The sequence below is a fragment of the Neobittarella massiliensis (ex Bilen et al. 2018) genome (assembly GCF_900289145.1).
Classification (GTDB): Bacteria; Bacillota; Clostridia; order Oscillospirales; family Ruminococcaceae; genus Neobittarella; species Neobittarella massiliensis.
In genome coordinates this window covers 115,344-172,438 of sequence record NZ_OKQO01000008.1, presented here as the reverse complement: position 1 = coordinate 172,438, position 57,095 = coordinate 115,344, and the positions used below count along the sequence as shown (strand labels likewise).

At 60.3% G+C, this 57,095-nt stretch carries 53 protein-coding genes and 2 other RNA genes (2 of these 55 cut by a window edge); 20 read left to right on the top strand and 35 right to left on the bottom strand.

Translation table 11 applies throughout. The features are described 5' to 3' along the window. The 3 genes from C6Y32_RS12495 to C6Y32_RS12485 all read right to left on the bottom strand — a co-directional run. Positions 1-191: the beginning of an MFS transporter gene (locus C6Y32_RS12495; RefSeq protein ID WP_105205592.1), read on the bottom strand. 1,009 nt of this gene lie to the left of the window's left edge; only the first 191 of its 1,200 coding nucleotides appear in the window; the start codon lies at positions 189-191; its stop codon lies off the left edge, out of view. A 342-nt stretch (positions 192-533) separates the two neighbouring features. Further along, positions 534-1,991 (bottom strand): nicotinate phosphoribosyltransferase, encoded by a 1,458-nt coding sequence (locus C6Y32_RS12490; protein WP_105205591.1) that lies wholly within the window; start codon positions 1,989-1,991, stop codon positions 534-536. A gap of 232 nt (positions 1,992-2,223) precedes the next feature. Then, positions 2,224-2,976 carry a peptidoglycan recognition protein family protein gene (locus C6Y32_RS12485; RefSeq protein ID WP_105205590.1) on the bottom strand — a complete coding sequence of 251 codons (753 nt, stop codon included), beginning with the start codon at positions 2,974-2,976 and terminating at the stop codon, positions 2,224-2,226. A gap of 366 nt (positions 2,977-3,342) precedes the next feature. Between C6Y32_RS12485 and C6Y32_RS12480 the strand changes: the two genes are divergently transcribed. From C6Y32_RS12480 to C6Y32_RS12470, 3 genes are all read left to right on the top strand, one after another. Beyond that, entirely contained in the window at positions 3,343-4,380 is a 1,038-nt protein-coding gene (locus tag C6Y32_RS12480; RefSeq protein WP_243562740.1) for a nucleoside hydrolase, read from the top strand. Between the two features lie 949 nt (positions 4,381-5,329). Continuing rightward, positions 5,330-5,872, top strand: a complete 543-nt coding sequence (locus C6Y32_RS12475; protein ID WP_105205589.1) for a nucleoside 2-deoxyribosyltransferase — start codon at positions 5,330-5,332, stop codon at positions 5,870-5,872. Next, positions 5,873-6,481, top strand: coding sequence for a nucleoside 2-deoxyribosyltransferase (locus tag C6Y32_RS12470; RefSeq protein WP_105205588.1), 609 nt, complete (start codon positions 5,873-5,875; stop codon positions 6,479-6,481). A 784-nt stretch (positions 6,482-7,265) separates the two neighbouring features. Here the strand turns inward: C6Y32_RS12470 and C6Y32_RS15445 are convergent. Both C6Y32_RS15445 and C6Y32_RS15440 read right to left on the bottom strand, forming a co-directional pair. Next, the gene (locus tag C6Y32_RS15445) at positions 7,266-8,099 is read right to left on the bottom strand and encodes a metallophosphoesterase (RefSeq protein WP_164998276.1); all 834 of its coding nucleotides are present in this window, start codon (positions 8,097-8,099) and stop codon (positions 7,266-7,268) included. 19 nt (positions 8,100-8,118) lie between these two features. Then, entirely contained in the window at positions 8,119-8,895 is a 777-nt protein-coding gene (locus tag C6Y32_RS15440) for a hypothetical protein (RefSeq protein ID WP_164998275.1), read from the bottom strand. 253 nt (positions 8,896-9,148) lie between these two features. Here C6Y32_RS15440 and C6Y32_RS12450 point away from each other — a divergent pair, with 253 nt between their 5' ends. Continuing rightward, entirely contained in the window at positions 9,149-10,336 is a 1,188-nt protein-coding gene (locus C6Y32_RS12450; RefSeq protein ID WP_105205584.1) for a cation diffusion facilitator family transporter, read from the top strand. Positions 10,337-10,416: 80 nt separating this feature from the next. On the opposite strand, the gene C6Y32_RS15170 is transcribed toward C6Y32_RS12450, so the two are convergent. Further along, complete coding sequence (locus tag C6Y32_RS15170; RefSeq protein ID WP_129589449.1) at positions 10,417-10,590, bottom strand: toxin-antitoxin system HicB family antitoxin; 174 nt, start codon at positions 10,588-10,590, stop codon at positions 10,417-10,419. A 151-nt stretch (positions 10,591-10,741) separates the two neighbouring features. Here C6Y32_RS15170 and C6Y32_RS12445 point away from each other — a divergent pair, with 151 nt between their 5' ends. Beyond that, entirely contained in the window at positions 10,742-11,047 is a 306-nt protein-coding gene (locus C6Y32_RS12445) for a hypothetical protein (protein WP_105205583.1), read from the top strand. Between the two features lie 146 nt (positions 11,048-11,193). On the opposite strand, the gene C6Y32_RS12440 is transcribed toward C6Y32_RS12445, so the two are convergent. The 4 genes from C6Y32_RS12440 to C6Y32_RS12425 all read right to left on the bottom strand — a co-directional run bounded on the left by C6Y32_RS12440 (position 11,194) and on the right by C6Y32_RS12425 (position 14,943). Then, positions 11,194-11,937, bottom strand: a complete 744-nt coding sequence (locus C6Y32_RS12440; RefSeq protein WP_105205582.1) for a 2-phosphosulfolactate phosphatase — start codon at positions 11,935-11,937, stop codon at positions 11,194-11,196. 27 nt (positions 11,938-11,964) lie between these two features. Continuing rightward, positions 11,965-12,765 (bottom strand): histidinol-phosphatase HisJ family protein, encoded by an 801-nt coding sequence (locus C6Y32_RS12435; protein WP_105205581.1) that lies wholly within the window; start codon positions 12,763-12,765, stop codon positions 11,965-11,967. Then, positions 12,765-13,568: a histidinol-phosphatase HisJ family protein gene (locus tag C6Y32_RS12430; protein ID WP_105205580.1), complete on the bottom strand. Its 804-nt coding sequence runs from the start codon at positions 13,566-13,568 to the stop codon at positions 12,765-12,767. Before C6Y32_RS12430 ends, C6Y32_RS12435 begins: the two co-directional genes overlap by 1 nt. 145 nt (positions 13,569-13,713) lie before the next feature. Further along, positions 13,714-14,943 carry an RNA polymerase sigma factor gene (locus C6Y32_RS12425; protein WP_105205579.1) on the bottom strand — a complete coding sequence of 410 codons (1,230 nt, stop codon included), beginning with the start codon at positions 14,941-14,943 and terminating at the stop codon, positions 13,714-13,716. A 211-nt stretch (positions 14,944-15,154) separates the two neighbouring features. On the opposite strand from C6Y32_RS12425, the gene C6Y32_RS12420 reads away from it, so the two are divergent. The 4 genes from C6Y32_RS12420 (at position 15,155) to C6Y32_RS12405 (ending at position 19,842) form a co-directional block, all read left to right on the top strand. After that, entirely contained in the window at positions 15,155-17,602 is a 2,448-nt protein-coding gene (locus C6Y32_RS12420; RefSeq protein WP_105205578.1) for a YDG domain-containing protein, read from the top strand. A 199-nt stretch (positions 17,603-17,801) separates the two neighbouring features. Continuing rightward, a complete protein-coding gene (locus C6Y32_RS12415; protein WP_105205577.1) occupies positions 17,802-18,713 on the top strand; it encodes a DMT family transporter in 912 nt (303 codons plus the stop codon). Positions 18,714-18,769: 56 nt separating this feature from the next. Beyond that, positions 18,770-19,510, top strand: coding sequence for a class I SAM-dependent methyltransferase (locus C6Y32_RS12410; RefSeq protein WP_105205576.1), 741 nt, complete (start codon positions 18,770-18,772; stop codon positions 19,508-19,510). 128 nt (positions 19,511-19,638) lie between these two features. Then, a complete protein-coding gene (locus C6Y32_RS12405; protein WP_243206189.1) occupies positions 19,639-19,842 on the top strand; it encodes a (2Fe-2S)-binding protein in 204 nt (67 codons plus the stop codon). A 58-nt stretch (positions 19,843-19,900) separates the two neighbouring features. Here the strand turns inward: C6Y32_RS12405 and C6Y32_RS12400 are convergent, their stop codons facing one another. From C6Y32_RS12400 to C6Y32_RS12385, 4 genes are all read right to left on the bottom strand, one after another. After that, entirely contained in the window at positions 19,901-20,992 is a 1,092-nt protein-coding gene (locus tag C6Y32_RS12400) for a hypothetical protein (protein WP_105205575.1), read from the bottom strand. A gap of 29 nt (positions 20,993-21,021) precedes the next feature. Next, the gene (gene codA, locus C6Y32_RS12395) at positions 21,022-22,257 is read right to left on the bottom strand and encodes a cytosine deaminase (protein ID WP_105205574.1); all 1,236 of its coding nucleotides are present in this window, start codon (positions 22,255-22,257) and stop codon (positions 21,022-21,024) included. 154 nt (positions 22,258-22,411) lie between these two features. After that, on the bottom strand, positions 22,412-23,425 hold the full coding sequence (locus C6Y32_RS12390; RefSeq protein ID WP_105205573.1) for a carbohydrate kinase family protein: 1,014 nt from the start codon (positions 23,423-23,425) through the stop codon (positions 22,412-22,414). Beyond that, a complete protein-coding gene (locus C6Y32_RS12385) occupies positions 23,425-24,105 on the bottom strand; it encodes a phosphoribosylanthranilate isomerase (protein ID WP_105205572.1) in 681 nt (226 codons plus the stop codon). The genes C6Y32_RS12390 and C6Y32_RS12385 overlap by 1 nt, the downstream gene beginning before the upstream one ends. Between C6Y32_RS12385 and C6Y32_RS15165 the strand changes: the two genes are divergently transcribed. The 7 genes from C6Y32_RS15165 (at position 24,104) to C6Y32_RS12355 (ending at position 31,104) form a co-directional block, all read left to right on the top strand. Continuing rightward, positions 24,104-24,748: a hypothetical protein gene (locus C6Y32_RS15165; protein ID WP_129589448.1), complete on the top strand. Its 645-nt coding sequence runs from the start codon at positions 24,104-24,106 to the stop codon at positions 24,746-24,748. The genes C6Y32_RS12385 and C6Y32_RS15165 overlap by 2 nt on opposite strands. 388 nt (positions 24,749-25,136) lie before the next feature. Then, positions 25,137-25,673 (top strand): thiamine phosphate synthase, encoded by a 537-nt coding sequence (locus C6Y32_RS12380; RefSeq protein WP_105205571.1) that lies wholly within the window; start codon positions 25,137-25,139, stop codon positions 25,671-25,673. Next, positions 25,673-26,314 carry an HAD family hydrolase gene (locus C6Y32_RS12375; protein WP_105205570.1) on the top strand — a complete coding sequence of 214 codons (642 nt, stop codon included), beginning with the start codon at positions 25,673-25,675 and terminating at the stop codon, positions 26,312-26,314. The genes C6Y32_RS12380 and C6Y32_RS12375 overlap by 1 nt, the downstream gene beginning before the upstream one ends. A 356-nt stretch (positions 26,315-26,670) precedes the next feature. Then, entirely contained in the window at positions 26,671-27,282 is a 612-nt protein-coding gene (locus tag C6Y32_RS12365; protein WP_105205568.1) for a TetR/AcrR family transcriptional regulator, read from the top strand. A 33-nt stretch (positions 27,283-27,315) separates the two neighbouring features. Beyond that, on the top strand, positions 27,316-29,667 hold the full coding sequence (locus C6Y32_RS12360; protein ID WP_105205567.1) for an ABC transporter ATP-binding protein/permease: 2,352 nt from the start codon (positions 27,316-27,318) through the stop codon (positions 29,665-29,667). A 40-nt stretch (positions 29,668-29,707) separates the two neighbouring features. Further along, positions 29,708-29,866, top strand: a complete 159-nt coding sequence (locus tag C6Y32_RS15435) for a hypothetical protein (protein WP_164998274.1) — start codon at positions 29,708-29,710, stop codon at positions 29,864-29,866. Positions 29,867-30,120: 254 nt separating this feature from the next. Beyond that, positions 30,121-31,104 (top strand): GGDEF domain-containing protein, encoded by a 984-nt coding sequence (locus C6Y32_RS12355; RefSeq protein ID WP_164998273.1) that lies wholly within the window; start codon positions 30,121-30,123, stop codon positions 31,102-31,104. A gap of 153 nt (positions 31,105-31,257) precedes the next feature. Here the strand turns inward: C6Y32_RS12355 and C6Y32_RS12350 are convergent, their stop codons facing one another. Next, a complete protein-coding gene (locus tag C6Y32_RS12350) occupies positions 31,258-31,515 on the bottom strand; it encodes a zinc ribbon domain-containing protein (RefSeq protein WP_105205565.1) in 258 nt (85 codons plus the stop codon). A 354-nt stretch (positions 31,516-31,869) separates the two neighbouring features. Beyond that, positions 31,870-32,559, bottom strand: coding sequence for a YoaK family protein (locus C6Y32_RS12345; RefSeq protein WP_243562737.1), 690 nt, complete (start codon positions 32,557-32,559; stop codon positions 31,870-31,872). Positions 32,560-32,718: 159 nt separating this feature from the next. Between C6Y32_RS12345 and C6Y32_RS12340 the strand changes: the two genes are divergently transcribed. Then, positions 32,719-33,612: a LysR family transcriptional regulator gene (locus tag C6Y32_RS12340; RefSeq protein WP_164998272.1), complete on the top strand. Its 894-nt coding sequence runs from the start codon at positions 32,719-32,721 to the stop codon at positions 33,610-33,612. Positions 33,613-33,774: 162 nt separating this feature from the next. On the opposite strand, the gene C6Y32_RS12335 is transcribed toward C6Y32_RS12340, so the two are convergent. From C6Y32_RS12335 to C6Y32_RS12320, 4 genes are all read right to left on the bottom strand, one after another. Continuing rightward, entirely contained in the window at positions 33,775-35,610 is a 1,836-nt protein-coding gene (locus C6Y32_RS12335) for an LTA synthase family protein (RefSeq protein ID WP_129589447.1), read from the bottom strand. A 267-nt stretch (positions 35,611-35,877) separates the two neighbouring features. Beyond that, positions 35,878-36,510, bottom strand: coding sequence for a manganese efflux pump (locus tag C6Y32_RS12330; RefSeq protein ID WP_164998271.1), 633 nt, complete (start codon positions 36,508-36,510; stop codon positions 35,878-35,880). 318 nt (positions 36,511-36,828) lie between these two features. Then, positions 36,829-38,235 (bottom strand): bifunctional diguanylate cyclase/phosphodiesterase, encoded by a 1,407-nt coding sequence (locus tag C6Y32_RS12325; RefSeq protein ID WP_105205561.1) that lies wholly within the window; start codon positions 38,233-38,235, stop codon positions 36,829-36,831. Between the two features lie 191 nt (positions 38,236-38,426). Then, on the bottom strand, positions 38,427-42,737 hold the full coding sequence (locus C6Y32_RS12320; protein WP_105205560.1) for an EAL domain-containing protein: 4,311 nt from the start codon (positions 42,735-42,737) through the stop codon (positions 38,427-38,429). Between the two features lie 433 nt (positions 42,738-43,170). On the opposite strand from C6Y32_RS12320, the gene C6Y32_RS12315 reads away from it, so the two are divergent. Next, on the top strand, positions 43,171-43,521 hold the full coding sequence (locus C6Y32_RS12315) for an ArsR/SmtB family transcription factor (RefSeq protein WP_105205559.1): 351 nt from the start codon (positions 43,171-43,173) through the stop codon (positions 43,519-43,521). A gap of 115 nt (positions 43,522-43,636) precedes the next feature. Here the strand turns inward: C6Y32_RS12315 and C6Y32_RS12310 are convergent, their stop codons facing one another. The 14 genes from C6Y32_RS12310 to C6Y32_RS12245 all read right to left on the bottom strand — a co-directional run bounded on the left by C6Y32_RS12310 (position 43,637) and on the right by C6Y32_RS12245 (position 54,592). Next, positions 43,637-43,981: a TIGR04076 family protein gene (locus C6Y32_RS12310; RefSeq protein ID WP_105205558.1), complete on the bottom strand. Its 345-nt coding sequence runs from the start codon at positions 43,979-43,981 to the stop codon at positions 43,637-43,639. A gap of 108 nt (positions 43,982-44,089) precedes the next feature. Next, complete coding sequence (locus C6Y32_RS12305; RefSeq protein WP_105205612.1) at positions 44,090-45,388, bottom strand: galactokinase; 1,299 nt, start codon at positions 45,386-45,388, stop codon at positions 44,090-44,092. Positions 45,389-45,541: 153 nt separating this feature from the next. Beyond that, positions 45,542-46,492, bottom strand: a complete 951-nt coding sequence (gene gluQRS, locus C6Y32_RS12300; RefSeq protein ID WP_105205557.1) for a tRNA glutamyl-Q(34) synthetase GluQRS — start codon at positions 46,490-46,492, stop codon at positions 45,542-45,544. Between the two features lie 264 nt (positions 46,493-46,756). Then, the gene (locus C6Y32_RS12295) at positions 46,757-46,951 is read right to left on the bottom strand and encodes a hypothetical protein (RefSeq protein ID WP_129589446.1); all 195 of its coding nucleotides are present in this window, start codon (positions 46,949-46,951) and stop codon (positions 46,757-46,759) included. Between the two features lie 379 nt (positions 46,952-47,330). Continuing rightward, on the bottom strand, positions 47,331-47,876 hold the full coding sequence (locus C6Y32_RS12290) for a hypothetical protein (RefSeq protein ID WP_105205555.1): 546 nt from the start codon (positions 47,874-47,876) through the stop codon (positions 47,331-47,333). Positions 47,877-48,055: 179 nt separating this feature from the next. Further along, positions 48,056-48,405, bottom strand: a transfer-messenger RNA (tmRNA) gene (gene ssrA / locus C6Y32_RS12285). 96 nt (positions 48,406-48,501) lie between these two features. Next, positions 48,502-48,969 carry an SsrA-binding protein SmpB gene (smpB, locus tag C6Y32_RS12280; RefSeq protein ID WP_105205554.1) on the bottom strand — a complete coding sequence of 156 codons (468 nt, stop codon included), beginning with the start codon at positions 48,967-48,969 and terminating at the stop codon, positions 48,502-48,504. A gap of 78 nt (positions 48,970-49,047) precedes the next feature. Further along, a complete protein-coding gene (gene recR / locus C6Y32_RS12275; protein WP_105205553.1) occupies positions 49,048-49,647 on the bottom strand; it encodes a recombination mediator RecR in 600 nt (199 codons plus the stop codon). Between the two features lie 6 nt (positions 49,648-49,653). Continuing rightward, a complete protein-coding gene (locus tag C6Y32_RS12270; protein ID WP_370738823.1) occupies positions 49,654-50,001 on the bottom strand; it encodes a YbaB/EbfC family nucleoid-associated protein in 348 nt (115 codons plus the stop codon). Positions 50,002-50,005: 4 nt separating this feature from the next. Then, a complete protein-coding gene (gene dnaX / locus C6Y32_RS12265) occupies positions 50,006-51,760 on the bottom strand; it encodes a DNA polymerase III subunit gamma/tau (protein ID WP_164998270.1) in 1,755 nt (584 codons plus the stop codon). A gap of 95 nt (positions 51,761-51,855) precedes the next feature. Beyond that, an RNA gene (ffs, locus tag C6Y32_RS12260) (signal recognition particle sRNA small type) lies at positions 51,856-51,955 on the bottom strand. A gap of 315 nt (positions 51,956-52,270) precedes the next feature. Continuing rightward, positions 52,271-52,966 (bottom strand): DUF4190 domain-containing protein, encoded by a 696-nt coding sequence (locus C6Y32_RS12255; protein WP_105205551.1) that lies wholly within the window; start codon positions 52,964-52,966, stop codon positions 52,271-52,273. A 126-nt stretch (positions 52,967-53,092) separates the two neighbouring features. Continuing rightward, positions 53,093-53,662: a phosphate propanoyltransferase gene (gene pduL / locus C6Y32_RS12250; protein ID WP_105205550.1), complete on the bottom strand. Its 570-nt coding sequence runs from the start codon at positions 53,660-53,662 to the stop codon at positions 53,093-53,095. 81 nt (positions 53,663-53,743) lie between these two features. Continuing rightward, the gene (locus tag C6Y32_RS12245; protein WP_105205549.1) at positions 53,744-54,592 is read right to left on the bottom strand and encodes a M15 family metallopeptidase; all 849 of its coding nucleotides are present in this window, start codon (positions 54,590-54,592) and stop codon (positions 53,744-53,746) included. Positions 54,593-54,899: 307 nt separating this feature from the next. Between C6Y32_RS12245 and C6Y32_RS12240 the strand changes: the two genes are divergently transcribed. Next, complete coding sequence (locus C6Y32_RS12240; protein ID WP_129589445.1) at positions 54,900-55,994, top strand: hypothetical protein; 1,095 nt, start codon at positions 54,900-54,902, stop codon at positions 55,992-55,994. Positions 55,995-56,125: 131 nt separating this feature from the next. Continuing rightward, positions 56,126-56,629 (top strand): GNAT family N-acetyltransferase, encoded by a 504-nt coding sequence (locus C6Y32_RS12235; RefSeq protein ID WP_105205547.1) that lies wholly within the window; start codon positions 56,126-56,128, stop codon positions 56,627-56,629. A gap of 120 nt (positions 56,630-56,749) precedes the next feature. Here the strand turns inward: C6Y32_RS12235 and C6Y32_RS12230 are convergent, their stop codons facing one another. Then, a protein-coding gene (locus C6Y32_RS12230; protein WP_105205546.1) for a YjdF family protein crosses the window boundary here: on the bottom strand, positions 56,750-57,095 show its 3' portion. The gene runs 74 nt beyond the window's last position; only the last 346 of its 420 coding nucleotides appear in the window; its start codon lies off the right edge, out of view; it ends in the stop codon at positions 56,750-56,752.

Genomic DNA, 57,095 nt, shown 5'->3' with positions numbered 1-57,095 from the left:
ACCACCATGAGAAAGCTGCCGGTGTACAGCGCGCCGATGACGGTGCCCATGACCGTGCTGGAGGCGCCAAAGTCGGCGCAGATCTTACCCACCATGGCCTGATGGGCGGCCAGACAGCTGCCGGACACGAAAGAGGCCAGGTAGATGATGGCATTGAAGAGTTTTTTGTTACTCGCTAATTTTGTAGACAAAACGTTCCCTCACTTTTTTGATCATGTACAGAAGAGGGGCTCTCCCCCGTCCCGTAAATAGAGTGGATCCTACATCCGTCCCAATTTACCAGCACAATCAAAAAGCGGTCTGCTTTTTCGCAAAGTGAAAGTATTGTCGGCAAATCACTGTGCGCGCCGCCTGCGCGCGGGTCACTGTATAAAAGGCGGTAAAGCGCCACCCGGCACAGCAGATGGCATGTATAAATATGATTTTAGCAAAAATACCGGCAAGATGCAAGGCAAAGGCAGCGCCCGCCAGAGAGCGGGCGCTGCCGGGTATGTTTTGCCGCCGGCACGCGGGCCGGACATTTGCGCGGCGAGCTAGAACTTGGACACTTCCTCGAGCAGATCGTGCTTGATCTGCCACAGTTTGGGCGAGAGGTCTACATAATAGCGGTGGGGGTACTCGAACCGCTTGACCTCATCCCACAAATTGTCGACCTGCTGGAGACAGTAGGCCTGTATCTCTTTTAGGGGCAGCGGCTGGTGCAGCGACTTGCCGCCCCTGAACACCTGGTGCAGGATGGGCTCGGCGTACACGCCGGTGAGGTGCTTTTTCTTCCAGGTGGCGTTGGGGTCGAAGATGGTGATGCCGTCGCGCACATCGATCTGCTCGTCGTGGCAGGTGACATAGTCGGCGATGGGCTGGTGGGTGTCGCAGTCGTACAGGCGGTAGACCATCTTAAAGCCGGGGTTGGTGATCTTCTCTACCGTTTCGCTGATCTTGATCTTGGGGATGTAGGTATCCCCTTCTTGCAGCGCCACCAGCTTGTACACCCCGCCGAACACCGGATCGGACTTGCTGGTGATGAGGTTTTCGCCCACGCCGAAGGAGTTGATCTTGGCACCCTGTGTGAGCAGGTCGCGGATGATGTACTCGTCCAGCGAGTTGGAGGCCACGATGCCTACGTCGGCAAAGCCGGCGGCGTCGAGCATTTTGCGCGCCTTTTTAGAGAGGTAGGCGATATCGCCCGAGTCGATGCGGATGCCTTTGGGGCGATGGCCCTGGGGGACGATGACTTCGTTAAATACCTTGATGGCGTTGGGGATACCGGATTTTAGCACGTTGTAAGTGTCTACCAGCAGCGTGCAGCTGTCGGGGTAGATCTCGGCGTACTTTTTAAAGGCCTCGTACTCGGAGTCGAACATCTGCACCCAGCTGTGGGCCATCGTGCCCACCGCCGGTATCTGGTAGTCGCGGTCGGCGATCGCGCAGGCGGTGGCGTCGCAGCCGCCGATGTAGGCCGCCCGGGCCCCCAGGATGGCGCCGTCGTAGCTCTGGGCGCGGCGGGAGCCGAACTCCATAACGCTGCGGCCGTCGGCGGCGCGCACCACCCGGTTGGCCTTGGTGGCCAAGAGCGACTGGTGGTTGATGGTGAGCAGCACCATCGTCTCGACCAGCTGAGCCTGGATGATGGGGCCGCGCACGATGACCACCGGCTCGCCGGGGAAGATGGGGGTCCCCTCTTTGGCGGCCCACACGTCACAGGCAAAATCAAAATCAAGCAGATACTGCAAGAACTCCTCGCAGAACAGGCCCTTGGTGCGCAGGTAGTCGATATCCTGCTGGGTGAACTTGAGCTCGCTGAGATAGTCTACCAGCTGCTGCAGGCCGGCAAAGATGGCGAAACCGCCGCCGTCGGGTATCTTGCGAAAGAACATATCGAACACGCCGACTTTGTTCTGCATGTGGTTCTCTAAAAAGCCGTTGGACATGGTCAGCTCGTAAAAGTCGGTGAGCATGCTCAGGTTGCGGTGCTGATCTCTGATAACTTCCATAAAGAAAACTCCCTGCTAATGGCCCGGCGGCAAAGCTGCCCCGGCCGGGCCTACGGGGCCGCTGCCGCGCCGACTGCGGCGGGCGGGCCACATTTTTAACGCGCACGGCGCACCACTGCTGCCCTACCAGGCGACCCCGGCAGCGGTTTGTCCGTTTGCTATTGTATACAAAAAGTATACCACTTTTTTATACAAAAGAAAAGAGCGGCCCTGATCGGGGCCGCCCAGTGGGCTACATTTGATCGAGATACCCCTGCACCTTTTGCACAAAAGCGGGGAACGCCCCCGCATTGCGCATGATCTCGGGGCAGTTTTTGCTGATAAAGTCGCCGTGCTGCTTGATATGGTCGGTCCCCAATTTATAGTAGTGCAGCAGGTAGGCGGTGAGCTTGGCGGCATTGTCGACCGCCTGATCGTAATTGCCATCTTCGTTGATGCAGATCTCGATGCCGATACCGTTCAGGTTACCGCCGTTTTTGGTGAGCTTATCGCCGGCATGCCAGGCAACCTCGTTATCGGGCAGATGGTGGTAGATCTCGCTCTCGTCGACGGTGTAGTGCCAGGAGAGACTGTCGGTCTGGGCCTTTTTGTGTATGTAGGTGTTGTGGGCGGCGGCGTTGGAGCCGGCGGCGGGGTTGCCGGTCTCGTGGATGACCACCCACTTGACCTGACGCTGGATGCCCGGGCGGCCCTCGATCCCCTCGGGCAGGTAATCGGTATGTACCGGGACGCCCAATACCTCGTCGGGTTGACTGGGCTCTTTATTTTTGCCGTTATAGCGCCACCAGCTGACCCCGGCCATGGCCGCCACCAGCACTACCAATATGAGCGCCAGCAGTGTGCGGCGACCGGCCGGCGTGTGAAAAAAGTTTTTGCCCGGGCGCGGTGGGCGGCGGCCAGCAGCGCTGCGGGGCCGGGTGCGCGGCCGGGGCTTTGCAGTGGGAGAGCGGCGGCGGGGCTTGGGCAGAGTAAAGAGTATCGTCAAAGGTAGATCCCTCACTTTTTATGGTTTGACAGCTGGTTTGGCAGCTGCTCCAGGGCCGGTTTAAGGCCGGGAGGTTGTCCCCCCTATAACATAGTATAGCGGTGGCGATGACAAAATGCCATGAAGAAACCCTTAATTTTCGACGCGTTTTGCACCGGCGGGCAGCTTTAAAGCAGTTGGCGGCGGTTTGCCAGGTGATCTGAACGCCCCAGAGCCGTGGGCTGGAAACCGGGGGTACCTAACGCTCTGATACCGCCCGAGCCGCCGGTAAACTGCCCAATGTTTGCCCGCTCGGATTGTACAGGCCGCAGAAAAAGCGAGCGCCTCTTTACCCGGTGCTTTGCAGCAGGTACAATAGATTTGGATATGTATGACGGTAAAAAACTGTACACCTGTGATGAGAAAGGACTTGCTGTTATGGAGAAGACCAAGATCATTTTAGACGTGGACACCGGGTCGGATGACGCTGTAGCCATTATGACCGCTCTGCTCTCGCCCGAGCTGGAGGTGCTGGGCATCTGCACGGTAAACGGAAACCGCTGCATTGAGATGACCACCGAGAACACGCTGCGGGTGGTGGAATACCTTGGCTGCGACGTGCCGGTGTTTAAGGGCTGTGCCATGCCGCTGGTGAGCAGTCTGCAGCCGGGCCGCCGCCCCCATATGCCGTTTATCGGCCAGGAGGACCCGGAGGAGAACGTGCACAGCGACTATCTGGACTACCTGCCGCCGGCCACCATCAAACCGCAGAAGCAAAATGCTATTACCTGGCTGATCGACACACTGATGGCCTCGGACGGCGACATTACGCTGGTGCCGGTGGGCCCGCTGACCAACTTGGCCGTGGCGCTGCGCATTGAGCCGGCCATCGCCGACAAGATCAAGGAGATCGTGATCATGGGCGGCGCGTACGAGTACGGCAACATCACCGCCACCTCGGAATTTAATATCTGGATCGATCCGGAGGCGGCCAAGATCGTGATGGACTGTGGGGCCAAGATCACGCTCATCCCGCTGGACGCCACCCACCGGGCCTGCATCTCGCTGGCGGAGTGTGACGAGCTGGACGCCATGGGCACCAAGGCGGCGCTGGCCACCTCGGAATTTGCCCGCTATCGCATCAAGGGCTACCGGGTGTTCCAGCCCATGGAGCAGGACGATTGGGGCCCCATCCACGATGCGCTGGCGGTGGCCGCCATCATCGATCCCACCGTGCTCAAAGACGTGCGCCAGCTGCATGTGGACGTAGATTTTTCGGGTGGGTCTGCTGACGGCATGACCGTTTGCGACGTGAACTTCCGCGACAAAAAAGCGGTGCGCAACGCCGCGGTGGCGCTGAACGCCGATCGGGAAAAATTTGTGGGCATCATCAAGGCGGCGATGGCCAGGTCGGAAAGAGCATAGCTTTTTGCGCAAAAGGTCAGTTGGGCTTGGTGAAAAATGGGTTATCTCTGGTCCCCACTAGGTAGCGCAAAAAGGGCAAGAATCACTCTCGAAGCGCAGCTCCTCGCGCCGCATACGCGGCGGCGCTGTTCTTGCGGCGAGAGAGAGACTTTTGTAGAGCCCATGCGCAAAAGGTCAGTGGAGCTTGGTGAAAAATGGGTTATCTCTGGTCCCCACTAGGTAGCGCAAAAAGGGCAAGAACTACTCTCGGAGCACAGCTCCTCGCGCCGCATACGCGGCGGCGCTGTTCTTGTGGTGAGAGAGAGACTTTTGTAGAGCCCATGCGCAAATGGTCAGTGGGGCTTGGTGAAAAATGGTCTATCTCTGGTCCCCACTAGATAGCGCAAAAAGGGCAAGAACCACTCTCGGAGCGCAGCTCCTCGCGCTGCATGCGCGGCGGCGCTGTTCTTGCGGTGAGAGAAAGATTTTTGTAGAGCTCATGCGCAAATGGTCAGTGGGGCTTGGTGAAAAATGGTCTATCTCTGGTCCCCAATAGGTAGCGCAAAAAGAGCAAGAACCGCTCTCGGAGCGCTGCTCCTCGCGCCGCATGCGCGGCGGCGCTGTTCTTGCGGTGAGAGGAGAACGCTAGGAGCCGGAGCAGGACAAATAAGAAAAAAGCAGGACAGTTTAAGACTGTCCTGCTTTTTTCTATGGCTGTTGGGACGGGGCAAAAGGCCTGATAAAAGATACCGGTAAAAAGTGTTTCCAGCCCACTATATCGGAGAAGATAGGGGGCGTCAAGGCAGTGGGGACATTCTTGTGTCAGCTGCCAAAGGCGCCGGTATGCCTTTGGCTGTTTTGCGCCTTTACGCCTTGAGGGCAATCGTCTATACTGAAACCAGGCGCCGCCGACAGAGAGCCTTGGGGGCGGCGCGGGACAGAAACGTTTGACACAGAGAGGAGCAGGGATATGTCGACACCAAAGGTCTGCCTGTGTACCCCACAGCGGTATGCACCGAACTGGGAGGCGCAGCTCGCCGCCTGCCGGGACGCTTGCCGCGAACAGGGTTTTTTGCTGTTGGAGGCACCGCTGGGCGGCACTGACAACAGTGCGGATTTTACCGCCCTGATGGACGCCGTGCGCGGCTGCGATCTGCTGATCGCCGATATGAACAACTTCAGGGGCTGGGAGCCCGATTCGGGCGCCTGTTTTGCGCTGGGCGCCGGGTATGTGTGGGGCAAAAAGATCTACCTCTACCTGGACGATCTGCGCAGCTGCGTGGAGAAATTCACCGAGGAGAAATACCCCGACCAGGACCGGGAGCAGATGGACATAACCGACCCCCAGAACCAGAAAAAAGGCACTGTTTCGAAAGGGTGGCGCGACCGGGACGGTATCGTTTTGGAAAACGGGCCGCTGAACCTGATGATGTCGGCCCACGGCATTATGGTGCAGGGCGGATTTGCCGATGCACTGCGGCGGGCCAAACAGGACCTAGAGGGGGTGCGGTAGATGTTTATTGACAAAAACGGGATCGTGCGCCGGCCGGTAGCCTATTTGGCGGGGCCGGATATGTTTTGGCCGGACGGTATGGAGATCGGCGCCGGGTATGTTGAGATGAGCCACCGCTACGGCATCGACGGCATTTTTCCGCCCGACCCGGCCCGCGAGGACCAGTACCGCGAGTACACGCCGCAAGACAACTCGCAAGAGGAGCTGGAAAAAAAGATCTTTACCCACGACATGAACCAGATCTACCGCTCGGACATGATCATTGCCAACCTGAACGACTTTCGGCGCGGGCAGGAGCCGGACTCGGGCACTGCTTTTGAGTGTGGGGCAGCCTGGGCGCTGGGCCTGCGCTGCTACGCCTTTTTGACGGATATCCGGCCCCTGGTCGAGCGCTTTTCGGCCGCTAAGCACCGCAGTGCCGAGGGGCGTTGGGTAGATGAAAACTGCTATGTGATCGAGGACCGCGGGCTGCCGCTGAACCTGTACTTTGGCGTGCCGTTTACGGTAGTACAGGGCAACATGGAAGACGCCATGAAACGCGCGCGGGCCGATTTTGACCGGGAGCTCGTCGCGGCCGGCCACCCCCCGTTTGATCCAGAGCAGATCTAGCAAATGGGCATATCGGGCCGTCGATACAGCGCGCCCAGCAGTGTGGCGGAGCGGCTCGCACTGCTTGCCGCCCTGTACCGCTTTTAGAAAAGAGTGACGGCGTTTAGGCTTGGACCACAACAGCGACGTCTATGGCGGGACTGCGCCTGGGGGATATTTTGCTGCGATGTGTCGGGCCAGCCGGGCTGAAAGTATGGTCTGGCACTGCAGGCTATTTAATTCGATAGGGGCAAAACGAATGGCAGGGCACCCGCGATCTGTCATGTCTTTTCGTATAGGCACCACCGATCAGGAGCGGCTAGAAGTTTTTTCGACCCATCACCGCGCTTTTAAGGCCGAAAAACTGTCCAAAAAGAGCACACCGCCAGACAGCGCTGACATCCACAGTAGAATGGATATCTGCGGTATAAAGGTACCGATCGGCCCGGGCAAAACGGCCGGGACCGGTTTTGAATATGCTCTGTGCTGCATGTTGCGTGCTGTGTTCTGTGTTCTGTGAAATCCGCCTTGATAAAGAGGATGCACTTCAGCGCGCGTACGGCGAAATAAGTCAAGGCGCCCAGAACCACTCGGCCGAGGGGCTACTCGTGGGCGACCAAACCGGACCTGGCAGTGGACAAATCCGGCCTGGGCTGGGCTGAGCTGGGCTCTTTATTGTAACGTGTAAAAGCGGCCAAACAGGTGTTTTGCCGCGCGAAGGTGCTGCTGTTCACGAAAACAGCAGCACCTTCGTACTTTTTATACAGTACATAGGCACCATTTAAATACGCTTTTGGGCGGGCGATCATGCCGGGGGCAGCAGCTCGATCACCGCTATTTCGGGCCGATTTAGAAAGCGTATGGGGACTGGGTAGTTGCCCAGACCACTGGAGATAAACAGATCTGTATTGCCCTGCCGGTACAGGCCCTTGGTGTAGCGCACCGAGTCGGGGCCGGCGATCTCGGCGAACCAGATGCCCTGATTTTGCAGGGCGCCGACGCCGGGCAGCCGCACCTGTCCGCCGTGGGAGTCGCCGCACAGGGCCAGGTCGACGCCGAACTCGGCAAAAGCGGCCAGATTTTGGCTGTGGGCCAGCAGGATGGTATAGCAGCCGGTATCCAGCGTGAAGGCATTGTGCAGATCGAAGGTGGCGGAGTAGTACTGATTGTTGATACCGTACAGGCACAGGCGGGTACTGCCCACAGTGACGATGCGCTGCTCGTAATCCATCACCTGCACGCCGCTCTCCTGCAGTTCCACGGCAAAACCGCCGTCGTCATCGTGCTCGCCGTTGACAAAGTACACCGGCCAGCTCTGGGCCAGGCGGGTGAGCAGATCCAGCGCCACCTGGCGGCCCTGCTCGTCGCCGCTGGTGTACATGTCGCCGGTACAGACCACCAGGTCGGGCTCGGCCCGGCGCACCTTTTGGACCAGGCGGTCGTTATCGGCGCCAAAGCGGGAGCCGTGCAAGTCGGTCAGCTGCACGATGCGCACCGGGTCGGCTATCTTGCCGCTGTACAGCTGTACCTCGGTGGTCTTTAGCCAAAAGGTGCCGCCGTACCACACCGCCACAGCCAACACCAGCAGTGCTGCCGCTGCGAGCCAACGGCGGCGCCTCTTCTTTTTGGGGTGGGGCATGTCTGTCTCCTCCTTTCCATTAGCGCCAGCGCACGCCTTGGCGCTCGAAATAATCCATCGCCTGGTTGTTTTTTCGCAGATAACTGCCGACCGGCCGGCCGTGGGCCACGCTGACAAACACACCGTACTGCTGACTGCCGCGGCGGGCGGTGAACAGGTACAGGCCCAGTGCCTCGTCTTGTTTTCCTGTGGTCTGTTGCCCGCCGGTATAGTCGACCTGGTCGGCCAGCGCGGCCATACAGTGGGTGCCAAATTGCAAGTTGCGGTAGCCCTGCGCGGCCAGCAGGGCCCGGGCGCCGGGCAGGGTGGTGGGCCGCAGCACGGCAAAGTAGAGGCCGGTACTGAACAGCAGCCCCAAAAAGAAGGCGACAGCCACTGCCGACAGCTTGCTGACCGGATGGCGGCGCCGGTACAGCATAAGGCCACCCAGCCCCAAAAGCACCCCAAAATACTGCCAACAGCGCAGCAGATAGCGATCTTGCAGCAAAAACACCGCGACGAGCACCGTGAGGGCTGCCAGCAGCAACCCATTTAAAAAATCTGTTTTGCGGCGGGGCTTGGCCGGGGACTGGCGGTGGTCGGCCAGCAGCCAACAGCAGCCGTACAGCGGCGGCAGCAGTGCGGCCAGGCCAAAGCCTGTTTTGAGCCCGCCGCCAAAGCCGTACACCTGCAGCACGTAGAGCGAGACAGCAGAGAGCAGGTAGAGTGCGACAGCGGCAGCCAGCGCGCCGTAGCGGCACCAAAAACACTGCGGTGCGCCCGCGGCGGTACCGCCGCGCTCTTTTTCTGTACTCATGGTTGTGCCCCTCCCCTATCGCCCGCCCGTTACCGCCCGCTGAAAACCAGCCGGCAGAGCGGCGGATACTCTAGTTATATCGGCCCGGGCGGACCGCTATTCTTAAATAGTATACCGCGCAGCGGGACGGCCGTCTACGCACCGGGGGCGACGGCACTGGAAAAAGACGGCAAAGGCTGCTATAATAGGCGTTATCTACCCGAGCGCGCCGCACAGGCGGTACCGCCCGCATACAAAAAGAGGTGTATGGGACTTGACTGATTTTTTGATCCAGCACTTTGTGCCCCAGAGCGAAGATACCCAGGACCACCGGGTGCGCACCCGCTATGGAGCGCTCTCGGGCGGGGTGGGCATTGGCGTGAATGTGCTGCTGTTTGCCGGCAAGCTGCTGGCCGGCCTGCTCTCGGGCAGTGTGGCCATCATGGCCGACGCCATCAACAACCTGTCGGATGCGGGGAGCTCGGTCATCTCGCTGCTGGGCTTTAAGCTGGCCGAAAAACCCGCCGACAAGGACCACCCGTTCGGCCACGGCCGCACCGAGTACGTGGCCGGGCTGATCGTGGCGTTTTTGATCATGCTGTTGGGTGTGCAGCTGGGGATGAGCAGCTTGCAGAAGGTGCTGCACCCCGAGCCGGTAAATGCCGGTTGGCTGGCGGTGGGCATTTTGTTTTTCTCTATCCTGATGAAGCTGTGGCTGTTTCGCTTCAACCGCCAGGTGGGGCGGCGCATCCAGTCGCCGGCGATCTTGGCCACGGCGCAGGACAGCCTAAACGATGTAGTTGCCACGGCGGCGGTGCTGGTGGCCACGGTGGTATCGGCCCTGACGCCGCTGGAGCTGGACGGCTGGATGGGCCTTTTGGTGGCCGCTTTTATCCTGTACTCGGGCATTGGGGTGGTGAAAGACACCCTGGACCCGCTGCTGGGGCAGGCCCCGGACACGGCGCTGGTAAACGATATCTCCCGCACGATACTGGGCTATGAGGGGGTGCTGGGGCTACACGACCTGGTGGTGCACAACTACGGGCCGGGGCGCATTTTTGCCTCGGTACATGTGGAGGTATCGTCTTCGGTGGACATACTGGTCAGCCACGACCGCATCGACAACATTGAGCGCGACTTTGCGCAGAAAAAAGGGATCTTCCTCGTAGCGCATCTCGACCCTCTGGTGGTCAACGACGCGCGCATCAACGCGCTGCGCCAGCTGGTATTAGAGAGCGCCCGCCAGGTGTATGCCGCCTGCAGCGTACACGACTTTCGCGCGGTGCTGGGCGAGAGCCATTCGAACCTGATCTTTGACGTGGCGGTGCCCATCGACTGCCCGCTACAAAATACCGAGCTGTGCCACCAGATCGAGGAGCAGGTGCAAAAGACCGACCCGCACCTGTACTGTGTGATCACAGTGGACCGCGGTTACCAGACCGATTATGGCGCCGGCTGCTAGCGCGCCGACAAAAACAGGGAGGGACGCGACCGGCCATGCCGGACCGCGCCCCTCCCCTTTTTTATAAAATGGGCGGTGTATCACGCCTTTTCGTCTTCTTCTAGATTGTCCAGTGCGTACTGCAGGCACTGGATGACCAGCTGATTGAGCGACAGCTTGTTTTTGGCCGCCAGATCGCTGAGCCTGCTGACCATATCGGTGGGCAGGCGGAAGGTCTTGCTCTCGGAGTCATAACCCTTTTGTATCTTTAACATCGCGGCACACCTCCTGGTCTTAGTATGCACGAACAATTTATTTTAATATAGAATTATTTTGCAATCTATTTTAATTGCAAAATAATTGCTATCGTGTTACACTGTACCTGTTCGCAAAAACTGTCGAAATGCAGGAGGAGGCGCGTCTACGGTGGGCAGAAAATGGGTGTGGGCGATATGTGTGGTGCTGCTGTTGTGTTGGCAGCAGGCCGCGCCTGTCCCGGTACCGGCCACTGCGCACCGGGCCCCCACCCCGGCTATGAGAGCGGTGACGGTGGCAAAACACCCGCCGAATGAGCGCGCCGCCACCGACTGCCGCCGCCAGATGACCTGCGGCGCGCCGGGAACACCAGACGCGCTGCGTGCCTGCCGCCAGATCATTTGGGAGGTGCTGCGGGTATTTTGGGCGCTGCTGTACCCGCTGCCCACAGCACTGCTGGACCTCACCTGCTGGTAGCAGCCGGCACTTTGGCACCGACTGCCAAATGGGGCGCCGCCTGCCCGGTCAAATATGTTTTTTCTCTCTCTTGATAAAAAGACAGAGCCTGCCGAGTGGCGGGCTCTGTCTTTTTATTTACAGGATAGGTGTTTGGGACGGGGCGATTATGTATCGGCAGCCAGCCGGATGGCGCCGCGGCTGTACACCGGCACAGCCGCGGTGCTGTCGATCTGCTGGCAGTAGGCCAGATCGCCGGTGAGACCGTGGCTGCGCATCGTATTATAGTGGGCGGTTTGGCAGAGCAGCGCATCGATATCGGCGCTGTAGGCCGCGAACATCTTTTGCGCCATATACGCGGCATCGTCGGGGTGAAAGCGCCCGCCCATACGGGAGAGCGCGTGCAGCACACCGCCGGCGGTGATCACGTCTTCCAGCGAGAACTTGCCCCGGGTGCCGGCGCAGATAAAGGAGATATCGGCGCTGCCGCCCAGCAATTTTTGCGCCACTGCCGTGCAGTTATTGAGGCAGGCCAAAAACACCCGACCGGCACGGACGGCTTTGAGGGCGGCCTTGGTGCCGTTGGTGGTGGAGAGCACCAGCACCTTGCCGCCCACTACCGCCGGCGTGTACTCCAGCGGGGAGTTGCCGCAGTCGTAGCCGGGGATGATCTGGGTGTGGCGCTCACCGCCCAGCAGCACCGGGGTGCCGGGATCTTTGGTGAGCAACTGTTGTTTGAGGGCCAGCCCGTCGGGTGTGTGCATGACCGGCAGCACCTTGAGACAGCCGTTTTGCAGGGCGGCGGTGATGGTGGTGGTGGCGCGAAAGGTGTCGATGACTACCGCCCACTGGCCGGTGACCGCAGCGGGGTCGACCCAGTCGTGCTGCGTATAAAGGGTAACTTGTCGCATAGATGTTCCTCGCAGATATGAGCTCTGTTACAGGTCTAAAAATACCGGCCGGCGGCCGCGAAAATAGCAGTAGGCAGTAAAGCCGGCCTGCCGCAACAGCTGTGCCCCGGCCGCCAGCTGACGGCCGATATCGGCACTGTGATGCGCGTCGGAGCCCAGCGTGACGATGCGGCCGCCCAGCTGGTAAAAGCGCCTGAGATAGCCGACGGTGGGAAACGGCTTGCCGTAGGACTGATACAGCCCGGAGACATTGAGCTCCAGCCCGCGCCCGTTTTTTATGAGCACCGCAAATATTTCATCGATCTGACGGTCAAAAGCCGACAGGTCGAGTGCAGCGGCCGTTTGCGGTGAGGCGTAGCGCAGCGGATAGGTGAGGTGGGCCAACACGTCGAAGCAGTCTAGCTGCACCACCTGCAGCAGCTCGCCGAAATAGGTGCGCAGGATCTGGGCAAAGCGGCGGGGGCCGGTAGCGGGGTCGAACATCCCCTTTTTCGCCGGCGAGCCGTGCATAGAGCCCAGCACAAAATCGTACGGGGCGGCGGCGATGATCTGCCGGGCCAGCACCGGATCGGCCTGGGGATAGGCGAGTTCGATGCCCTGCGTGAGCACCAGCTGCCCCGCCCACTGCGGCCGCAGCGCCGCCAGCTGCTGCCGACCGCTCTGCAGCCGCTGGAGCCAGACTGCGTCGAAACAGTTGACCTCGCAGTGGTCGGTGGTGCAGAGGCCCAAAAGCCCCTGTTTGGCGGCGGCCGCCAGATTTTCCTGCAGCGGCGTGTTGCAGTCGTGGGAGTAGACCGAGTGGGTATGGCTGTCAAACAGGGCAGCCATCAGATATCTACATAGCGGGGCTTGCGCTCGACAAAGTAGCAGTAGTGGTCAAAGCCCGCCGCCTTTAAGATGGCCACCCCGTCGGCGAAGTTGGCGCCCACGTGCTGGGGGAAATGGGCGTCGGAGCCGATGGTGACGATCTCGCCGCCCAGATCGTGAAAGCGCTTTAGGTACTCGCCGGTGGGAAACGGCTTGCCGTAGGGCTGGCGCAGGCCGGAGACGTTTATCTCTATCCCTTTACCGTTTTGGATGAGGGTCCTGAAGATCTCGTCGGTGATGTCGTCGTATTTGTGCAGGTCCATCCCGGCGAGCCGCTCGGCCCCGGCGTAGCGCAGGGGGTAGGTGATGTGGGCCAGGATATCGAGCTTATTGATCTGGGCGGTCTCGAGCAGCTCGTGGTAGTACTTTTCCAGCAGCGGCTCGAACTCGATGGTGGAGAAGTCGATGACGCTGAAATCGGGCTGGTTGTCGGCTCTGTGCATCGAGCCGATCATGAAATCGCCCTCGAACGAGCCGTAGATGCGCGCCACGATGGCCGGGTCGAAATTCTGCTGGGCCAGCTCCATGCCGTAACAGAGCAGCAGGCGGCCTCTGTACTCCTCCCGCAGCTGCTTTACCTCCTGCCGGCAAGCAGCCATACGGGCCTCCTGCTCCGGCCGGTCGTGGTTGCAGTCGCAGTGGTCGGTGACGCAAAAGCCGTCGATACCGTGGGCGATGGCATACTCGCACATCTCGCGCAGGTCGGTATCGGCGTCGGGCGAATACTGGGAATGGGTGTGGCTGTCAAATACAAAGGATCTCATGGTCGCTCCTCCTCATCGGTAGTTTACCTCTCCCCGCCATTATACACCTTGAACGGCAAAAGAAAAAGACCGGGAGCGGCAAAAAAGGCGGCCGGCGGGGGTCGACAGCGAACACCCGCGGCCGCCGGGATACCGGCAAGAGATGCTATTTTTCGTAGACCTGCGTACAGCCCGATCCGGTGTTGCCCAGCGCATCGCGCACACAGGTGGTGTAGCTGCCGGGAGGCAGGGCAAAAATAAAGCGGCCGGCGGCGAGATCTTTTAGCAGCGGGTCGATGCGCGTGCCGGCGGCGTCGACGCAGTACATCTCGGCCACGCCGCTGGGGTCGGTAAAGGTGAACACCGTACAGCCCCCCTCTACGGTACTGTGCTGCAGCGAAGGGGGCTGATCGTCGATGCAGCTCACCACCAGCCGGCGCCGGGCGACACTGCCGTTTTTGCCCCGCGCAACGAGCGTGTACGCACCGCTGTGGGGCACGCTGACTGCGTAGGCGCCACCCCTGTATTCCAGCGGCCAGCGGTCCTCCTCCCCCTGCAGATAGACCTCCCGCACGCCTGCCGGGCAGACGACCTGCGCCTGTAGGGTGACCGGCTGGGCCTGGGGCGCCGTCTGCGGCCACCGCGCGTCGACGATCGCGACCGGGGCGGCGGTGGCCGCCCCCAACAGCAGCAGCGCGCAGATTGCCGATACGGCGGTGAGCAGGCGCAGGGGCCGGCGGCGGTGGGAGCGGCTGGAGCCGCTATCTGCCGCCAGCCGCTGCCGCCAGCTCTGCTCGGCTGTTTGCGCGATGCGCGGCCCCAGCGGCCACACCAGCAGGCCGCCAAGGCCCATCTGGCTCCGCAGCTTGCCGAGGGCCCGCTTTAGCAGGCGCTTGACCGTGCTCTCGGACCGGGCCATGACGGCGGCGATATCACGTATTTTGAGCCGCTGGCCGTAGCGCAGCAGCACCGTCTCACGCTCGTCGGGCGGCAGCGCGGCCAGAGCGGTGCGCAGGCGCTCGCGGTCACTCTTTCGATCGATCATCTGCTGGGGCGTGGGCGCGGTATCGGCCAGATCGCCGGCGGCGCTGTCATCCAGCGACAGGTCAGCCGGCGTTTGCCGCTGGCGGCGCAGATACTGCAGGCACAGGTTGCGGCTGATCCCGCTGAGATACGCTGCCACCAGCTCGGGGGGATCGACGGTATCTATTTTTTGCCAGAGGTGCAGGTATGTCTGCTGCAGCAGGTCCTCCGCCACCTGGGGGCTGGCCACCAGGTGCAGGATGCGGTAGTACTGAAACCGGGCAGTGGCGGCATACAGCGCATCAAAGGCGGTGCGGTCTCCGGCGGCAGCGCGCTGGGCGAGCTGGCCCAGCTGGCGGTGGGTATACGGCATAGTATCGCCCCTTTTTGCGATATTTTTGTCGCCATATCTCTAGCCACTATAGCACGACCGTATAAATGGCGACAAGTGGAAAAATTTTTTCGGCAAAATGTGACCCATTTCTGCAAAAGATGCCAATTATTAAGTAGCCCATCGCCTAGATGCGCAGTATCTGGCACCTGGAGCGAAGGCATTTACACCACGATTGGGAGGGCTGGACTATATGGGACACAAGAGGAGAGCCGGCAGCAGGTACTCGGCGCTGCTGCTGGCGGCGGCTATGACTCTGTCGGCGGTGCTGCTGCCGCCAAGACAGGTAGCGGCTGCCGAAGAGACGGCACTGTATATCGATACCGGCGCCGCGGTCAGAGGCGGCGACGGCAGCTTTACCTTTCCCGACTTGCAGGTGCACGCACCTGCCGGGCAGGAAGTCAAGAGCGTGACGGTGCAGTTTACCAGCGTCGTAGAGGCTGCCGACGCGATAACGCTGCCCACTTTGGGGGATTTTACCAGGTTGAGCGGCAGCAAAGAGGTGAACGTATCGATCAATGCCAGCGGCAAGAGCTGCGACGACTGGAGCCGGTATCTGCGCGAAAACCTGAAGGTGAAGCTGGCCGGCGACGATATGAAAAAGCTGCGGCTGGTAGCCAGCTACGAAGAGAGCACCGACATCTACGACTACGACGCTGAAAGCGGGCACTACTACCAGGCGGTAAAGGACGAGATCGTGTGGGCGCAGGCGCTCACCGAGGCGGCCGACGCCACCTATATGGGCATGCAGGGCTACTTGGTGACGGTGACCAGCAAGCATGAAAACGACATCATCACCTCGCTGGTGAAGCAAAACACCTGGATGGGCGGCACCTGCCACCCCGACTATACCGGTGACGCCGCCGGCTACACGATATTGTACGGAAAGTACTACTGGGTGACCGGGCCCGAGAGCCTGGACAGCGCGGGGAACTTCGCCCCCTCCCTGTTTTGGCAGGGCGCTTTTAGCCAGTCGCAGGCCAATAACCCCAGCAGTACAGTGATCTACAGCAACTGGAACGGCGGAGAGCCCAACAACGGGCAGAAAAAAGGGACCGAGTACTGCCTGCACATGTGGGGCACTTCGGACCTGATCGGCACCTGGAATGACGGGACCCCGGCAGTAAAGGCCGGCTATATCATCGAGTACGGCGGCATGCCAGGCGACAAGCCGGTCACCGATGGCGGCGGCAGCGGGTTTTCGGTCGTCGACGTCAACCTCGACCCCACCGGAAAGAGCCTGTCTACCAGCGCCAAAGACATTTTTGTGGGGCAGCAGCCCGAGGTGAGCAGCAAGGCCAACGGCAGCCAGGTAGACGCGGTGACCCATGTCTACTATGAGCGGGACCCCGATGGCACCTGGGCGCCTGTTGAAGGGCTGCCGACCCACGTGGGAGAGTACCGGGTAGAGTCTGTCAAGGAGGGGTATAACGGCGACAGCGACACGTTTTCGGTGCTGCCGATAGAGCTGAGCGTGGCCCCCGCCGATACAGATGGACAGGCCTATACCAAGATCTATGACGGCGACACAGACTACAGCGGTGGTTTTGTGCTGAGCGGGCTGCCCGAGGGGGCCAAGGTCGGCCTGAGCTGCACCGCCACCTACAACAGCAAAAATGTGGCCGAGGCCGATACCATAACCCTTACCGAGGTGGCACTGACCGGCGAAGATTCCGGCGACTATGTGCTGACCGGCCTGACAGATGGAAAGGTGACGGTACCGGGGACCATCACCCCGCGGCCGCTGGCGGTCTGCCCCACCTTTGCCGTGACGGACAGCTGGGCCGGTGTGCCGCTGGCAGATACATACGGGCACAGCGTCACCGGCTACGACCCCGACGGCAGCTGGGGGAGCATGTTGGCGGGCGGCGACCGCATAGAAGATACACTGGGTGCCCCGGTGTACAGCTGCCGGGCAGGAGATATAGAACTGGACCGGGGCAACCCGGCGGCCGGGACCTATGTGCTGGCGGTGGATTTTCCCGACAGCACTGCACTGGCCAGACAGAACTACGCGATCACCTACTCCCCTATCCAGATCGTTATTCGCCAGCGGCAAGCGCCGCAGGTGCGCCCCGGCGAGGAGCAAGATACCGGTGGCGGAAGCGACCCCGGCGGCACCCAGCCCGAATACCTGGTCCCCGATGCCGTCAGCACCGAGCCGGACGGCACCGTGCACGCCACGATCACCGACGCGGTAACGGTAAACGTACAGCCCAGCGGCAGCCTGTCGCGAATCGAGGTGGCGCAGCTGCTCCGAGAGCGCTACCAGATCAGCTCGGTCTTGCCCGACGGGCTGCTGACCTACTCGGCCGCCACCATATTTAAAGGCGGCGCACTGCTAGAGCGCGTGGACCTGACACAGCCCGGGAGCTACCTGCTGTCGATCACCGCCACCGACAGTTTGGGCAACACCACGACCATCTTGCTGGACTACACGCTGAAAGCACCGCAGCTAGGCGTGGACAGCGACTCTGACGACGGACACCAAAACCCCAGCCGGCCAGAGGACGGCGAGCTGACCGGGACTATCGCCTACACCGGCGACCACGGCATACGGCTGGCCGTTATGTTTACAGCCGCCGCGGCCCTGGGCGGCGCCGCCTTTTTAGGGGGCAAAAAAAATGAGCGCCGCCCCTAGCGCACACCACAGATAACGGGCCGAGAGCCCGCCCCGGGCAGGATATACGGGGCGGGCTCTTTTTTTGTTGGGCTGGGCTACATCTGTTGCGCAAAAGGCCTGTGTGTGCAGCGCACAGCCTGCACGGCGGTGGCACATTGACATTTTGCGCGCGCTGCGCTATGGTGATAAAACAGTGTGTGAATAGGGGGGAAGAGCGATGCGGGCCAAGGTCCAGATGATCGCGGCCATGCTGCTTTTTGGCAGCCTGGGCGTGTTTGTGCGGCACATCAGCCTGACCTCGGGCCAGCTGGCGCTGGTGCGGGCGGTGGTGGGCAGCGCGGTGCTGCTGGCCGTGAGCTTTCTGAGCGGGCGGCGGCCCCGGATGTCGGCGGTGCGCCGAAACTGGAAGGTGCTGCTCTGCTCGGGGGCGGCTATCGGCTTTAACTGGATCCTGCTGTTCGAGAGCTATCGCTACACCACCATAGCGGCGGCCACCCTGAGCTACTACTGCGCCCCGGTGCTGGTGATGCTGCTGGCCCCGGCGGTGCTGAGAGAGCGGTTGCGGCTGTCGGCGGTGGCGTGCACATTGGCCGCCGTTGCCGGTATGGCTTTGGTGGCGGGGGCCGGGCCATCGGTCGCCGGGCAGCCCCGCGCTGCACTGGGCCTGGGTTTTGGATTGGGCGCGGCGGCGCTGTATGCCTGTGTGATGCTGCTGGGACGTTTTGTGCACGGGCTGACCGGGCTGGAGAGCACGCTGATACAGCTGGCGGTGGCGGCGGTGGTGCTGTTTCCCTATGTGCTGGCTACCGATGGGTTGGACATCGCGTCTGCAGGGACCGGCAGCCTGCTTTTGGCGCTGCTGGTGGCAGTGGTGCACACCGGCGTTGGCTACTGGCTGTACTTCTCGGCGCTGCCGGCCCTAAGCTGGCAGACTGCCGCCACCTTTTGCTATATCGACCCGGTATCGGCCATCTTTTTTTCGGCGCTGTTTTTGGGCGAGCAGCCCGGGCTGTGGCAGCTGGCGGGGGCGGCGCTGATATTGGGCGCCGCCTTTGGCGGCGAGTGGTGGCGCGGCCGACGGCAAAACAGCGCACCGACCCCTGCCGCCGACAGCGCAAAAAACAGATGAGACCGACGGGACCCGCTGCGGGCGGTATGTGCCGAACATAAAAAGGAGTGTAAAACATGTGCAAGAACAACCCCTATGACGACCCCCAATTTTTTGAGGCCTACAGCCAGATGGGGCGTTCGACCCAAGGGCTGGCCGGGGCCGGCGAGTGGTATGCGCTCAGAGAGCTGCTTCCCGATCTTGCCGGTAAGCGCGTGCTGGACCTGGGCTGTGGGTACGGCTGGCACTGCCAGTATGCCGCCCAGGGCGGCGCCAGCTACGTGCTGGGCCTGGATATTTCGGAGAAGATGCTGCAGGTGGCACGGGAGAAAAACCGATTTGACCAGGTGGAGTACCGCTGTCAGTCGATAGACGAGATCGATTTTGCCGCCGACAGCTTTGACGTGGTACTGAGCTCGCTGGCGCTGCACTATCTGCCCGATTTTCAGGATATCTGCCGCCGGGTGGCCGGCTGCTTGACGGTGGGCGGGCAGTTTATCCTGTCGGTGGAGCACCCGGTATTTACCGCCTACGGCAGCCAGGACTGGTACCGCGACGAGCAGGGGAACATTTTGCACTGGCCGGTGGACGGCTACTATATCGAGGGGGAGCGCCAGGCGATATTTTTGGGCCAGCCGGTACAGAAATACCACCACACCGCCACCAGCTTTGTACAGGGGCTGTTGCAAAACGGTTTTGTGCTGACCGACTTTGTTGAGCCGCGGCCCGACCCATCGATGATGGACCTGCCCGGTATGCAAGATGAGCTGCGCCGCCCCATGATGCTGCTGTTGGCCGGAAGGCTGGAGAGGCGATAGCGGCGGCTTTTATGGCTGCTGCCGGAGATGCCGTACAGCCGCCCGGCTGCACTTGCATTCTGATAAAACAGACTTTATAATGGGGACAGGAACTGCCCACATACTCGTTTAGAAAGGGGATGCCCACCATGGAATCTATGGAAAACGTGCTGGTATGCAACTGCAAAAAGGTGACCTACGCCGACATTGAGAACGCGCTGCATCAGCTGCCCACCATGACCGCTGTAGAACAGCAGTTTGAAGGTGTGCAGAAGATCACCCACTGCTCTACCGGCTGCGGTGGCTGCCACGATAAGATCATGAAGATCATCTCGGATATCATGTACCCGTGATGGCGCCAAAACGGCCCCCTCAGCTAAAGCTGAGGGGGCCGTTTTACCGTTCTGCGCTCTACCCGTCAAACGGCTCGACCTGTATGGCCGAGGGGTCGCTCTGCGGGCAGCGGTACAGCAGATCGTCGGGGCCGGTAAAATACAGATAACCGCCGCAGGTGTCCAGAGGACTGGCGAAGGGATCGTCTTTTACAGTGAAAGGCAGGGTCTCTATCCGGCCGGTCCGGCTGTGTACCCGCGTCATCGTCTGATAGCTGTCGCTGTCTATCAGGTACAGCCAGTTTTCGTCGTAGGTGAAAAGGCGCATGCCTTCGGGCAGTTTGGCACACAGCTGCACCGGATCTTTACTCTGGTAATCCGCCACCCACAGCGCATCGGCCTGCTGGTAATAGACGCCGCGATGGGTGGCCAGCCATCCGTCGTACATGGTGCCGGTGTAGGTGCAGATGTGCTGGCTCTCACCGCCGCCGAGCTGTGACAGCACGATATCCTGCCGCACCGTCACCTGGGGCTCATAGCCCAATATCTCGTGGTTTTCGGCAGCGGCATAAATGCCGCTGTCGAGATCTAGCGCCCCCAACCCGGTGTACACAGCCGACAGCGGGCATACGACACCGTTTTTCAGCGGCTTTAGATCGGGGAGACTGTAGGTATCGGCACCGTTTGCCCGCAGCATGTCTTGCCCCCCCTCTGCGGTGTAGAGCACATCGCCGATGATCTCGTAATACTGCGGAAAAAACGGCTGTTGTTGCAAGGCGCCAGTGTGCAGGTCGCAGCTCCAAAAGCCCAGGGCAAACAGCACATCACCGCGCGGCGTCATGTCGCGGCTGGTAAATAAAAGCAGATCTTCCCGGTACAGACGCAGGCCATACAGCTGTGTATCGGGCATGGAGACCAGCACTTTAACAGCCCCCTGCGCATCTATCTGATAGATCTCGTGGCAGCTGCAGACATAGGTGTTATCGGCGCCCCGGCGCACCCGGCTGTTTTGATACTTGTTGTCCTGATAGGACAGCTGGCTGCCGTAGCTGGGCGGGGCCGGTTTTTTTGAGGGTGCTGTCGGTTTTTTTGTACCTTCACTGGCGTGGCTGCACCCGCCAAGCAGGGCGGTCAGCGCCACTGCCACCGCCAGCAGTTTGGCCGCGCGCATGTGGCGCCCCTCCCCTTTTTTGACTGCGGTCAAAGCAGCACTTCGGTCTTAGCCGGCTGGGTGGCTGCCAGCAGGCGGCCCCGGTTATAGCTGTAGAGTACGGCGCTCTGCCGGTTGAGGGCGTCGTAGAAGTTGGCGGCGTCCAGCACGATAAAGCTGGCCGGTCGGCCGGGTTCGATGCCGTAATCTTTGCCCAGGTGCAGGGTGCGGGCAGCGTTGTGGGTGATGAGCCGGTAGCTGTCCATGATCTCCTGATAGCCCATCATCTGGCAGACGTGCAGGCCCATGTGCACCACCGTGCGCATGTTGCCGTTTCCCAGCGGATACCAGGGATCGAAGATGTCGTCGTGGCCCATAGACACGTTGCAGCCGTTGGCCAACAGCTCTTTTACTCTGGTCACGCCCCGGCGCTTGGGGTAGGTGTCGAACCGGCCCTGCAAATGGGTGTTGACCAGCGGATTGCAGATAAAGTTGATGCCGCTCATAGAGAGCAGGCGAAACAGTTTGCCGCAGTAGGCGTTGTTGTAGCTGTGCATGGCGGTGGTGTGGCTGGCGGTGACCCGGTCGGAGAGACCGCTCTCCAGCGCCCGGCAGGCCAGCACCTCCAGCCCACGGGACTGCTCGTCGTCGATCTCGTCGCAGTGCACATCTACCAGTTTATCGTATTTCTCGGCCAGCTGCATACAGAAATTGACGCTCTCTACGGCGTACTCGCGGGTGAACTCGAAGTGGGGGATCGCGCCCACGCAGTCGGCGCCCATCTTCACCGCCTCCTCCACCAGTTCTTTGCCGTGGGGCACGCTGAGGATGCCGTCCTGGGGGAAAGCCACGATCTGGATATCGATCAGGTCGCGCAGCTCCTCCTTGAGTTCCAGCATGCCTTTCATACCCGCCAGAGTGGGCTCGGTGACGTCTACGTGGGTGCGGATATGCTGTACACCGTTGGCTGCGTACATCTTACAGGCCCGGCGGGCCCGGTCCTTTACATCTTGGGGGGACAGTTTCTCTTTGCGCTTACCCCAACAGGCGATGCCCTCAAACAGGGTGCCCGACATGTTCCATACCGGGTCGCCGGCAGTGAGACAGGTGTCGAGGTGGACGTGGCTCTCGATAAAGGGGGGAAGCACCAATTTGCCGGTACAGTCGAGCACCTCTTCGCCGGGGGTGGACTGCAGGTCGGGGGCGATCTCGGCAAACAAGCCGTTTTGCACCCGGATATCGGTGGGGGTGACGGCATTTTCCAGCAGGCAATTTTTGATGAGCAAACAGATCTCTCCTCTCGCTTTGACGGCACACGGGACCGCACCGCCGCCCGTTTGAGGGCGCTGCGCAGTTACAGGTGCCAAAAGGGGCCAGAGGCACCGGCTGACCGTCTGGGCGGTACTGAGCCGGGCCTCGGGCCCCTTTTACTGTATGTATTTATTTTTGCCCGATGAGCGGGGTCTTCTCGATGAACTCCTCCACCACATCCCAGGACGGGACGGTGCGGGCGCCCACTTTGCCGATGGCGTAGCAGGCGGCGGCGTTGCCGTGCATGACGGCGTCGTGCAAGTCGAGGCCGCGGGCCACCGAGGCGATAAAACCGGCGTTGAAGGCGTCGCCGGCGCCCACGGTGTCGACCACCTCCACATCGAAGGTGGGCAGGAAGCCGTGCTCATTGCCCTGATAGTAATCTACCCCGGCAGCACCGGCGCGGCAGATGACGACTTTGCCCTGATCGGCATAGTACTTGCAGGCCTCCTCGGGGGTGGCCTTACCGCTGAGCGGCACATACTCCTCTTTGCCCGAGCCCAGCAGCACGTCGGCCAGCTCTACGCAGCGGTTTACGCGGGCCTTGAACTCGTCGGTAAAGGGAGAGACTTCGATGCGCAGGTTGAGGTCAAAGGAGATGGTGATGCCGCCGTGGGCCTTACACTTCTCTAAAAAGCCGATGACTGTGTCGGCGGCGGGGTTCTCGCGCAGCATAAAGCCGGTGGTCTGCACCCAGCCGATCTTGTCCATCAGCTCGTCGGGCAGGTCTTCAGGCACCAGCTGCAGGTGGCTGGGATGTACCGGCGGGAAAGCGTACAGGATGCGGTTTTTATCCTCCGACACCACGGCAAATACCGCCACGGTGGAGATGGCCGGGTCACAGGCCATATAGTCGGTCATGACGCCGTCTTTGTGAAAATCTTCTTTTAAAAAGTCGCTGTAGTAATCTTTGCCCGCTTTGCCGGCAAAGTAGACGGGCATGCCCAAGCGCGCCAGACCAGACGCGGTGTTGGCGGTGGCACCGCCGGACTGGATGGTGGGGTCGGGGCGATAGGTGTTGTCCACCTCTTCGCCGCGGGCGATCGCGTCCATGATCTGGCGGGATTCGCCGTAGGGGATGATGATGTCGGGGTTGATATCGCCCAGGCACAAGATGGCCTTATCGGTCTTTAAACTTTTCATTAGAACTTTACACTCCTGGCTTCACGGCAGAATTTTTCGACTTTCTCGAGATCTTTGATGCGGGTGCCATCGGGCAGGAACTTGTTGGTGTGGGTCAGCGAGTCGACGCCCCAGGGTTTGACGATGCGCACCGCCTCGGCCACGTTCTCGGGGGTGAGACCACCGGCCAGGATGACATCGGCTTTGCCGGCGACGGCTTTGACGATCTCGGCGTCGATATTCCAGTCGTGGGGGACACCGGCGGCGCCCACACCGGGGATGTTTTCGGTGACCGAGTCGAGGATGAGGATATCGCACCACTCGGCGTACATTTTGGCCTCTTCGATGGACTCGGGGCCAGACACGCCGACAGCCTGCTCCAGGCGGGTGGTGGGGTTGGCTTCTTTGATGCGCTTAGCCAGCTCAGGGGTGGAGAACACCTCGCCGCCGCACATGTGGATCACATCGGGTTTGAGCTCACGCACCCGCTCGACCACCAGGTCCTCGGGGTCGTCGATAGAGATGAGCACGCCGTTACCTTTGCCCTTGATGGTGGCAAAGATCTCTTTGATCTCGTCGTAGCTGAGCTCGTTGGGCAGGTTGGCGCCCGACACCGGGGAGACCCCCAGATAGTCGCAGCCCAGCTCGATGACTTTTAGGGCCTCTTCGGGGGATTTGATGGAATACAGCTGAACGATCATGATGATGTCCTCCTTATTGTGTAAAACAGGTGTTTTATTCCTCAAAAGAGGGATGGCAATCGCGGCGGACAAACAGGCAAAGCCTATTTGCCTTGCTCTGCTATCCCTCTCTTTGAAATCTTCCTACATGACGCCTCCGGCGCCATGGATGGTGTCGGGCGGACGCCCGACTTATTTTAATGGGTACAGCGATACTTACACATGTGTTTTATTCCTCAAAAGAGCATACCCAATCGCTGCGGGCGCGCAGGCTTCGCCTGCTTGCCTTGCTCTGGGTACTCTCTCTTTGAAATCTCTCTGCATGGCGCCTTTGGCACCATGGGTGGTGTCGGGCGGACGCCCGACATATTTTAATGGGTACAGCGATACTTTTGCAGGTGTTTTATTCCTCAAAAGAGGGATGGCAATCGCGGCGGACAAACAGGCAAAACCTATTTGCCTTGCTCTGCTATCCCTCTCTTTGAAATCTTCCTACATGACGCCTCCGGCGCCATGGATGGTGTCGGGCGGACGCCCGACTTATTTTAATGGGTACAGCGATACTTTTGCAGGTGTTTTACTCCTCAAAAGAGCATACCCGACCGCTGCGGGCGCGCAGGCTTCACATGGCGCCTACACCGCAGACGGGCCACGCTTTGTTTAATTATACCATCTATCTTTGGCCCCCCGCAACCAAAAACAGAGCGGTTTGCCGGCCAATAGGTGCCAAAGAATCTCGAGAAAAACCAGCATTTTTCATAAAATATTTTTTAAAAACACGGCAAAATAGCGAAAATTTGTCAATCTGCTTCAATCGATTTTTAATCCTCCGGTAGATTTGTCTCGGCTGTAAAAATATAAGTATTTGCTTATTTATGTGAGTTAAACTTAATTATTGAGCGCCACTATAGAGATCTCTTTGTCAAAAGCGCTGCTGGTGGGGCGCATCTCTTGACTTATGGCGCTGGGGCCTGTACATTTAATATATGTGTGATATTCGCTGCCGAAATATCTGCTAAAACGGCGGCGCGCGATAGAGGGGAGCAACGACTATGAGCGAGATCAAAAAACACCTGGCCTTTTATCTGGTCATCGACGAGAGCTGGACTACCGGTGAGCTTGCGCAGCGCTGCCGGCAAGCCGTAGAGCAAGGTGTCACCTGTTTGGATATTTTGGGCAGTGACCAAGACCGTATCGCCGCTGTACAGCAGGTGGCGATCGAGCACGGTCTCCCCTGCATCACCCAGTTTGGCGACGGCGACGGGGCGTACCTGCCCACTGTAGACATGGTCGCCGACATGCGGCAAAAGCTGGGGGCCAAGGCGATCGTGGGCTGCACTGTGTTTGGTGCCGGCGAGGCCAAAGAGGCGCAAAAAGCGGGGGCCGACTATCTGGGCGTACCGGTGCAGCGCACCGGCTTAGAGACGTTAAAGGCCATCTGTGCGGCGGTGGGTATTCCGGTGGTGGCCTATGAGCCGAAAGACATTGCCGCCCTGCATGGCTGCGGCATCAATGGCGTGGGCTTTTTAGCTCAGGCTATGCCGGCGGACCTCTCTTCTACGGCGGCGGCTATTGCGGAGGTGCTGTGATGCGGGGCGCGATCTTTGATATGGACGGCACACTGCTGGACTCGATGTGGATGTGGCGGGGGCTCGACGAGCAGATACTAATCGATAACGGTGTGCCCGTACCCGAGGATCTGGGCCAAAAGATCGTGACCATGAACTCACAGCAGGCCGCCGAATATCTCTCGAGCAATTACCTGCCCCACCTGGAGCCGGAAAAGATCATGGAGAACTGGGAGGAGATGGTTTGGCAGGCGTACCGCACGGTGATCGCCCCTAAACCGCTGGTGCCCGAGTACCTGCACGCCTTAAAGGCGCGGGGGATAAAGATGTGCATCGCCACCATGACCGACCGCCCTCAGGCCGAGACGGTACTGAGACGATTGGGGCTGTGGGACCTGTTTGAATTTATCATCACCGTGCCCGAGGCAGGTAAAAGCAAGCACGAGCCGGATATCTACTTTCAGTGCTGTGAAAAACTGGGTCTGGACCCGGCTGACTGCACCGTGTTTGAGGACGCCTATTACGCTGTAAAAACCGCGAAAGCCGCCGGGTTTACCGTCTGCGGCATTTACGACGACACCTCGAAATTGGACTGGCCGGCCATTGAGCGGACCGCCGACATCGCCATTACCGATTACCGGCAGTTGCTCGAGCAGCTGTAGCCGTGCGGCCGATCGCCGTTTAAAAAGGCGCTGTACACACCGATGTGTGCAGCGCCTTTTTTATTTTGTAAAGGGGTGCCGCCCCCACGGTAAATGATATTTTTGCCGGTGGCCGGCAAGGCGGGACCGTGACACGGGGCAAGAAACCAGTGGGCACCTTTGCGGCGGCGCAGACCATACCGGTGAAAGCGGCAGCAGCCGGTACCCAAATCTTCTGTACTTTTGCCGGTATTCGCAATTTGTTCACGGTTTATTCAGCTTTTGGACCTTGTATGGCGGGGGGTGCACCGGTATGATAAAAAGCGTTTTCACCCATACATGACATACTGTCACTTGACTGCTGTGCGAGGAGCGCTATGCCCACTACTACTTTTTACAATCTGCCCGCCCCCAAGCGGGCCCGGCTGACCGCCGCCATCGTCGACGAATTTGCCCGCGTGCCGTTCGAGCAGGTCTCGATCAACCAGATCGTGCAGAACGCCGGTATCTCGCGGGGGAGCTTTTACCAGTACTTCAGCGATAAGCGGGATATGCTTTTGTACGTGCTGGACGACTACCGGCAACAGATGACCCGCCACGTGCTGTGCAGCCTGCAGGACGGGGACGGCGATCTGTTCGTGCTGTTTGCCGGCATGTTGGACTTCTGCATCCAGTTCGGCACCGACCCCAAGACCTACGGATTTTGCAAGAACCTGTTCGCCGACGCCAAGTTGGGATGCGGCTTTGTGCTGGCCCCACCGGAAGAACACCTGCCCCAGGAGATCTTGGAGGCGCTGGCCGACGGTGTGAACTGGCAGACCTTGCGGGTGCGCACCCGTGACGACATTTACGAGATGATCGAGATCATGGCGCTGCTCACCAAAGACGCCATGACCCATATCTTCCGCGATATCGACCGCTGCGAAGAGATCCGCCGCCAGTACCTGCACCGGCTGGAACTGGTGCGCCGGGGTTTTGCCCTGGTGTGAAAAACGCCTAAAAGCCACCACAGAGGAGACTTTATGTTACAGCTGAAAAAAATTACCAAACGCTACACCACCGGCACCTTTACCCAGACCGCGCTGGACGGTATCGACCTGGAGTTTCGCCCGTCGGAATTCGTGGCGGTGCTGGGGCCCAGCGGCTCGGGCAAGACCACCTTTTTAAACATCATCGGCGGGCTGGACCAGTACGACAGCGGCGACCTGGTCATCAACGGCCGCTCCACCAAAGATTTTAAAGACCGCGACTGGGACGCCTACCGCAACAACAGCGTGGGCTTTATCTTTCAGAGCTACAATCTCATCGGCCATTTGAGCATTGTGGACAACGTGGAGATGGGCCTTACGCTGAGCGGTGTGTCGCGGGCTGAAAAACACCAGAAAGCCACCGAGGCGCTAAAGCGGGTAGGCCTGGCCGATCACCTGCACAAGCGGCCGGGGCAGCTCTCGGGCGGACAGATGCAGCGGGTGGCCATCGCCCGAGCTTTGGCGGGTGACCCGGACATCATTTTGGCCGACGAGCCCACCGGTGCGCTGGACACTCACACCAGCGTACAGATCATGGAGCTCATCCGCGAGATCGCCAAAGACAAGCTGGTCATCATGGTCACCCACAACCCGCAGCTGGCCGAAGATTACGCCGACCGCATCGTGCAGTTTCGCGACGGACAGGTGATCGCCGACTCTGACCCGGTGGTGCACACCGGCGAGAGCGAGCGCGGCTACACGCTGAAAAAGACCAGTATGAACTTTTTGACCGCGCTCAAGCTGTCGGGCAAAAACATCTCTACCAAAAAGGGGCGCACGGCCCTGACCGCCTTTGCCTCCAGCATCGGTATCATCGGCATCGCGCTGGTGCTGTCGCTGTCTAACGGGTTTGACAAGCAGATCAGCTTATTCGAGTCGGATACGCTGTCGGGCTTTCCGGTGATGATCACCCAGCAGGCGGTGGAGATGGACATGGACACCATGATCGAGCAGCACAGCCAGATGATGGGTAGTCAAAAACGGCCGGACGAGTACCCGGATAAAAAACAGGTTCTGCCCTATGACCCGGCGCAAAACAGTATGGTCCACCAGAACACCTTTACCCAGGAGTACCTGGATTACGTGGAGCACATCGACGGGTCGCTGCTGTCGGGCATCTCGTACACCCGCACGGTGAACATGAACCTGCTGCATCAGGCCGACAGCGGCGACGTGACGGCGGCCAGCACCTCTAACCTGAATTTTGCCGCCTACCCCACCTCTCTCAAGGAAGGCGGCGAGGACTACCTGCAGTCGAGCTATGACCTGCTGGCCGGCAGCTATCCCCAGGAGGATACCGACCTAGTGCTCATCGTCGACAGCTACAACCAGATCGACCAGAATATTTTGACCCAGCTGGGGATAGACAGCAGCGGGCCGGTAGATTTTGACGACATTGTGGGCAAGACCTTTAAGATCGCCCCCAACGACCTGTACTACACCCAGATAGGTAGCTGGTTCACGGTGGATAGCAGCGCCGAGCACCTGCGCCAGATTTATGACAGCGAGGACTGCATCACGGTGAAGATCGCCGGTATCCTGCGCGCCGATCAGGATACCAAGCTGCAGGTGCTCTCGGCGGGGGTAGCCTACTCGGATAAGTTGACCCAGCGCTTTATCGATAGCGCCCAAGACTCGGCCATCGTAAAGGCCCAGCAGGAAGCAGATTACAACGTGCTCACCGGCCAGCGCTTTGACGATGCGGCCGCAGCCGGCAATCACGGTGGCAGCCAGAATGCCGCCACCAAAGAGCAGATACTCGCTGCCCTGGGCGGTGACAGCACCCCATATATGATCGCCCTGTACCCGGTAGATTTTGCTGCCAAGGAAAAGGTGACCACCTATCTGGCCGATTACAACCAGGGCCGCGACAGTGCCGACCAGGTCATCTACACCGATATGGCCGCCACCTTCACCTCGCTCTCAGGCGGTATCATGGACGCCATAACACTGGTACTGGTGGCCTTTGCGGCGGTGTCGCTGGTGGTGTCGCTGATCATGATCGGTATCATCACCTACATATCTGTGCTGGAGCGCACCCGCGAGATCGGCGTATTGCGCGCGCTGGGCGCCCGCAAGAAGGATATCACCCGGGTGTTTAACGCCGAGACCTTTATCATCGGCGCCTGCTCGGGGCTGATGGGTATTGGCATCGCCTACCTGCTCACCTTCCCGGTCAACCACATCCTCAAGAATCTGACCGACCTTTCGAACGTGGCACAGCTCAACCCGGTGCACGCGATCTTGCTGGTGGTCATAAGCGTAGCGCTGACCATGCTGGGGGGCATGATCCCCGCCCGGCTGGCGGCCAAGAAAGATCCCGTGGAGGCGCTGCGCAGCGAATGAGGCCCTGTAATTTTGACCACTATGTAAAAGGAGTGCCCGTATGGAAAGCAGACATGCCCCTTTGAGCGTGCGCAGTGCCCGGCGCACCGGCCGCTGTGGACGGCAGTTTCGCCGCCAGGGACCAGCACCCAAACGTCCCGCCGGCCGACTGGGCCGGCAGCTGACCCACCTGTTTGGCCGCCGCACGCGCACCGTATAAAATATCGATACGCTCGCCATGAGTCCCCGGCACTGGAGGTTACCAGTGCCGGGGACTTGCTTTTTCTGGCGGCAGCCGGTCTATTGGCGGCCGGTACCTGACGCCTGTACAAAAAGAGAGGTGGAAATTTTGACCATTCTTATACTAGGCAGCGGAGACTGTTTCCTCTATAATAAAAGTACGAATAGAGCGCACAGCTGTTTTGCCGGACGCCGGCCCGGGCGGCAGTGTTACGAGCGAAGAGGGGGATACCATTGGACCGCGTCAGATCACTTGAGAGAGAGAATGCCCGGCTGTTGCAGCTCGCCCAGCACGACTACCTGACCGGGCTGTACAACCGGGGCGCCACCCAGGAAAAGGTGGAACAGCTGTTGCGCCAGACCGGCGATGGGGCCCTTTTGGTACTGGATGTCGACGGCTTTAAGCAGGTGAACGACCAGTACGGCCACCTGGCCGGCGACCGGCTGCTACAGCAGATCGGCCAGGTACTGGGGCTGCTGTTTTTGGTGGAGGAGCCGGTGGTGGGGCGCGTTGGCGGCGACGAATTTGTGTTGTATTTCCCGGGTAAAAAGGGCCCTGATTTTGTGTCATCCGCGGTGCGCCGGGTGCGTGACCGGTTGGCGGCCGTGCCGATACAGCCTGACAGCGGGATTTACCTGTCGGTATCGGTGGCGGGCAGTGCAGCCCAGCCGGGTGATGACTACCTCACTTTGTTTGACCGCGCCGACCAGCAGCTGCTGCGCCGCAAGCGGAGGCGGTCGCCCCCCAGCGGGCCCTTAGTCCCGGTACAGGGGCTGGACGCCGATATCCACAAGGTACGGCAGGACCTGCGGGAACAAAAGCGCCTGCCGGGTGCGTACTGCCAGGACTACCAGACCTTTCAGAGCATATACCGCTTTGTGGAGCGGGGCCTGCAGCGGACACACCGCCACTGCTGTATACTGCTCATCACCCTGACCAACGGGCAGGGCGATCTGGCGCCGCTGCCCCGCCGCCAGCGGGAGATGGACCTGTTGCAGGAGACCGTATCGCTGTCGCTGCGGGCAGGAGACGTGTTCACCCGCTACAGCAGCTGCCAGTTCCTCATTATGGCCATCGGCGCCAGCAGCGAGGATGCCGGCCACATCGCCGCCCGCATCCAGAAGGAGTTCTACCAAAAAGTGCCTGCCTCCTCTGACACCAAGCTGCAACACGCAGTGTGCTCGCTGGTGGATATCGGGGAGCCGGCCAGGTCGTAACTTGCCACTGCTTATCCACTGACCACTACTTACATATCGCGGCTTTCGTTGTTTTTGCGTCTCCCCATTTCTTTTTTCTACAAGATAAAAGCAGTTCCCCGCCGGTCGCAGATAGCGGAGAACTGCTTTTTTGTGCCGGCAAATATTGTGGGGCTACTTGTGCCAGCGCCGGAGCGTGGGGAAAAACTGAGTCATTGCCGTACGGGCCTGCTGCGGGGTGATGTGGCTGTCGGCTTTTACCATGGGCTGGATACAGGCCTCGATCATCTCCTCCATAGTGCAGTCTTGGGCAAAAGTGCCGTTTTGGTAGCAGTAGTGGCAGTAGTCGGTGCTCTTGCTGCCGTCGCATTCAGTCCCGTACAGATCGTCGGTCATGGGCATACCGCAGCTCTGGCAAAATTTCTGTTGCATACTTGTGCTCCTTTATCTGTTTTTATTGGGTGTGGGTCCAGTATAGCAGCCTATACCAGACAGCTGTGTGTCAACTAAACTTTTGCCCAGTCTAAAAATTTGCGGACGAGTGGCAGCATACACCGGTGAAACTGTCAAAAGAGAGCGGACCGATCTTGATCGGTCCGCTCTCTTTTGACGGTGCCCAGCGTGCAGTCTCTACTGGGCCGCAGCTGGCGACTTACCCGGCACGCCCGCTCGCAGATAGGCGTGCGCAGTGCGCCATCTATAAATAAAGGGTCCCCTGATCGGCACGCTTTAAACTGCTGCCGCCAGCGCCCTGAAAGGAGAGCTTTTTACACAGATCAGCCGCGATCACTCGGGCCGGGCAGCAGCTGGCGGCCGGCTGACCGTGCCGGCAGCCATCGCCACAAAGGCCAGCGCCAGCAAAACACAGCTAAACAGCACTGCCAGCCGCCCCAGCCACCAGCTGAGCGCCGCCCCCAACACGGCGCCACCCATAAAGCAGAGCACGATGGCTGCGTACCGGAGCGCACTGCGGCGATCCTCGCTGCTGCCGCCGTGTAAAAGGCGGTGCGTGCAGTCGGCGAGCGAGCGGAGATTGCCGGTACACATCGTGCTGGCATAGGTCTTGCCGTGCAGGACGCGAAAGCCGCTGGCCTGCAGTGCGCACACAAAAGAGACCAGTGTAGTGGCGGCCATGTCGCCGCTGCCCTGGGGCAACAGAGCCACCCCCGCCAAACAGACTGCCTCGGCACAGAGCAGGCCCTGCCGCCAGTGTAAAAACAAGCTGTCGCCCCGGCGGCGCAGTTCCAGTGCCAGCAAGCTGCCCACAAAAAAGGCGGCTACCGGCACCAGATACTTCCACACGGCGGCCATATCGCCCTGGGCCAGCGACAGTACCAGCAGCACCAGATTGCCGGTCTGGCAGTTGGCGAACACGCCGCCCCGGGCCAGATAGGTGTAGGACTCTAAAAATCCGCCCACTGCGGCCAGCAGCACACCGGTGCGCAGTGACTGGGCCATCTGTCGCCTGTTCTCCATCTGTCTTCCCTCCCCTGCCTTTTGGCAAACACCCATTTTCAGGGCTCTTGTATCTTCTCGGCAATATCAGTATACTAGGAGACGAGAGATTTGGAAAATGATTTGTTGATATGCCTGTCATGTTAAAATCGCATGGCAAAAAAAGGAGAGGTTATCGCCGTGGCTGCAGATCTCGACCTGTACCGCATCTTTTATCACGTGGCCAAGTACCAAAATTTTACCCGGGCGGCCGAGGTGCTGCTCTCGAGCCAGCCATCGGTGACCCGGGCCATGCAGAGCCTAGAGAGCGAGCTGGGCTGCCGGCTGTTTGTGCGCTCGGGGCGCGGGGTACAGCTGACAGCTGAGGGCCAGCTGCTCTACAGCCGTATCGCCCCCGCTTACGAGAGCATCGTGCGGGCCGAGGAGGAGATCGCCGGGGCACTGAGTTTGTCGCAGGGGGCTGCCTATCTGGGCACCACCGGCATGGCCCTGCACTGCCTGCTGCTGCACCGGCTGCGGGCCTTTTGCACCGCCTTTCCGGGCATACGGCTGCGCATATCTGACTACTCGACCCCGCAGGCCATACGGGCGTTGCAGGCGGGCAGCGTAGACATGGCCACCATTACCACTCCCGCCCAGCTGCCGGCCGGGCTGCGCCGCACGGCGCTGGGCGATTTTGAAGAGGTCATGGTGGGCGGTCCCCGCTTTGCGGCACTGGCCAGCGGTAGCCACACGCTGTCCCAACTGACCCAGTACCCGCTGGTGGGCCTGTCTAGCGACACTGTCACCTATGCCTTTTACCGAGATATCTACGCCGAGAGCGCCCTGGACTTTGCCCCTGACGTGCAGCTGTCCACCTCGGACCTGGTGCTGCCGGCCATCGCCCATGACCTGGGGATCGGCTTTGTGCCGCTGCCGATCGCCCGGCCGGCACTGCAGAGCGGGCAGGTGGTCCGCATACCGCTGGCCCAACCGCTGCCCCGGCGCCAGGTGTGGCTGCTGACCGACCCGCGCCGATCGCTGAGCCCCGCCGCCAGAGCACTGTATAGAGCACTGCGCCAGCAAGACTTCTAACCTGTGCCGTGTGCTGTTTTGCAGTATTTGGCAGGGGCAGATAAAGCGGAGCCCTGCCGGTACCAAAAGACCGGACCGCCGGGTGTTTGCGGCGGGTCCCCAACATCGCGCATTAAAAAGAGCGCCCCTATGGGCGCTCTTTTTCGGTACAGGTGATATTCCCTAGCTGTCGTCGTCATCGGTTTCTTGCTGGGTCTTTTCTTTTTGCTCGGTCTCCCGGTGGCGGGGCGTGGCGGTGAGCCGCTGGTCGCCCTCGACGATATCGTAGGTGAGCATATTCAGGTACTGGTTCTCGGGGACCGGCTGGCTGGCGTTATACGAGTATACCGGCGTGGTCTGCATCAGGCCCAACACCGCGCTGCGCACCGGGTCTAGCGGGGCGTGTATCACGTCGGCCAGCACATAGGGGATGTAAAAAGCCGAAATGGGCTTTTGGGGGATGACGTTCAGGTCGGCATCGTAGTTGGCCCATACCAAATAGCTCTGCTGATAGAGTTTAGCGCAGTTTTCGCTGCTGATACCCAGCGACTCATACAGATCGTCTTCGGCCGAGAAAAATGGGAAGTGGTCGCCCACAAAAAAGACGATGGTGGGTTCATCGAGTTTTTTGATACTCTCGATAAAGCGGCCCAGCGCCTGGTCGGAGTGCTGCACTTCACTCAGGTAGTACTCCAGCTCGGTCATGCCGGTCTCGGGGAACTTGTAGGGCTGGTGGTTTTGCATGGTGGTGGTGTAGATATAGGCGGGCTTATCCTGCTCGCGCAGCATGCGCTCGATCTGGGTGTACACCACGTCGTCGTCTATGTAGGCGTTATAGTCGTAGGTGGGGACGGTAAAGTCGCCCTCGAACACCAGGTTGTCGTAGCCGAAGCGGGAATAGGTCTGGTTACGGCCGTAAAAAGTGGCGCTGAAGGGGTGGATATAGCTGGTCTCGTACCCCAGATCTTTATAAAAATAGGCAAAGGTATCCTGCTCGCGGTCCTTGAGCAGTTTTTGCGGGGTGGGCTCGTCTTTGAGGCCGCGCATGGGCAGGCCAAAATTGAGCTCGAACTCGGTCTTGACGGTAAAGCCGCCAAAGGTGGGCACCACAGTCGTGCCTTTATATCCCTCGCTGCCGATACGGTCGAAATTCTGGTACACCTCATCAGAGATGCCCAGCTGCTCAAAGATGCGGAAATCGGCAAACGACTCGTTCATGATCATAATGACGTTGGGGCGGACGAAGTCCCCCGCGCTCTGTTTGTAGGAGGAGACGTCCTGCGGCTGTACGTCGTAGGTCTCGTAGTCGCCGGCGCGCTCTTTTTTGCCCGGCGCTTTAGAGACGGCATTCTCGACCACATTGGCGATCATCTGGTTGTGGGCAAATTTCTCGTTGGTCTTAAAGGTGTTATAGGAGGTCTCGACATCCACCCCGAAGGTGCGCAGGATGGCGGTATTGACCCCCGACATGAAAAAGAAACCCACGAACAGACCCAACATGACCGCCCCGACCCCCGCGCTCACGTACCAGCGACCGCCGATCTTGGGATTGAGCCAAAATACGGCCCCGAAATAGAGCAGCACTGCCAACAGGCACAGCGCCAGCGGCCAGGTGATCTTGATATAGGCGAACTTGGCGATGTCGGAGGCGTTGGCGGTCATCACCAGGTCGGAGAGCAAAAAATGGGTGCCGCTGGTGGAGCACTTAAAAAACTCTACGCAGGAGAAGGCATACAGCGTACCGGCGGTGAGAAATACCGATATCCAGCCGCGGCGCACCAGCAGGGTAAAGCCCCAGAAAAAGAGCGATACCAGCAGCACATCGAACGCCAAAATGCCGGGCCGCTGCACCACAAAGTCGATAAAATCGCCCAGGTGTTGGGCCTGATTGCACTCGGTTATCAGCACTGCAAACAGCGGGAACAAGGCCAGCAAGACCATGCCTGCCCGCCGGTGCCGGGTGGTATTTTGTTTTCGGGCGTTTTGAAAGCGCCGCAGATACTTCCTGACTCGTTTCAATATGCGCACCGTTTCCTTTTTATTTTGATCAGTTGCCCCGGCGCGGGGCGGGTGAAAATACCGACGGGGACCTGGTACAGGTCCCCCATACGGCTATTCTACTATAGCAAATATCCCCTAAAAAGGACAGCAATAAAAGTTTACAATTTTATGAACTTTCGCAATATGTACAATATGAGACCCGGCCAGCTGGCACAATGCCCTAAAAAAGCACCGGTCTACCGCTGTTTTTTCGGCGCACATGTTTTGTGTTACCGCAGGCAGGCTCTAAGCCCAGGCCAGCAGGCGCAGCGCCCCCAGCAGGATGAGGATAGCGCCGCTGAGCCACGACAGGTCGCGCCCACTGATCTTCTGCACCCGGCCGCCCAGCCAGTGGCCGCCCAGTACGGCGGCGCAGCCCAGTAAAAAGGCGGCGCCCATCAGCGGCAGCAGCGGCACCGATAAAAGTCCCAGCCCCAACCCGGCCCCCAGCGAATCGACCGACAGAGCCGCCGCCAGATACAGCGCCTCTTTGGCGCTGAGCGCCTTGGACTGATCGCGGTCAGCCCGCGTCTCGTCGAGGTAGACTTCCAACATGAACTGGATGCCGGCCAGCTTAAATTGCAGCCGTTTTTTTTGCTGCCGCTTTTCGAGATAGCGCTTTACGGTGCTCTCGCACAGGGTGACCGCACCGATGAGCAGCAGCAAAATCGCCCCCAGCGCCGCCGGAACGCCCGGCGGCAAAATGCGGGCGATGAGCCCGGAGCCAGCCACCGCCACCCCCAGCACGCAGCTGCCCACCCCGCCTATGACCGCCGCCGAACGCAGCGGGATGCGGATACCGCCCGCACCATAGGCCAGACTGGCCACAAAAGCATCGGTACAGATAGAGACCGAAAACAAGAGAATTTGAATGATCAAGGACGAATTCCTCCCCATGCCCAAATCTCGGGTGGGCGCAACCGGGCACTGCTGCGCGCCGGGGCCGGTACGACGGCCCAGAAAGTAGTAAGGGATAAGCCCCCATTTTTGCAGCTGACAGCGGCTGGGCTGCCGGTGCGGCCAGAACCATACCGCGGCCGTACCTGCTATCCTATGCGCCGGCGGGGCAAAATGTCCCCGACGTTTTGCCCCGCTGTACGGCGCCCATACCGATTATACCAGTATCGGCGGCGGTATGAAAGCGGCCACACAAAAAAGCCCGTCCCGCTAGCGCGGGACGGGCGATATCTCTTTTGCTCACAGCACCAGCTTCCTAGGGGCGGTAAAGGCCATCTGCTCAAAGACCGGCGGCGGTACCGGCGGCGAGAGCAGGTAGCTCTGCAGCTCGGTACAGCCCCAACCGCGCAGTTTGCGGGCCTGTGCGGCCGTGTCTACCCCTTCGGCCACGGTGGACATGCCCAGTTGGGCCGCCAGTTGTACGGCCCAGTGGGCCACCTGCTCGCCCCGCCGATGGTCGCCGCCCACAAAAAAGGCCCGGTCGAGCTTGAGTGTGTCTGCCGGCAACCGGCGCAGCGATGCCAGCGAGGAGTAGCCGGCGCCAAAGTCGTCGATAGCCAGACCCAGACCGGCCTGCCGGATCGCGGCGGCGGCGCGACACAGCGCGTCCATATCCTGGGCGGCAGTCTCGGTAAGCTCGATCTGTGTACAGCTCGGCTGCAGCCCGCTGCGCTGCAGCATCTGCAGGTAGGGCTGCAAAAAATCGGGTTCGGTCAGCTGGCGCCGCGAGAGATTGACCGATATCGGCAAGAGCGGCCATCCGTTTTGTCGCCAGCTGCACAGCAGCGCGCAGACCCGGCAAAACACCCAGCGGTCCAGTTGGGCAATAAAACCGCTGCGCTCAAACAGCTCGATAAAGTCGCTCGGCGGCAGCAGCTTTTCTCCCAACTGCCAGCGCACCAGTGCCTCGGCCCCACAGATCTTTCCGGTCTGCAGGTCGGCTTTGGGTTGCAGATACACCCGAAACTCCCCCGCTGCCAGAGCTGCAGCAGCCCGGTCGAGTTTTTGCTTGCGCGCCAGCGCCTGCGCCAGATCCTGTGGCGCATACAGCGCACAGCGGCAGCTATCTGCCGTACGGGGCAGTTTGGCTGCGGCGCGGCAGGCAGCAGCGGCACGGTCCTGCGCGGTGACCACCCCGCAGCGCAGATCGCCCAGCGGATAGGCGCCGGCGCTGAGCGACAGCGGCCAGGGGGGGTGCCAGCTGGGGGTGCCGCTGCCGAGCCGTATAGCAGCGCGCGCCAGGCGAGCGTGCAGCGCCCCCATCCCCCGCCAGTGCAGCAACAGCTGAAAGTGCTCCCCCGCCGCCCGGGCGCACAGCTCGCCCGGCTCGAGCTGTGCGTGCAGACAGTCGTATAGCTGGCGCAGCACTCTGTCGCCCTGCAAGCTGCCCAGGAACTCGTCGATCAAGTCAAAATCATCGATGTGCAGTGAGATCAGCACGTAGCTGCCCGGCGGCGCACGAAACACCAAGTGCCGGCACAACAGGGCAAATTTGGCCGCGCTGTCGCCGCCGGTGACCGGGTCTTCGAAGGCCAGTGCCTCCGCCTGCCGCCGGGCGCGCTGCCGCGATATCCACAGCACCAGCAATGTACCGGTCAGCGCCGCTGCTGCCAGCGCCCACCAGAGCACCACCGCTCCACGATCCACTTTACCGCCTCCTCACCGTCTGCGCACCAGCGCCTCTTGTTTAGAGTATGGGCGGCTGGGCGGCGGGGTAACCAAATAAATGAAGGCCGGGGCCGGGCACAGGTGCCGGCCAGGTGGGTATTTTATAAAGAAAGCGCCGCCGGGATGATCCGGCAGCGCTTCTCAACAACGATTTTGCGGTCTGCCCGCGGTCACTGCTGTGCCGGCAGCGGGGCGGGGCCCTGCATGTATTTGGCGACGAAATCAGGTACTGGGATGGGCTTATTGTAATAGTACCCCTGCACAAAGTCACAGCCCATGGCCGCCAATATCTGCTGCTGTTGTACCGTTTCCACACCTTCCGCCACGCTCTGTACCCCCAATTTTTTGCACAGGTCGACCAGGTTTTGCACGATGGCCTGCGCGCTCTGGCTGGCGTAGAGGTCGCTTATGACGCTCTTGTCGAGCTTGAGGGCATCGAGCGGCAGGCTGGAGAGCAGGTAGATGTTGCTGTACTGGGCGCCGAAGTCGTCGAGTGACAGCCGGTACCCACCGGCGCGGATGCGCTCGCCGATATCGGTGAGCGTGCGGCGCTCCAGCTCGCCCATGCTCTCGGTGATCTCGATCTCGATGAGGTGGTGGGCAACGCCATAGGTGTCGCACACCCGGTCGATGTGTTCTACCAGCTCTTGCTCCAGTACAGTCGAGCGGGAAAAGTTGAGCGATATGGGGAACAGCCGGTAGCCCGCCCGCTCCCAGTCGCGCAGTATGCGGCACACCTGTTCGAGCACAAAAAAGTCGATCAGGGCCACCAGGTTCTCGCGCTCCAGATGAGGGATAAATTGGGCGGGCGCTATGAGCTTTTGCCGGTCGTCAAAGCAGCGCACCAGCGCCTCGGCCCCGGCAATAGCCCCGGTGCGCAAACAGGCCTTGGGCTGCAGGTAGACGGTGAACCGCCCCTGCTGCAGGCCGTTTTCCACGTCGCGGCGCACCTGGGCGCGAAAGCGGCGCTTTTGATCGAGCGAATTTCCATCGCGTTTGCCCTGCTCTTTTTGCACCGCCAGCATCTCGTCGGCATGGCGTATCATGCGGGCGATATCGATATCGGCATCGGCCCAGCTAAAGCCCATGTACACCGGGCAGTCTTTGAGACCGGCGGCGCGGTACTGCGTCTCGTAGGTCATCTCCATAAAGTGCTGGTAGGTGACATCTTGACACAGCACTAAAAATTCGTCGCCCGCAAGGCGGTAGGCGCGGTCGGCGCTGAACACTGTGCACAGCAGGTCGCCCACCTCCTGTACGGCCTGATCGCCGCGGTCGTAGCCCAACTTCTGGTTGAGCAGCGACAGCCCGTCGATATCGGCGGTGAGCACCCCCAGCGAGGAGACAGCATCGGGCTTAAAGCCGCGCAGGTACTTGATAAAGCTGGTGCGGTTGCGCAGGCCGGTCAGCTCGTCGTGTACGGCCAGATAGCGCTGCTTCTCCAAAAGGTGGCGGCGGACCAGTTCCCCCGTCAAAAAGTAGGACAGTGAGCCCAGCAGGTCACTGTCGCCCAGGTGTTGGCGCGGATTTTCGACCACCAGGTGGCCGGTGATCTGCTCGTGCTGTACCATAGCTGCACAGTATACCGTCTGCACCCCGCGCAGCAGCATATTTTTAGCCTCGGGCACGCGTTCAGCCAGGGCCTGTACGCCTTTGACGGCGATGACCTCCCGCCCGGTAAAAGAGCGCTGCACCCAGTCGGTGTAGTTGCTGCTTATGTCTGCCATACCTTTTGGGGACACCGGCTCGGCGCCTTCGCGGTGGTCTTGATGGGACACGGTCCAGCCGCCGTCTTTATCTATGGTGGTGACGTAGGCGCGGTCAGCGCCGTAAAAGCGGCGCACTGCACCGGTGACGGCAGCCAGCGCCTCTGTATCGTCTTTGGCGGCCAGCAGCGCGCTCACGCAGTGCAGCAGCACCTGATCGGCACCATTTTCGCCTGAAAGCGTGTCCTCGCTGCCGGTCAGATCGGTGGCGATCTCCATGCGGGCAGGTCGGCCGCCCCACACCACCAACTTGTCGCGCAGCAGATAGCGGCGGCCATTTTTGGCGTTTTGATTTTTCCACAGCTGGAAATATTCGGCGGTGGGGATGTGGTTTTTACAGAAGATGCAGGGGCGCGAAAAGCCTTGGATTAGCTGGTAACACTTCTTTCCGGCAAAGCCCTCCTCTGGCGCACAAAAAGCCCGCCTGGCCGCCGGGTTCATGTACAGGAGCTCGTAGTTCTGAGTATCGATGACGTACATGGGGTCGTCTATCACATCCATCAGGCAGCTCTGGTGCAGCTGTTCTTTGGCCACACATTCGCCGGCGATCTCTTGCAGAGAGCGCTTTTGGGCCTGCATTTGGGAGCTGTACACGGCACAGCGGTTTTTGCCCTGCGCCTTGGCCCGGTAGAGGGCGATATCCGCCTGGTCGTAAAGGCGCTCGAAGTCGCTGCCCATCTGCAGCGCAAAGGCCACCCCCACCGAGCAGGAGACCTGCAGCCGGCGGTTGCCGGCCAGATAAAAGCCCGCCACCTGCTGGCAAAAGTCCTGCACCTGATCGACCACCCGCTGGCGGTCGGTGACGCCGGTGAGCAGCACTATGAACTCGTCGCCGCCAAAGCGCCCGACGATGCTGCCGGCGGCAAAGGTCGACTGCAGCAGCTTGCCCACCTCGCCCAGCACGTAGTCGCCATACAGGTGGCCATAGGTGTCGTTTACCTGTTTAAAGTTGTCCAGATCGATCATCAGCAGCGCACACAGCGAGCGGGGCGTGCTGTTTTTCAGCGTCTCCTCGATCATCAGGCGCGCGGTCTGCTTGTTGTAGATACCGGTGATCACATCGCGCTCTACCCGCTCTTTGAGGGCCAGCTCGGTCTTTTTGCGCTCGTCGATATCGCGGATATAACCGGTCATGTGCACGTGACCGGTGGCGGGGTCGGGCGATAAAGTGAGCGTGGCGGCGATCCAGTGGATCTGCCCCTCGCCGTTTTGGCCCCGGTACTCAAACGTCATCTGCCGCTGGCCGCGGCGGTACAGCGCCAGCAGATTTTTGCGGTCCATCTGCTCGCGGCACTGCTTTTGATAGGTGCGGCCAGACATCATGGCGACGAGCTGGTCAAGAAAATTCTCGTATCCAGCCCCTTCCCAGCTGCCGGGGCGGCCCTTGAGCCACAGCTGACTGATGATGCCGGCCGTCAGATCCACCTGGCCCACAGCCAAAGTGTCGACCGAGAGCATCTGCCGCAGCTGTTCCTCCTGCATCACCCGGTACTCGGCCTCTTTTTGGGCGGTGACATTTTCAGATACCGCCACGGCCCGCACCGGCTGGCCCCGGTCGTCAAACAGGGTGGTGTAGTGGACCTTTTCCCACTGGTAGCTGCCGTCGGCGGCACGGACCTCCAGCGTGCAGTGGGCAGTGGGATCACCCCGATGGATGCTGCGGTACAGCTCACACAGCGCGTCGGCGCTGGTGGCGGGGATATAGCCGATATCCAGCAGCCGTTGGGGGATGTCGGGAATGACCGTGTCCAGCCCATTTCGGTCGGCGTACTCCTTATCCAGTATCAGCTCGCGGCGGGCAATATCGTACTCCCACACGTTGATGCCGGTCTGTTTCAGGGCGATGCGGTAGCGCTGCTCACTGTAGACCAGCTGCTGCTGGACCTCTTTTTCGGTGGTGATGTCGATGACGAGACCGCTGATCTTGCTGGCAGTAGGGTCGTGGCTGACAGCGGCGCTGACGTGCAGCCAGCGCACACTGCCGTCGCGGCAACGCACCCGGTACTCGCTGCTGACCCGGCCGCCGCCGCCGGCGATGACCTCTTCGATCTGCCGGCTCAGGCGCGGCATGTCTTCAGGGCAGACCAGCTGCGCCGCCCGATCGCCCAGCTCGTCGTGCATCTGCTGGCGGGTATAGCCGTGGATGGCAAAGTAGTGGTCGTTGGCGTACTGGACGGTAAAGCCCGCGTCCAGCTGGGCGCTGAACACACCGCCCAGATCTCCCTGGGCAATAGCCTGCAGCTCCTGCTCGGCCTCGATTTGGCCCGTGATATCCAGACACACACTGACAATGACCGCCTGCCCGTCGGGCGACTGGGTGCGCATGCCCCGGTCGTACACCCACATATAGGAGCCGTCTTTTTTGCGCATGCGGTAGGCCACTTCGTAGCTGCTGCCGGCGGCCATAGCGCTGTCTACCTCGCGGTCGACCCGCTGGCGGTCGTCGGGGTGCATACAGCCGAGCACCAGACCGCCGATATCTTCGGCAAATTCGTCGGCGTCACTATAACCCAGATAATCGAGCATGGGCTGATTGATAAAATACAGCGGAAAGCCCGGCTCTATGTAGCCGCCCATCATCCCACCGGGCAGGTTTTCGGTTAAAAAGGCCATACATTCCTGCCTGGCCTGCTGGTGCAGTGCGCTGCTTAACCGCTCGCTGAAATATACCTTTTGGCCCCGCCCATCCGGCGTTTTATACTGTTGGCCGCTCATCGCACTGTCTCCTTTATCCCGACTCTGTTGGCCGCAGTGCCGTCACCGCTGTGACCGGGCGCTGTAGCTGGGCGCAAATTGCCGCATAACAGCCCTTACTGGCGCGATGTGCAGCGCGTATTCTGTACGTTTTACCTATTTATGATTATACTGGTAAATGAGCAAAAAGGCAACGGATCAGGGGGTTGCACTGTAAATATTTGGCCAGAGCGCACCAAAAGCTGCCGACAATAGCTACTCGCCGAGAAAGTCTCTCCCCTGCCGTGACATCAAGGCAGCGCATGCGTGCCGATATGCGCCACACTGCGGGCCGCACGCACGGTTCAGTTGCCCCGGGCACTTGACAACTGCCGCCCGCTGCTACTACAATATAGGATACACGACTTGGGCCGGGACCGTACCTGCGGCCCGCGACAAAAAAGGAGCTGCCCCCATGAAAGCACGAGAGACCGACTGTGTGGCCATCTTCCCCGATACGATACAGCGCGTGGCACCGCACATGCCCGCTGCGGAAAAGCTGACCGGTCTGTCGGACTTTTTTAAGGTGATGGGCGACGGCACCCGCATACGCCTGCTGTGGGCGCTGGAGATCAGCGAGATGTGCGTGTGCGACTTGGCGGTGCTGCTGAACATGACCAAATCGGCGGTGTCGCACCAGCTAAAGATCCTCAAGAGCGCCAAATTGGTGCGCAGCCGGCGGGAGGGAAAAAACATCTTCTACTCGCTGGACGACGACCACGTGTGTCAGATCCTCAACATGGGGCTCGACCACACCAGTGAATGATGAAGATCATAGCCGGGCCTGTCTGCATAACAGACAGGCCCGGCTTTTTATTTTGGCAGCTCCGGCGCACCGGCGGCATTTGCCGCACTGTTTTGCCAGCTTTCCCAAAATATAATTACCGCACCGGCTGGTAGGTCATCTGCGCCGGCAGAGCGGTGGCTTCCAGTTTGAAGATGACCGGGCGCAGCCCATCGTTGCAGCTGCAGATGGCCACCCCGGGCTCTTTGATCCAGTCGCCGTAATAAAACAGCGTTTCTCCAGCACCGTGAGCCAGAGCAAAAACGTACTGATAGATCGCCTTCCACGCCTCGTCGCACAGGCCGTCTGGTTTGGCGTAGTCGGCGTAAAACACCTGGCCAGCTTTTAGCATGGGACAAGCCGAGAGCCCCGGTACCCCGTACTGGGCGGCCAATTCACCATCTAATGTGGTTTTGAGTACAGTGATCTTTACCTTGTTCATGCTTGCAGTCCTCCTTCTACACATCTTTTTGTATCCCCATCTTATCGACACTACAGCGGGCGGGCGGCAATACAGCCACTCATTTAGGGCCACATTCTCATCAACCGATCATACCACCACACAACCGCCCTGCGAGCGGATATGCAGCAGACGGCAGCTGTGCGAGCCGAATACCGACTGAACGGTGCGGGTGAAAGTATCTTCTATATCAATAGGTACAAAGGCCTGCACCGTGCCGGCAAACCCGCCGCCATGTACCCGCACGGCGCCTCGATCACCGAGCAGCGTTTGCACCACTGCCTGCGCCAGCATCACTGCCTGATGCCGCGGGGCGACCGGGACGGTACTGTTTTGCAAATACATAGCCGAGGAGCGACCGGACTGCCGGCACAGCTTTAAAAACACCTCAAAGTCACCAGCGGACAGTGCCGCCGTCTGTTGGCACACGCGGGCGTTCTCCTCAAAAAAGTGTATGGCCCGCAGCACCGCCCGGTCGCCCACTTTTGCCCGCAGAATGGGGATAGACTGCCAGAATACATCTCTCTCCACCCGGCTCAATACCTGCTGGCCAAAAAAGGCTGCCACCTGCCCCATCTCTGCGGGGATGGCGGCGTAGGCATCGGTCAGGTCGCGGTGATCCGAGTCGGTATCGATGATATACAGCTGGTAGCCGCTGGCTGTGTAATCAAAATCTATCTGCCGGATGCGCGGCAGCTCTGGGTCACCAAGATCGATAGCTATGGTACCGCCCACCGCACAGCCCATCTGGTCCATCAACCCGCAGGGCTTGCCAAAATAGCGATTTTCTGCCGCCTGGCCCAGCACCGCCAAACGGGTATTAGACAAAATATCATTGCAGAACAAGTGGTTTTGTATCACGCCCAGCAGGACCTCTAAAGCCGCCGAGGAAGAGAGACCTGAACCCGCTGGGACGTTGGAGGTAACGTAGGCACAATACCCCTGTACGGGGTGGCCACCCTGGACAAATCCGGCTGCCATTCCACGCACCAGAGCAGCGGGCGTACCCAGCTCTTCCCGGCGTGGAGACAGATCAGACAGGTCGACCGAAAAAAGACCGTACCCCTCGGCGTACAGCTCTACTGTATTCGTGCCGTTGGGGGCCGCACAGGCCAGCATATCCATATCGACGCTGGCGCACAGTACCCGCCCACCCTGGTGGTCGGTGTGATTGCCGCCCAGCTCGGTGCGGCCAGGCGAGCTAAAAAGAGCAGCAGGAACACCAGCCAACTGGGGCCACAGCCGTAAAAATCCATTTACCACCTGCCGGGCACGGGCACGACTTCGTTTGTGTGCCGCGCTGCTCTTTTGCGGGCCGTACAGTGCGGCCAACTGCCGGTCATATGCGCCGGCGGACAATTTATCATATAGCTCTGTTGGGCAGGTCATGCTCATATTTCTCCCCTTTTGGCTCTGACTCCTAGATATGATGCGGTTAAAAGGCACTACCGATCCTATAGGGCATGTGCTGGTACATACTGTCCGGATGGATAATCGGCTACCGACTATTTTAGCTGTATTTTGGCAGCTGTGGCGTCGGCGCTAAAATAGGTCGGGCGGCAGCAGGATGTCTTCGTGCGGCACCTTGTCCCAGCTGAAATCTTTTGCCAGCTGCGCGGGCAGAACCGGCTGAGGCCTTGGTTGTAGCCCGGCCAGCCAAGCCAGCCGGCCTATGATATCAGCTGCCGTATAGCCCTTTTTTTGCAGGGCGGACAAGCTCACGTCGCCGTCGCGTTTTGACAGCCGCCGCCCATCCGGGGCCAGCAGTAGCGGCGTGTGGGCGTAACGGGGCGCGGGAAAGCCCAGCAGTTTTAGCAGCCACAGCTGGCGCGGTGTGGACGAGAGCAGGTCTCGCCCCCGCACCACCTCGGTCACCCCCATGGCGCCATCGTCGGCAGCCACTGCCAGCTGATAGGCGAATACCCCGTCAGACCGGCGCAGGATAAAGTCGCCGCACTGGGTGGGTAGGTGCTGATGGACCTTTCCGTAATGGCCATCGGTAAATGAGATCGTGCAATCTGGCACCTGCAGCCGCACTGCCGGTAGACGCTGCTGCGTACGCTGCGCGATCTGCTGAGGCGTAAGGTCCCGGCAGGTGCCGGGGTATAGTACCTGCCCATCGTCCAGGTGGGGGGCCTGCGCGGCATGCAGCTGGGCGCGGCTGCAAAAGCAGGGATAGGTAAGCTCCATAGATGACAATGTATCGAGACACTGCCGGTAGTAACTGCTGCGCTGTGACTGCCAGTAGGGGCCATTGGGGCCACCCAAGTCGCCGCCCTCATCCCAGTCGAGCCCCAAGAAATGCAGATCGCGCTGCAGCTGACGGGTGTAGTGCTCGCTGGTGCGCTGGGTATCGAGATCCTCTATGCGCAGCAACACCCGCCCATTTTGACTTTTGGCCGAGAGCCACGCCAGCAGTGAGCAAAACAGGTTGCCCAGGTGGAGCCTGCCGCTGGGGGTGGGGGCAAAGCGGCCCACTACGGTACTCGACATGGCACATCTCCCCTTCCAGTAAGCAATTATCAGCATGTATGCACAACATTTTTGGGTGCGGTCATGGCCCGAGCGCCGGCCAACACACTCTATTTATGATAAAATAAGGGGCATAGGCGTGTCAACAAAGTTGTTACTAAAGTGTAAATACGGGGCATTTTTGCCCGATTGCCGGGTTGTAAGGGAAAAGTGCCGTTTTGCCGTCGTGACATAAAGTGTGGCCGGGGCAAGCAGTACCTACCCCGGCCACGATGACGCCGTCGATCAACAATTTTGGGTACGGCTCTGCTCTTGGCCGTCGCGCACGCCCTGATGGTATGCGCCGAGCAGCGCCTGGGCGCAGTTTAAAAAGACCTGCTGCATTTTATCATCTAAAGGCTGGCCCAGCGCGCGCTCCATAGCGCTCACCAGGTCCTCTGCCGGCCGGTGCTTATAGTCTTTCAGTTCGATTCCTCGCACGGTGTCCTCCTTGGTATACATAGATTGCCGTTTGAGTGCTGTTGTCTGTTGTTTTTAATAGTTGGGTGCTGTACATGTATAAAGCTGTATTTTTTGAACTTTCTATATCAGGTGACGATACACTCATAAAACGCATCTTTATTTTACAGCAGACAGATGCCTGTGACTACCCTCATTATTACCAATATTTTACAATTTCTGTTGGCGATTGTCACAGTCTGTCGAAAACTGTATAATAGTTCCTTTATCCTTCGATGTATTCTATGTAAAAGAGCTTTCCCGCAGCTTTGTGGGAACAACCATATCTGTACAGATCATCAGCTATTTGATCTGCTCCAACTAAACGATCTAAGGGGAGACTCGTGTACTTCTGGGCGCGCTATTTTTGAAGAGTCATGTGCCCGATACACTCAATCTTTTGCTCGGCGCGCAGCGCCATGCTCACCGGAGCAGCAGATAAATTGGATTTGGAGAGCGCCGTACCGGCTACACCATATAAAGTGACTTGGCCGCTGCCAGTGCTGGTATAGTTGCCCGGCTCTAGATTTTTGCCGATGAGGAGCGTTGTATCGGTAAAGTCCCCACCTTTGGCTATGACCGTGACCGGCTTTACAAAAACGGGGGTCTCCTCCTCTTCCAGGTCAAAGGCTTTCAGTAGTTTTTTGTTAAGGCGATTCAGTTGATTGATGATGATCCAGTTTTGTTCTGATATAGCCCGTAGGTAAGCGATTTTAGCCACATCTTCAAATTTTCCCGACAAAAGAGAGTTCAAGTGACCTAAGGTGCCGATACCCGATAGGTTTTTGATGATCTCCTGCGCAGTAGCGGCATCTTTTTCGCTCAGGGAAGATAAATTGTGTTCGTAAATAAAATCCTGTATCTGCTGTTCCTTTTTGTCCTGCTTGTCCTCTGTGTACCCGTACATTTTAGCTCCTCCTCTTAGCATGCGGCTTTTGACCGTCAAAAGCCTGTTTGATCCTTTCTATAAGTATCCGCACCGAGAGGTGTTTGGCCATGTACACGGGCAAAATGAAGGGTTGTGCCGACAAAAGTTGTGGGCACATAAAAAAGCACCGCATAGATGGCTTATCTATGCGGTGTTTTTGGTGGAGGCGAGGGGGGTCGAACCCCTGTCCGAAAACCGATTCATACGGGCATCTCCGAGTGCAGGCCGTCATTTACATTCCCGGTTTCAGGCGCTGATGGCCAAGCTCAAAAAACCAGTATCTTCGTATACCTGATACGCTACGAAGCCCTCGCGTATACATGTGCACCACTAAAGTGACACCCTACAGCCAGTCGTGGTCCCCCGACAGAGGATGAGCGGCTTAAGCCGCTAAGCAGTAATCGTTAGAATCTGCGTTTAAATTTAAGGTGCGGATTGTTGAAGCGGTCCCGCGCCGCTACTCGCTTCCCGTACTGCACAGTCCCCGTCGAACGCCAAATACGCCCCCGTAAAGACGGTACAGCGGCAGCTTTTGGCACCAGCTGCCCACTTACTTATTAGTATACCACAGCGGCTGATAAAATGCCACTATACAATTTTTCCGCTACCGGCTGCGCTCTTTTAAAGCGCGCTGGATATCGCGTTTGGCGGCCTTATTTGCCATATCGGCCCGCTTGTCGTAGAGTTTTTTGCCTTTACAGAGCCCCAACTGCACCTTGACGTGCTGGCCCTTAAAGTAGAGCGACAGCGGGATGAGGGTGAGGCCCTCCTGTTTGATCTGGCCCAAAAGGTGGTAGATCTCGCGCTTGTGCAGCAGCAGCTTGCGCTCGCGCACCGGGTCGCGGTTAAAGATATTTCCCTTTTCGTAGGGGCTTATGTGCATGCCGCGCAAAAAGACCTCGCCTTTGTAGATATCGCACCAACTGTCTTTCAGGTTCACGTTGCCGGCCCGCAGGCTCTTCACCTCGGTCCCGGCCAGTGATATACCGGCCTCGATACTCTCGATGACGAAGTAGTCGTGCCGGGCTTTTTTGTTCTGTGCTATGGTCCGCAGCTGTTTTTTCTGCTCCACCGCTGTCACCTCTTTTCGCGTTGTTTAAATTGTGAACAAACTGTAAAAACGCCCCTTTTTTGCGCTTTTGAAGCAACTTTACAGCTCGTTGCGGCCCTCCAGGGCCCGGTACAGCGTGACCTCGTCGGCATATTCCAGTGTGCCCCCGACGGGGATGCCGTATGCCAGCCGGGTCACCTTGACCCCCAGCGGTTTGATCAGCCGCGAGATGTACATGGCGGTTGCCTCCCCCTCCACGGTGGGCGGGGTGGCCATAATGACCTCTTTTACTTGGCCGCTGGACAGGCGGGCCAGCAGCTGTTTGATAAACAGCTGCTCGGGGCCGATGCCATCCATAGGCGAGAGCAGCCCCCCCAGGATGTGGTAGGAACCAAAATACTCTTTGGTGCGCTCGAAGGCAAACACATCGCGCGGGTCCTCCACCACGCAGATGGTGGATTTGTCGCGGGTCGTGTCGGCACAGATGGCGCAGGTATCGCTGTCGCTGAGATTTTGGCAGACCTGGCAGCGCTTGATGGTCTTTTTGGCCCGTACCATCGTATCGGCAAAGAGCTGGGCGTCGGTCAGGTCCATGCCCAGCACGTAAAAGGCCAGCCGCTGGGCAGTTTTGTGGCCGATGCCGGGCAGCTTTTCAAACTGCTCTACCAGCTCGTCCAGGGCGGTGATGTGGTAGGACATGGGGGCTTACAGATTAAAGCCGGGCAAATTCATGCCGCCGGTGACTGCCTGCACCCGGGTATTGGTCTCGTCCTCGACCCGGCGCACCCCTTCGTTAAAGGCGGCGATGAGCAGGTCCTGCAGCATCTCGATGTCGTCGGGGTCCACCACTTCAGGGTCTATCTCGAGTTTAGTGATCTCTTTTTTGCCGTTGATCGACAGGCTGATCATGCCGCCGCCGGTGGCGACCTCAAACTCGGTCTCCTCGACTTCCTGCTGGATACGGGACATCTCCTCCTGCACCTTTTGAGCCTGTTTCATCATCTGATTCATGTTCTGGGGGCCGTAGCCCTTAGGCAGTCTGGCTTTCATAATCTCTTTACTCCTTGATCTCTACTGGTATTCCCTGTGCGCGGGTGTGCTCGATAAACTTTTCTAATTGGGGATTGCCCGTGGGCTGCTGCCGGGACTCGCTGCGGTAGGGGCCCAGGCGGTAGTTTTGGCCGGTCACCTGGACCAATGCCTGGCGGATATCTTTTTTGGTCTGGGTGCTGGAGCGCATCAGTGTTAAAAACAGCTCGTTTTTCGAGTCGATGAGCAGCAGCGCATCGCCGGACAGATAGGCCTGAGAGCCCTGCAGCGCCGTGTAGGCCAGCTTGTTGCAGCCGCCCAGAGCAGCGAGCACCTGGGACCAGGGCTCGAAAGCGGTGAGCGCCCCATCCGCCGTACTGTCGGGGACAGCAGCCGGAGGGGTGGGGGCCTCTACATCCGGTGACGGGCGGGCCGGGGGCGCGGCGGCAACCGGCGGGGCAGCCATCTCCTCCTCGGACGGGGGCGGGGCGGCGCTCATGAGGCCCTGCCAGTCGTCCGGCTCGGGCGACGGGGCGGCCTGTGCGGTGGGTGCCGGAGCAGTCGCTGTAGATGCCGGAGCCGATGACACCGATTTTTGCGCGGGAGCAGCAGGGGCCGGGCTGGCGGCGGGGGCGGTATTTTGCGCGGCAGTGACCGGGCGCGACGAAACGGCGGGGACCGACTGTTGGCCGCCGAACTGCCCCCCTGCCGTACACAGAGAGATGAGCAGCATTTCCAGGGCAATGCGCGGGTCCTGCGCGCGGCCGACCTGCTCGCAGCCACCGGCCACCGCCTGTACTAAGCTGAGCATCTGCTCGGGGGCGATACCGGCTGCCTGCTGCAGATAGCGGTCGCGCTCGTCGGGGGCGCAGGCGGTGACGGTATCGAAATCGGCCATCACCTTGCAGAGCATCAGGTCGCGGCTGTGAGAGAGCATCTCCTGCGCCAGGCGACCCATATCGGCCGAGTGGGCGGCCAGATCGTCGAGCAGATGGATGGCGCCGGACACGTCGCCGGCGAGCACACAGTCGTACAGATCGAACACGTGGCTCTTGTCGGCCACGCCGCAGAGGTCTTTGACCAGCTGCAGGGTGATCTCTTCGCCGGTGGAGATGCATTTATCCAGCAGCGAGACGCCGTCGCGCATGCCGCCGTCGGCCAGGCGGCCCAGCAGCATAGCGGCATCGGACGGCAGTGCGACCCCTTCTTTTTGGGAGATATACTGCAGGCGGTCGGCGATCTGCTGGGCGGTGATGCGATTAAAGTCGAACCGCTGGCAGCGGGAGAGGATGGTGACCGGCAGCTTGTGGATCTCGGTGGTGGCGAGGATGAACACCACGTGCTCCGGCGGCTCCTCCATGATCTTGAGCAGGGCGTTGAAGGCGGAGATGGACAGCATGTGCACCTCGTCGATGATGTACACCCGCTTTTTGCACTGGGTGGGTACAAAGTAGGCCTCTTCGCGCAGGGTGCGGATGTTGTCGACGCCGTTGTTGCTGGCGGCATCGAGCTCGACCACGTCGGTGATGGAGTCGCCGTCGATACCGGTGCAGATATCGCACACGCCGCAGGGCTGGCCGTCGTGCACGTGGGGGCAGTTGATGGCCTTGGCCAGTATTTTGGAGCAGGTGGTCTTGCCGGTGCCACGGGAGCCGGTAAACAGGTAGGCGTGGGAGAGCTTGCCGGTCTGCACCTGGTGTTTGAGTGTGGTGACGATGTGCTCTTGGCCCACCACGTCGTCGAAGGTGCGGGGGCGATATTTGCGGTAGAGTGCCAGGTACACGGGCGTGTTCTCCCCTCTCTCGGCGCCCCGGCGGGGGCGATGTTTTTTGACAAATGGGTACAAAAAAGACAGGGCCACGCGCAGCTGGATATGCGGGCATACAGGTTGATCTGCGGCACACAGAGAATTCCGCTTAATGCTGCTCGGTTCCCCGCCTGACATGGTTCACGGTGCCCTGTCGCACAGGACCCGCATGCTCGCATATCGAGGTGCGCGTTTGCCCTGCCTTACATAACAGTGATAGTTTAGCATATCTGTCCCCAAAACACAAGCCCCAGAGGCGGGTTTTTGCCGGGGATATGAGTTGTGTAAAGGCGGGACCTATGCCGCTGCTATGGACTGGCAGACAGCGGTCCATAGGCATCAGGTACCTTGACACCGTCTATTCGTCGGCGGTGCCGGGGCGGCAACTTTTACCGGCGCATATCCGGCGGCAGAGAAAAGGGCCGCTTGCCAGATGGCAATGGCCCTTTGGGGAACAAGGTGCTCACGGGCGGCAAACGGCGCTGATCACAGGTAACTGAACATGCTGATCAGGCGTGCGAGCCAGATGATGAGCGACAGCGCCGTGCCGGCGATACCGCAGATAAAGCCGGCCAGACCGATATTTTTAGCGCTGGACTTGCGGCCCACATTGCCGGCGGGTATGGCCACCACCCCCAGCACGACGCCCGCCAGCGGTATGAACCAGGCGGCGGCGAGCGAGAAGATGCCGGTGACCAGGGCCAGCTTGGCTTTGTCTACAGGGTCGTGTACCCGCACGGGAATTGGCTGCGGGGCCGCCGGTCGGTCGGCTGGCACGGCGGGTGCTGCCCCCGGCGCCTGCTGGCCCCAGCCCGGCGAGCTGGCGGCGGCAGTGGCAGCCACGGCGGGGTTAGGCTGCTGCAGCAGGTAGAGCAGCATATCGACCCGGCCCTTGAGCTGCTGTTTGACGGCAAAGCCCCAGAAGCCGGTGAGGCCCATCTCACCGGCGTACACACCGGGCAGGATGGCGAATTTTAGCCAGGCCTCCAGGTGGACCACCCCGTTTTGAAAGTACATCTGGATATACTGGGGGGCGGTGAAGAAACCGCTTCCCTTTTTCCAGACCATCTGGCCGCCGTCGCTGGTGAGGACAAAGCCCTCTTTGGCAAAAAAGTCTTCGGCGATAAAGCGGATCATGTCATCGGGGTTGCCGGTGGCGATCTCCGTAACAAATCTGGCCATGTGCTGTGCGCTCCTCTCCCTTTTAGTTCTGCCTAAGTTCTGCGCCCACGGTTGGGGCGGGGCAGAAAAATGCACAGCGGCAGGTCACCGCCCACTGCTGCGCACGCTTATAGATAGTATGTGTTTTTAGAACTTGACGAACTCGCCCTCGGTGGGGCCGCCGGCGGCGTTTGACTCGTCGGTATCGATGTGCATGGCGGTGGCAAATTTGTCGCTGACGCGGATGACCACGTCGCCGAAGATGAGCGAGCGGTCGGCGGTCTCGACCTTGACGCCGACGATCTCTTTGTCGGCCACACCGAATTTGGCGGCGTCTTCGGGGGTCATATGTACGTGGCGCTTGGCGATGATGACGCCCTCAGAGAGCTCTACCTCGCCGCAGGGGCCGACCAGCTTGCAGCCGGCGCTGCCGGCGATATCGCCCGACTCGCGCACCGGCGCGGCCACGCCCAGTTTGCGGGCCTCGGTAGCGGCTACCTCGATCTGGGTGGAGGGGCGGGTGGGGCCCAGGATGGAGACCCGGGGCAGCGTGCCTTTGGGGCCCACCACGTCGACCCGCTCCTCACAGGCGTACTGACCGGGCTGCGAGAGCTCTTTTTTTACCGTCAGCTCGGCGCCTTTGCCGAACAGGGTCTCGAGGTCCGCCGGGGACAGGTGTACGTGGCGGGCAGAAGTCTCAACTAAAAATTTTGCCATTTTAAATATCCTCCATACTCTGCATTCGCGCGGCTACCGGCCGCGCGGCTGGACCGGGCACAGGCCCGGTACTTCCATCGATCACGCCTGGGCCAGATACTCCTCCAGGGTGATGCCCCGGCGGGTGATCTCTCTGGCGTGTTCTACGCCCACATATCGAAAGTGCCACGGCTCGTAGTGGATGCCGGTGACATCTTCTTTCCCCTTGGGGAAACGCAGGATAAAGCCGTAGTCGGCGCAGTGGCTCCACAGCCACTGGTATTCCGGCTCATCTTCCAGCACCTGCTCCAGGCCGACACCGTCGAAGTAGGCCGCCGGCACCAGGTCGGCCGAGAGGCCGGCATTGTGCTCGCTGGTGCCCGGCGGAGCGATCCACTGGGCGGCCTCTTCTTCGGCCTCCTGCTGGCTGTAGCCCTGGTCGACATACTCCTGCACCTTGCCCTCATAGAGCTCTTTGGAGCGGGCCACGGTGCGGTAGCTGGAGACCACCCAGAAACGATTGCCGCTGGCGGCGGCATCGGCCATCATCTGGTTAAAGGCGTCGACGGCCCGGCTGTCGAACTGATAGCCCTCGTAGTCGGTATCGACCACCTGGGGCACGTAGCCGCTGGGCAGCGGGTCGTTTGGGCCGACCAAAAGCAGGCGCCAATCGCTCTTGTCGATGGTGGGGGCGCTGGCGGTCTGGGAAGAACTGCCGGCGGCAGAGCCGCCCGCCGCAGCCGCACTTGAGGAGGGCGGTGTGCTGGTGCTGGTGTTGGTGCTGGAGGCGCCGCCCCGGTCGCCGCCGCTGGAAAAGTGGCGGATGAGCGCCACTGCGCCGACGATGAGCGCGGCCAGCAGGACCAGCGCCAACACGGCCACCAGCACCCGCCGCCAAAAATAGTTTTTGCCGCTCTTGTAGCGGCGCACACGCATATTTTTACCGGCCAATAAAACGCCTCCAAACACTGTGTGACTGGCTGCCGGCAGCGCCGGACGAGCCGGCCCTCCCGGGCCGTTTTCATTGTACCAACATTTGCCCGCGTTTTCAAGGGGGCAAACGCCGGCGGGCGCGCCGGAGCACTGGTGAAGCGGTGAAGCCGCCGTACCGGGCAGGGGCTGGGGCTATTTTGTCCGCCGGACGAGACGGCGCTGCTTTTGGCGGCAAACAGGCCGCTTTTGCCCGGCGGGGGTGACAAAAAGACCCGCTGCCGAATACATTGGTGTAACACAGCGAAAAAAGACAGGGGGAACTTGTATGTCAACAGCGAAAAGGCTCTGCTACTTTATGTCGGCCAGCAGCCCCACCGGCTTTGCCAGTTATTTTGGCCACCTCACCGCCACCGGTTCGGGCTACCGGCCCTACCTCATCAAAGGGGCGCCGGGAGGCGGCAAATCCACCATGCTGCAGGCGGTGGGCGACGCGCTCGTCGACGCGGGGCATACCGTGGAGTTCATCCACTGTTCCAGCGACCCGGACTCGCTGGACGCGGTGGTGTGCCGGGAAAAAGGGGTGGCGGTGATGGACGCCACCGCCCCGCACCTGCAGGACCCCAAATACCCCGGGGCCCACGAACAGGTGATCAGCTTATACGGCTGTATAGACGCCCGGGCGCTGCAGCCGGTGCGCGATGACATCGTCGCCCACCTGGACGCCGCTACCGCCTGCCACGCGCGCACCTGCAAGTTCCTCTCGGCGGCCGCCTCACTGCTGGCCGACGACCGGGCCATCGTATCGCGCTACACCGACTGGCCCAAATTGCAGCGGTACGCCCAGTCGGTGGCCCGGCGGCACTTTGCCGAAAAGCCCGGCGGCCGGGCCGGGGTGCGCAGCTGCCGCATGCTCTCGACCATTGGGCAAAAGGGACCGCGTACCTTTACCGACACGGTGCGGGCACTGTGCCCCGACATCTACCTGATCGAGGACGCCAACCGCGCGGTGGCACCCGCCTTTTTGAAGATCCTGGCCGAGAGCGCTCTGGCCGCCGGATACGATGTGACCTGCTGCTACTGGCCGCTATCGCCGTATGACAAGCTGGAGCACCTGCTGGTGCCCGAGCTGGGGCTGGCCTTTGTGAGCCAGGAGCGGCAAAACACGCTGTCGCGGGAACTGCCACGGCCGTACCGCCACATCTACAGCCGCCGCTTTTTGGACCTGGATGGCCTGTACGCCTACCGCAACCGGCTCTCGTTCAACAAAAAGGCGGCCAAGGAGCTGCTGGCCGAGGCAGTAAAGGTGGAAAAAGAGGCGGCTGCCCACCACGATGCGGCCGAGGCGCTGTACCGCCCAGCCATCGACTTTGAGGCGGTGCAGAAGATCAGCGATGAACTGGTGGCCGCTATCTGCGGTTAGCGGGATACCGGGCTGACGCAGCGGCGCAGGGAGAAACGGGGGTTTTCGCGGGCGGGCAGTTGTGGTAAAATGGCAGATGTTGGCCCCCAGGGGCCACAGACCGATACCCAACTGTTACAGGAGGACCTGCCATGATCTACACGACGACCGTTCCCGGCTTTTCACTGCGCGCCGCCACCGAGGATGACGTGCCGCTGGTGCTGCAGTTTATTAAGGCGCTGGCTGCATACGAAAAGATGTCGGACGAGGTGGTGGCCACCGTGGACTCGGTGCGCCGCTCGGTGTTCGAGCAGGGGCGCGCCAAGGTGCTCATTGGTGAGCTGGAGGGCCAGCCGGTGGCCTTTGCGCTGTATTTTTACAACTACTCGACCTTTTTGGGGCGCTCGGGTCTCTATTTGGAGGACCTGTTCGTGTACCCCCCGTACCGGGGTAAAGGGCTGGGCAAAGCGATTTTTGCCACCTTGGCCAAGATCGCGGTGGACGAGGGCTGCGGCCGCATGGAGTGGGTGTGCCTCGACTGGAACCAGCCCTCTATCGCCTTTTATCGGGGGATGGGCGCAGTGTCGATGGACGAGTGGTCGACCTACCGGCTGACGGCGGATAAGCTGCAAAAGCTGGCAGAGACGGCAAACTGACCGGCAGCGCGGCTGACCTGCCGGCGGCCGGCGCCTGGATGCGCGCGCTATAGCGCTATAAAAAGGGAGAGGACCGGACAGATGCCGGTCCCCTCCCTTTTTTGGGGGCGGAGTATGGCGCTAGTGCCCCCGGTGCTTTTCGCGGCGCTTTTGCTGCCGCAGCGCAAACTGCCGCTGCTGTGCACATTGGCGCCGGCAGCGCTGCTGTTTTTCGCGCTGTCTCTTTTGCTGCTGGTACTGGGCCTGCAGCGCCTGCTGTGCCTTGGTACCTACCCCGGTCTGCTCGAGCTGGCGGGCGATGGCCCGCTGCACCCGCTTGGGGTTTTGCCGGCGCTCGTCCGGACCCTGCTGCGCGCTGGGCGCGCTAAAGGCCAGACGGTGCCAGTTTTTGAGCAGGTAGTCGTACACCTGATAGTCTTTGGGCTGGGCGCCAAAGGTGACTTTGCACACCTGATACCGGCCCCGG

Bases quoted from the DNA above. Each gene is read 5' to 3' on its own strand.
- C6Y32_RS15170 (WP_129589449.1), bottom strand. From the start codon at position 10,590: ATGTTAAAGATACAAAAGGGTTATGACTCCGAGAGCAAGACCTTCCGC.
- pduL (WP_105205550.1), bottom strand. From the start codon at position 53,662: ATGGCAAAATTTTTAGTTGAGACTTCTGCCCGCCACGTACACCTGTCC.
- C6Y32_RS12440 (WP_105205582.1), bottom strand. From the start codon at position 11,937: ATGCGACAAGTTACCCTTTATACGCAGCACGACTGGGTCGACCCCGCT.
- C6Y32_RS12235 (WP_105205547.1), top strand. From the start codon at position 56,126: ATGATCTACACGACGACCGTTCCCGGCTTTTCACTGCGCGCCGCCACC.
- C6Y32_RS12360 (WP_105205567.1), top strand. From the start codon at position 27,316: ATGTTACAGCTGAAAAAAATTACCAAACGCTACACCACCGGCACCTTT.
- C6Y32_RS12490 (WP_105205591.1), bottom strand. From the start codon at position 1,991: ATGGAAGTTATCAGAGATCAGCACCGCAACCTGAGCATGCTCACCGAC.
- C6Y32_RS12390 (WP_105205573.1), bottom strand. From the start codon at position 23,425: ATGAAAAGTTTAAAGACCGATAAGGCCATCTTGTGCCTGGGCGATATC.
- C6Y32_RS12240 (WP_129589445.1), top strand. From the start codon at position 54,900: ATGTCAACAGCGAAAAGGCTCTGCTACTTTATGTCGGCCAGCAGCCCC.
- C6Y32_RS12475 (WP_105205589.1), top strand. From the start codon at position 5,330: ATGTCGACACCAAAGGTCTGCCTGTGTACCCCACAGCGGTATGCACCG.
- C6Y32_RS12365 (WP_105205568.1), top strand. From the start codon at position 26,671: ATGCCCACTACTACTTTTTACAATCTGCCCGCCCCCAAGCGGGCCCGG.
- C6Y32_RS12430 (WP_105205580.1), bottom strand. From the start codon at position 13,568: ATGAGATCCTTTGTATTTGACAGCCACACCCATTCCCAGTATTCGCCC.
- C6Y32_RS12405 (WP_243206189.1), top strand. From the start codon at position 19,639: ATGGAATCTATGGAAAACGTGCTGGTATGCAACTGCAAAAAGGTGACC.
- C6Y32_RS15440 (WP_164998275.1), bottom strand. From the start codon at position 8,895: ATGAGTACAGAAAAAGAGCGCGGCGGTACCGCCGCGGGCGCACCGCAG.
- C6Y32_RS12425 (WP_105205579.1), bottom strand. From the start codon at position 14,943: ATGCCGTATACCCACCGCCAGCTGGGCCAGCTCGCCCAGCGCGCTGCC.
- C6Y32_RS12320 (WP_105205560.1), bottom strand. From the start codon at position 42,737: ATGAGCGGCCAACAGTATAAAACGCCGGATGGGCGGGGCCAAAAGGTA.
- C6Y32_RS12375 (WP_105205570.1), top strand. From the start codon at position 25,673: ATGCGGGGCGCGATCTTTGATATGGACGGCACACTGCTGGACTCGATG.
- recR (WP_105205553.1), bottom strand. From the start codon at position 49,647: ATGTCCTACCACATCACCGCCCTGGACGAGCTGGTAGAGCAGTTTGAA.
- C6Y32_RS12480 (WP_243562740.1), top strand. From the start codon at position 3,343: ATGTATGACGGTAAAAAACTGTACACCTGTGATGAGAAAGGACTTGCT.
- C6Y32_RS12350 (WP_105205565.1), bottom strand. From the start codon at position 31,515: ATGCAACAGAAATTTTGCCAGAGCTGCGGTATGCCCATGACCGACGAT.
- C6Y32_RS12305 (WP_105205612.1), bottom strand. From the start codon at position 45,388: ATGACCTGCCCAACAGAGCTATATGATAAATTGTCCGCCGGCGCATAT.
- C6Y32_RS12410 (WP_105205576.1), top strand. From the start codon at position 18,770: ATGTGCAAGAACAACCCCTATGACGACCCCCAATTTTTTGAGGCCTAC.
- C6Y32_RS12380 (WP_105205571.1), top strand. From the start codon at position 25,137: ATGAGCGAGATCAAAAAACACCTGGCCTTTTATCTGGTCATCGACGAG.
- C6Y32_RS12400 (WP_105205575.1), bottom strand. From the start codon at position 20,992: ATGCGCGCGGCCAAACTGCTGGCGGTGGCAGTGGCGCTGACCGCCCTG.
- C6Y32_RS12290 (WP_105205555.1), bottom strand. From the start codon at position 47,876: ATGTACGGGTACACAGAGGACAAGCAGGACAAAAAGGAACAGCAGATA.
- C6Y32_RS12255 (WP_105205551.1), bottom strand. From the start codon at position 52,966: ATGGCCAGATTTGTTACGGAGATCGCCACCGGCAACCCCGATGACATG.
- C6Y32_RS12310 (WP_105205558.1), bottom strand. From the start codon at position 43,981: ATGAACAAGGTAAAGATCACTGTACTCAAAACCACATTAGATGGTGAA.
- C6Y32_RS15435 (WP_164998274.1), top strand. From the start codon at position 29,708: ATGGAAAGCAGACATGCCCCTTTGAGCGTGCGCAGTGCCCGGCGCACC.
- C6Y32_RS12385 (WP_105205572.1), bottom strand. From the start codon at position 24,105: ATGATCGTTCAGCTGTATTCCATCAAATCCCCCGAAGAGGCCCTAAAA.
- C6Y32_RS12415 (WP_105205577.1), top strand. From the start codon at position 17,802: ATGCGGGCCAAGGTCCAGATGATCGCGGCCATGCTGCTTTTTGGCAGC.
- C6Y32_RS12435 (WP_105205581.1), bottom strand. From the start codon at position 12,765: ATGGCTGCCCTGTTTGACAGCCATACCCACTCGGTCTACTCCCACGAC.
- C6Y32_RS12470 (WP_105205588.1), top strand. From the start codon at position 5,873: ATGTTTATTGACAAAAACGGGATCGTGCGCCGGCCGGTAGCCTATTTG.
- C6Y32_RS12315 (WP_105205559.1), top strand. From the start codon at position 43,171: ATGAAAGCACGAGAGACCGACTGTGTGGCCATCTTCCCCGATACGATA.
- C6Y32_RS12420 (WP_105205578.1), top strand. From the start codon at position 15,155: ATGGGACACAAGAGGAGAGCCGGCAGCAGGTACTCGGCGCTGCTGCTG.
- C6Y32_RS12345 (WP_243562737.1), bottom strand. From the start codon at position 32,559: ATGGAGAACAGGCGACAGATGGCCCAGTCACTGCGCACCGGTGTGCTG.
- C6Y32_RS15445 (WP_164998276.1), bottom strand. From the start codon at position 8,099: ATGCCCCACCCCAAAAAGAAGAGGCGCCGCCGTTGGCTCGCAGCGGCA.
- C6Y32_RS15165 (WP_129589448.1), top strand. From the start codon at position 24,104: ATGATGATGTCCTCCTTATTGTGTAAAACAGGTGTTTTATTCCTCAAA.
- gluQRS (WP_105205557.1), bottom strand. From the start codon at position 46,492: ATGTCGAGTACCGTAGTGGGCCGCTTTGCCCCCACCCCCAGCGGCAGG.